The 57671-nt window shown below is 37.3% G+C and carries 40 protein-coding genes (1 of these 40 running past the window's edge); 19 read left to right on the top strand and 21 right to left on the bottom strand.

Going from position 1 to position 57671, the window contains the following annotated elements:
- The 3 genes from QM524_RS21745 to QM524_RS21735 form a co-directional block, all read left to right on the top strand.
- Positions 1-616: the 3' portion of a ParA family protein gene (locus QM524_RS21745; protein ID WP_095168120.1), read on the top strand. 341 nt of this gene lie to the left of the window's left edge; the window shows 616 of its 957 coding nt (coding positions 342-957); its start codon lies beyond the left edge, outside the window; it ends in the stop codon at positions 614-616.
- 7 nt (positions 617-623) lie between these two features.
- Positions 624-1544, top strand: a complete 921-nt coding sequence (locus QM524_RS21740) for a ParB N-terminal domain-containing protein (protein WP_283346207.1) — start codon at positions 624-626, stop codon at positions 1542-1544.
- Positions 1545-1646: 102 nt separating this feature from the next.
- Entirely contained in the window at positions 1647-2990 is a 1344-nt protein-coding gene (locus QM524_RS21735; protein ID WP_283346206.1) for a transposase, read from the top strand.
- Between the two features lie 26 nt (positions 2991-3016).
- Here QM524_RS21735 and QM524_RS21730 read toward each other — a convergent pair whose 3' ends face one another.
- Entirely contained in the window at positions 3017-3553 is a 537-nt protein-coding gene (locus QM524_RS21730; RefSeq protein WP_283346205.1) for a hypothetical protein, read from the bottom strand.
- 183 nt (positions 3554-3736) lie between these two features.
- On the opposite strand from QM524_RS21730, the gene QM524_RS21725 reads away from it, so the two are divergent.
- Positions 3737-6064 carry a DUF6250 domain-containing protein gene (locus QM524_RS21725; protein ID WP_283346204.1) on the top strand — a complete coding sequence of 776 codons (2328 nt, stop codon included), beginning with the start codon at positions 3737-3739 and terminating at the stop codon, positions 6062-6064.
- A 93-nt stretch (positions 6065-6157) separates the two neighbouring features.
- Here QM524_RS21725 and QM524_RS21720 read toward each other — a convergent pair whose 3' ends face one another.
- The 9 genes from QM524_RS21720 to QM524_RS21680 form a co-directional block, all read right to left on the bottom strand.
- Positions 6158-7807, bottom strand: a complete 1650-nt coding sequence (locus QM524_RS21720; RefSeq protein WP_283346254.1) for a GH39 family glycosyl hydrolase — start codon at positions 7805-7807, stop codon at positions 6158-6160.
- A 153-nt stretch (positions 7808-7960) separates the two neighbouring features.
- Positions 7961-8491, bottom strand: coding sequence for a helix-turn-helix domain-containing protein (locus tag QM524_RS21715; protein ID WP_283346203.1), 531 nt, complete (start codon positions 8489-8491; stop codon positions 7961-7963).
- A gap of 286 nt (positions 8492-8777) precedes the next feature.
- The gene (locus tag QM524_RS21710; RefSeq protein ID WP_283346202.1) at positions 8778-9233 is read right to left on the bottom strand and encodes a hypothetical protein; all 456 of its coding nucleotides are present in this window, start codon (positions 9231-9233) and stop codon (positions 8778-8780) included.
- Between the two features lie 98 nt (positions 9234-9331).
- Entirely contained in the window at positions 9332-9892 is a 561-nt protein-coding gene (locus tag QM524_RS21705) for a hypothetical protein (protein WP_283346201.1), read from the bottom strand.
- A gap of 130 nt (positions 9893-10022) precedes the next feature.
- Complete coding sequence (locus QM524_RS21700) at positions 10023-10499, bottom strand: hypothetical protein (protein WP_283346200.1); 477 nt, start codon at positions 10497-10499, stop codon at positions 10023-10025.
- Complete coding sequence (locus QM524_RS21695) at positions 10496-10774, bottom strand: hypothetical protein (RefSeq protein ID WP_283346199.1); 279 nt, start codon at positions 10772-10774, stop codon at positions 10496-10498. Before QM524_RS21695 ends, QM524_RS21700 begins: the two co-directional genes overlap by 4 nt.
- Positions 10775-10888: 114 nt before the next feature.
- Positions 10889-11440 (bottom strand): hypothetical protein, encoded by a 552-nt coding sequence (locus QM524_RS21690; RefSeq protein ID WP_283346198.1) that lies wholly within the window; start codon positions 11438-11440, stop codon positions 10889-10891.
- 106 nt (positions 11441-11546) lie between these two features.
- Entirely contained in the window at positions 11547-12296 is a 750-nt protein-coding gene (locus tag QM524_RS21685) for a DUF6348 family protein (protein WP_283346197.1), read from the bottom strand.
- Between the two features lie 59 nt (positions 12297-12355).
- Positions 12356-13447 (bottom strand): DUF695 domain-containing protein, encoded by a 1092-nt coding sequence (locus QM524_RS21680; RefSeq protein WP_283346196.1) that lies wholly within the window; start codon positions 13445-13447, stop codon positions 12356-12358.
- Positions 13448-13753: 306 nt separating this feature from the next.
- On the opposite strand from QM524_RS21680, the gene QM524_RS21675 reads away from it, so the two are divergent.
- From QM524_RS21675 to QM524_RS21660, 4 genes are all read left to right on the top strand, one after another.
- Entirely contained in the window at positions 13754-13900 is a 147-nt protein-coding gene (locus QM524_RS21675; RefSeq protein ID WP_283346195.1) for a hypothetical protein, read from the top strand.
- A gap of 33 nt (positions 13901-13933) precedes the next feature.
- Positions 13934-16516, top strand: a complete 2583-nt coding sequence (locus QM524_RS21670) for an alpha-L-arabinofuranosidase C-terminal domain-containing protein (RefSeq protein WP_283346194.1) — start codon at positions 13934-13936, stop codon at positions 16514-16516.
- 302 nt (positions 16517-16818) lie between these two features.
- On the top strand, positions 16819-17583 hold the full coding sequence (locus QM524_RS21665; RefSeq protein WP_283346193.1) for an N-acetylmuramoyl-L-alanine amidase: 765 nt from the start codon (positions 16819-16821) through the stop codon (positions 17581-17583).
- 109 nt (positions 17584-17692) lie between these two features.
- Positions 17693-18253: a hypothetical protein gene (locus QM524_RS21660; RefSeq protein WP_141234841.1), complete on the top strand. Its 561-nt coding sequence runs from the start codon at positions 17693-17695 to the stop codon at positions 18251-18253.
- 119 nt (positions 18254-18372) lie between these two features.
- Here the strand turns inward: QM524_RS21660 and QM524_RS21655 are convergent, their stop codons facing one another.
- A complete protein-coding gene (locus QM524_RS21655) occupies positions 18373-19149 on the bottom strand; it encodes a response regulator transcription factor (RefSeq protein ID WP_283346192.1) in 777 nt (258 codons plus the stop codon).
- A gap of 512 nt (positions 19150-19661) precedes the next feature.
- On the opposite strand from QM524_RS21655, the gene QM524_RS21650 reads away from it, so the two are divergent.
- The 7 genes from QM524_RS21650 to QM524_RS21620 all read left to right on the top strand — a co-directional run bounded on the left by QM524_RS21650 (position 19662) and on the right by QM524_RS21620 (position 31410).
- Entirely contained in the window at positions 19662-21509 is a 1848-nt protein-coding gene (locus QM524_RS21650; RefSeq protein ID WP_283346191.1) for a 7TM-DISM domain-containing protein, read from the top strand.
- A 3-nt stretch (positions 21510-21512) separates the two neighbouring features.
- Positions 21513-22142, top strand: a complete 630-nt coding sequence (locus QM524_RS21645; RefSeq protein ID WP_283346190.1) for a response regulator — start codon at positions 21513-21515, stop codon at positions 22140-22142.
- A gap of 20 nt (positions 22143-22162) precedes the next feature.
- Entirely contained in the window at positions 22163-23092 is a 930-nt protein-coding gene (locus QM524_RS21640) for a carbon-nitrogen hydrolase family protein (protein WP_283346253.1), read from the top strand.
- A 261-nt stretch (positions 23093-23353) separates the two neighbouring features.
- Complete coding sequence (locus tag QM524_RS21635; protein ID WP_283346189.1) at positions 23354-26425, top strand: WGR domain-containing protein; 3072 nt, start codon at positions 23354-23356, stop codon at positions 26423-26425.
- Between the two features lie 5 nt (positions 26426-26430).
- Positions 26431-28086, top strand: a complete 1656-nt coding sequence (locus QM524_RS21630) for an SWIM zinc finger family protein (RefSeq protein ID WP_283346188.1) — start codon at positions 26431-26433, stop codon at positions 28084-28086.
- A gap of 370 nt (positions 28087-28456) precedes the next feature.
- Complete coding sequence (locus tag QM524_RS21625) at positions 28457-29836, top strand: reverse transcriptase family protein (RefSeq protein ID WP_283346187.1); 1380 nt, start codon at positions 28457-28459, stop codon at positions 29834-29836.
- A 137-nt stretch (positions 29837-29973) separates the two neighbouring features.
- On the top strand, positions 29974-31410 hold the full coding sequence (locus QM524_RS21620; RefSeq protein ID WP_283346186.1) for an arylsulfatase: 1437 nt from the start codon (positions 29974-29976) through the stop codon (positions 31408-31410).
- A gap of 229 nt (positions 31411-31639) precedes the next feature.
- On the opposite strand, the gene QM524_RS21615 is transcribed toward QM524_RS21620, so the two are convergent.
- Both QM524_RS21615 and QM524_RS21610 read right to left on the bottom strand, forming a co-directional pair.
- The gene (locus QM524_RS21615; protein WP_283346185.1) at positions 31640-32548 is read right to left on the bottom strand and encodes a 3-keto-disaccharide hydrolase; all 909 of its coding nucleotides are present in this window, start codon (positions 32546-32548) and stop codon (positions 31640-31642) included.
- 372 nt (positions 32549-32920) lie between these two features.
- On the bottom strand, positions 32921-33265 hold the full coding sequence (locus tag QM524_RS21610; RefSeq protein ID WP_283346184.1) for a zinc ribbon domain-containing protein YjdM: 345 nt from the start codon (positions 33263-33265) through the stop codon (positions 32921-32923).
- 302 nt (positions 33266-33567) lie between these two features.
- Between QM524_RS21610 and QM524_RS21605 the strand changes: the two genes are divergently transcribed.
- Positions 33568-36675: a glycoside hydrolase family 2 TIM barrel-domain containing protein gene (locus QM524_RS21605; protein WP_283346183.1), complete on the top strand. Its 3108-nt coding sequence runs from the start codon at positions 33568-33570 to the stop codon at positions 36673-36675.
- A 60-nt stretch (positions 36676-36735) separates the two neighbouring features.
- Here the strand turns inward: QM524_RS21605 and QM524_RS21600 are convergent, their stop codons facing one another.
- The 7 genes from QM524_RS21600 to QM524_RS21570 all read right to left on the bottom strand — a co-directional run bounded on the left by QM524_RS21600 (position 36736) and on the right by QM524_RS21570 (position 54196).
- Positions 36736-40077 carry a VCBS repeat-containing protein gene (locus QM524_RS21600; protein ID WP_283346182.1) on the bottom strand — a complete coding sequence of 1114 codons (3342 nt, stop codon included), beginning with the start codon at positions 40075-40077 and terminating at the stop codon, positions 36736-36738.
- Between the two features lie 78 nt (positions 40078-40155).
- Entirely contained in the window at positions 40156-41700 is a 1545-nt protein-coding gene (locus QM524_RS21595; RefSeq protein ID WP_283346181.1) for a glycoside hydrolase, read from the bottom strand.
- 150 nt (positions 41701-41850) lie between these two features.
- A complete protein-coding gene (locus QM524_RS21590) occupies positions 41851-42879 on the bottom strand; it encodes a cellulase family glycosylhydrolase (RefSeq protein WP_283346180.1) in 1029 nt (342 codons plus the stop codon).
- A 309-nt stretch (positions 42880-43188) separates the two neighbouring features.
- A complete protein-coding gene (locus QM524_RS21585) occupies positions 43189-44874 on the bottom strand; it encodes a RagB/SusD family nutrient uptake outer membrane protein (RefSeq protein WP_283346179.1) in 1686 nt (561 codons plus the stop codon).
- 18 nt (positions 44875-44892) lie between these two features.
- Complete coding sequence (locus QM524_RS21580) at positions 44893-48027, bottom strand: SusC/RagA family TonB-linked outer membrane protein (protein ID WP_283346178.1); 3135 nt, start codon at positions 48025-48027, stop codon at positions 44893-44895.
- A 183-nt stretch (positions 48028-48210) separates the two neighbouring features.
- Positions 48211-52338 (bottom strand): hybrid sensor histidine kinase/response regulator transcription factor, encoded by a 4128-nt coding sequence (locus QM524_RS21575; RefSeq protein WP_283346177.1) that lies wholly within the window; start codon positions 52336-52338, stop codon positions 48211-48213.
- 220 nt (positions 52339-52558) lie between these two features.
- Entirely contained in the window at positions 52559-54196 is a 1638-nt protein-coding gene (locus QM524_RS21570; protein ID WP_283346176.1) for a DUF4419 domain-containing protein, read from the bottom strand.
- A 118-nt stretch (positions 54197-54314) separates the two neighbouring features.
- Between QM524_RS21570 and QM524_RS21565 the strand changes: the two genes are divergently transcribed.
- From QM524_RS21565 to QM524_RS21555, 3 genes are all read left to right on the top strand, one after another.
- The gene (locus QM524_RS21565) at positions 54315-55844 is read left to right on the top strand and encodes a M20/M25/M40 family metallo-hydrolase (RefSeq protein ID WP_283346175.1); all 1530 of its coding nucleotides are present in this window, start codon (positions 54315-54317) and stop codon (positions 55842-55844) included.
- A 329-nt stretch (positions 55845-56173) separates the two neighbouring features.
- A complete protein-coding gene (locus tag QM524_RS21560; RefSeq protein WP_095165642.1) occupies positions 56174-56929 on the top strand; it encodes a DUF6882 domain-containing protein in 756 nt (251 codons plus the stop codon).
- Positions 56930-56951: 22 nt separating this feature from the next.
- Positions 56952-57296, top strand: coding sequence for a nucleotide pyrophosphohydrolase (locus QM524_RS21555; protein WP_283346174.1), 345 nt, complete (start codon positions 56952-56954; stop codon positions 57294-57296).
- Between the two features lie 19 nt (positions 57297-57315).
- Here QM524_RS21555 and QM524_RS21550 read toward each other — a convergent pair whose 3' ends face one another.
- Positions 57316-57561 carry a hypothetical protein gene (locus QM524_RS21550; RefSeq protein ID WP_283346173.1) on the bottom strand — a complete coding sequence of 82 codons (246 nt, stop codon included), beginning with the start codon at positions 57559-57561 and terminating at the stop codon, positions 57316-57318.
- Between the last annotated feature and the right edge of the window lie 110 nt (positions 57562-57671).

Raw genomic sequence — 57671 nt, 5'->3', positions numbered from 1 at the left:
TCTAGGAATAGATACCCCAGAAAAGCAAGTAGTAGATGCCTTGCTGAAGGCAGATGAATTGCCAGTCATGAATATAGCCCCAAATTTAGATCTGAGCCCATCGGATATAGATTTAGCGAAAGCCGAAATAGAATTAATCATTTCGTTGGGAGGTGTATCGAGGCTTAAAAACAAATTAGTCCCATTGATGGAGCAATACGATTACATTCTGATTGACTGCCCCCCCTCACTCAATGCGCTTACTTCTTCAGCCTTGATTGCTTCTAAAAGTTGTTTGATTACACTTCAACCAGAGATATCTGCTGTGAAAGGGTTGAATACCCTTTTAGATAGAATCTCGGAAGTCCGTACAAGCTGGAATCCTGCCATCGAAATTGACGGAATTGTTTTTACGATGGTAAAGAAAAACTCTGTACACGACGGCGTAAAAGAACACGTTAGAGAAAGTATGTCACAGTTCAGGGTATTTCGCACCGAGATAAAACACCTTGTTGATTTTCAAAAAGCACAAATAGAACAAAGTACAATATCCAAATTTGCAGAAAATTCGGAAGCAGCCAAATTGTATCGTGAGTTTTCGGAAGAGTTTATACAGTATTTACAAGTGGTAAAATAGAGATTAGATGAAAGCAAATTTTAAAGATGTCATAGCCTCCAAAACCAAGCAAGCCTTGGGAAGTAATCTCATATCCCTAGAGGCCATTAAGCAAAACATACAAATCCTTGAAGAACTTCGCGATTTTATACCACCCTTGAGTGAGGAAGAGTCTCAACAATTAGAACAGAACATTCTAAAATACGGGTGCAAAGATGCACTATTGGTTTGGGAAACCACCCGTAGTGTAGCTGGATTAAGTATCACAGAAGATTCAACCCCTGCCTATATACTGATAGATGGACATAACCGCTATCGTATTTGCCAGACCAATCAATTGAATTTTAATATTCAACTTCTGTCTTTTAACACTTTGAAAGAAGTAAAAGACTATATGATTGACTTACAATTGGGACGTCGTAATCTTACGCCTCAGCAGGCATCCTATTTCAGAGGCTTACGTTATAACAATGAAAAAACAGAGCGAGGCAAATATGACCGCATTACTGACGAAGGACTCATTAACGTTGATGATTATTTTGAAAGTAAGCGAGTAAAAATTTCTACGGCCTCTAAATTGTCTGAAGAATATAAGGTCAGCCCCGCTACAATCCGCCGTGATGCTGAGTTTGCAGAAGGGTTAGGGAAATTATCGACTACTTTACGCAATGAAGTACTTGCAGGAAATCAAAATATTGAAAAAGGGCTTTTACAAAAAGTAGCAAAAGTAAAAGAATTACCTAAACCCATTGAAAGTGCTGATGAATTGGTAACGGTGTTACAAACGAGTGGTCTAGTAGAAAAAACAGAAGCAGTTCCAATTGACCACACCCTCGTCAATTGCTCTAACGAAATCATCGCACTTGTCAAGAAAATTGTTAATGCTAAGGACAAAGAAAAGCTGAACGATTTAAAAAATTTAGTAAGCAAATTGGAAGAGTTGTTGTAATTAAACATGAGTCATCCCGAATTTTTCGGGAGAACTTCTAAAAACGAAACCTCCTTGTTTACTTTGTGAATCACGACAAACACAAACAAACAGGAGGTTTCTATGCATAAAGCATTTCTACAAAATAATGACATAAAATCGAGTAAATCAAGACTCTCTCATTTACTTCTTCATAAACTTGATTTTTATCTTTCAGAGGTTCAATTATCCTTAGATTCTGTTCTGGATAAGCGTTTAGTTCGTACTTTTTACGATTTAATAGTTGCCATTTTATTGCATCGACACAACTCTATGGGCTTATTACTTAGTGAGTTAGGTGGATACATTTGTGGCTTTGCACATGCTCCCGCTGGGACAAAACGCATCAGCAATCTATTACGTTCCAAAAAATGGACATCTACTATTATTGATAATTTTCTCTTTATTCAAACTCGAAAAAGGCTTGAATCCTTAGTAAAACAGGGGAAACGCCCGCTAATGCTTTGGGATGATAGTCGGCTAGAAAAGGCTGAATCTTGGTTTTTGGAAGGGCTTTGTAGTGTAGAAAGCTCAAAAGCAAAACGACTAACACGGATTAAAAAAGGATACTATTCTCCTCCTAGTAAACGTATTTGTGTTCCTGGTTATCATTGGACAAGTACGTTGCTCTCAGCTTTGGGTGAGTCTGTAAGTGTATGTCAGATGAGTTGGTGGACTACCAGAGGTAAATACAAGGAATATGGTCGAAACATTATGTTTCGGATGCTAGAAAAACTACAAAAACAAGTAGGAAAAGGCATCCTGCATGTGCTTGACCGTGGTTACGCTAATGAGTGGACCATCGAGTGGTTTACGAACTTCGAACAAGATTTCCTAGTCCGATGGAAGAAGAATCATTTACTTATACACTCAACTAAAGGTAAAAAGCAACCCCATCTTCTAGCTCGCTCCTTTAAAGCCAGAAGTAAAAAAATTGCGCTCGATTCTCAGAGAAAGATTCTCAAGAGCATTTCTATTGCTTGGACTCAAGTACAACACCCTAGTTTTGAAGACATTAGCTTGTCGTTAGTAATAGTGAGAGATACCAAAAACTATCAGTCACCACTCTATTTATTAACCTCATTGCCTGTAGAATCAGCTAAGGAAGCTTGGGAAATATGTCATAGCTACATGCATCGATGGAATATCGAACAGGCGTTTAGATTCGCCAAAACTGAGCTAGCTATTGAATCTCCTAGGTTATGGTTCTTCGAAAATACCCTCAAACTATTAGCCATCGTCTCACTTATTTACGACTTCTTGATGAAACTCATCAGGAATTGGCCATCTATTATCAAGATAATCATCAATCAATTTGCTCATAGAACAGGAAATCGGTGCCAAAATGCTTTGACACCGATTTATCGATTGAGAACGGCCATCCAAAACATGCTATGGTGCTACTTCGCACAACAAAATTCGGGATGACTCATGTTTGATGAATAAAGATAGTTTCACATTTCTTTCGAAAATAAAGGCATAACAATGGTCTCTTTTGATGAAAGGAAAGATGTTTTGAAAGACGCTATAGCATCACTAGAAGCATGCTCAATGACTGCTCCGCCAGCGTAATACCATTTGATGGTGGTTTCAAAAAGTAATTGTTTCCGACCAAATAGTTTTTGCCAGTTTGGATTTTTGTTGAATTGCAAATACTCAAAGCTTTGACTTAGCAGTGTTTCAAATGATTTTTTGTATTCTTCGGGGCAGTTTTCGCTATAAATGATTTGTTCGATATTAGCAGTAGAATCTAACCTGACTACGGTCACCCAAGAGGTCTCGAGACTACGATAATTGTTTTTGTTCATCACATCATATAAGGTCCTTCCAACCCATTGCTCCGACGACTCAAAGTTTTCCATCACAGCATGTAATTGAAATACGAACTGATCTTTCTCCGAATCAGGATAGGCTAATTGTGCTTTTTGTTGCCATTTTTCTAAGGAAGTTTGAGCAGTGGAATTTTGAGCACACCCCCAAAATGAAGGCATAATTAGTATGAAGAAAAGTTTAAAAGAGTAGGACATTGACAGCGTTTTTAAAGATTATCCTTTTCAAAGGCAAATCTAGATTTTTTACTTTTAGAGATATTCAATTTAACAAAGTGCTTTCTATCAAAGGACGGAATCTTCACAAAGGTATCCTACATTTGTTTGATCATAACCATCTCTATCATGAATACCTTTATTTACAGAAACCTATTTTTCCTATTTTTAGGAATCAGTCTTAATTCATTTGGGCAAGTAACACGAAATTCGACTGCTGAACAAACGGTCTTATCCAACGACAAAGTAAGCTTTACTTTTCAGCATAAAAATGCTGATGTAAGTGCTGTTTCGTACGCAAAGCATGACAATGTTTTAGGTAAAAATGGTCGTTTTTACCTGCTTGGACCAGGGTTCTCGATGGCTCCCAGTGAGTTTAGAGTCGTAAGAGAAAATCCAGATTTAGTTGAAATTGCTTTCAAACACACTGCCAGTAATCATTTTACCTACGATTTACACTATATCCTTACCAAGGCAACGTCAGGGATTTATTGTTATTTGGTACAATCTCACGCAAAAGGCGATTCTATAGCCGATTATGGACAAACTCGTTTTGGTATTCGAGCAGATGAGCAATTGTTTGATTATCATTTAGTTCGAGATGATATTCAAGGTAAAATGCCTCCTATGAGGGTGCTGACACAAGAAATCCAAGATTGGACTTACCGCTTACCCGATAGCTCAGTTTACACAAAATACGATTTTAGCGACTATATCGATGGACGTTATGTTCATGGTATGGCTGGACAGAAGTCTGGTCTGGGAATGTTTATTATTCAGGCCTCACATGAATATCTCAATGGTGGTCCCACCAAGCAATATAATACCGTTCATAGTACGCCATTTTTGATGAATATGTTCAATTGTGGGCATTATTTGCTGGATAAAAGAAAAGGCGATAATCTAATCAAAGACAACTGGACGAAGCTCAATGGTCCCTTCTTGATTTATTTTAATGAGGGCAAAAATATCAAAACCATTTGGGCTGACGCCAAAAGAAAGGCGGAGGAAGAAAAAGTAAAATGGCCTTATTCGTGGATGAACGATAAAGAATATCCATTAGAACGTGGAGCCATAAAGGGGAGTGTCCAGATTAACGGGAAAGTTCAGTCCAATGCCAGAATCATTTTAGCAAATCCAAACTTTGATTGGCAGGCACAATCCCAAGGCTATATTTTTGATACTCGAAGCCAAAAAGATGGGTCTTTTTTGATGAAAAATATTCGTGCAGGAAAATACACTTTGTATGTAGTTGCTGAAAATGTGATGGAGGAATTCCGACTGGACAACGTTCAAATAGAGGAGAACAAAACGCTTGATTTAGGAAAAGTCAGTTTTCAACCAAGTAATAGCGCCACGACTTTATGGCAAATTGGGACCGCAGACCGCACAACCAAAGGATTTGGTTTTAGCGAGCGTAATCGAAATTATCAGACTTTCACCCAAACGCCTGAAAACCTTGATTTTTATATTGGGGAAAGTAAAACCAAGGATTGGTGCTATGCCCAAACAAAAAATGGTTCATGGAATATTCATTTTGATTTACCTGATTCACTTAGCAATACCAAAGGCGAATACGTGTTGACAGTTGGAGTGGCTGGCGCTAGTAGAAATGCTAGCCCAGAGGTGTTGATTAATGGTAATCTGATTGGAAAAAGAGCATTTGGAAACGATGCAAGTATTTATCGTTCAGCGATTTTGAGTGGTTATTACCAACAATGGGAAATTCATTTTTCAGCAGAATACCTAAAGCAAAAAGGTAATATGCTTTCGTTTGTGATGAAAAATCTCAAACATGGCGCAGGAATCATGTACGATGCGATTCAGTTGGGAGTTGCTCCAAAACAAAAACTAGTTTTTCAAGATGATTTTTCCAGAAAAGAATTAGGCGAAAATTGGATTACCGAATGGGATAAAGCCAAAGGTTCTTCAGTTGGGATAAAAGACGAAAAACTATGGGTTGATACTCAAGGGGGTATTTCAGTTTGGTTAAATCAAAAACTCCCACAAAACGTACGGATTGAATGCACGAGAAATGTGGTTGTAGAAGGTAAACCCAACGACAGACTTTCAGATTTGAATTTCTTCTGGAGCTGCCAAGACCCGAAGTTCGAGCGTAAATCTGATGGTAATTTTGCGATGTATGATTCATTGGCTTTGTATTATGTCGGCATAGGTGGAAATTATAATTCCACTACTAGACTACGAAAATACGATGGGAGAGGCGAGCGAGTTTTGTGGCAGGAAAAAAATGATAAAGCACATTTGTTGACGGAAAACACCGTTTATAAAATTGTTTTGGAGTTAAAGAAAGGACAAGTTTCAGTTTGGGTAAACGGAGAGCTATATTTTACCCAAAAAGACCCAAATCCGCTCGGAGGAGGCTATTTTGCGATTCGCTCGACCAAATCTCGCCAATGGATAGATGATATAAAAATCTATGAGTTGTTGGAGTGAGTTTATCCATGTAGTTTGTAAAAGGATACAGATTTAAGGGTTGGAATCCTCGGAAATAGCTAGTGCTGGCTTCCAAGCCAGCACTAGTGAAGTTTACCATTTAAAATGTAAAAACGATACTCCTTGTCTCGGCAGTTTCATTTTGATTTGAGCCTCTCCATTTTTAGGTGTTATCCATTCTGGAGAAGTAAGTAATTGTAGCTGTCCTGCTTTTTCTAGTATCACAATTTGTTCTGCGGTGGGTTGTTTAGGCGAACCCATTGTCTTCCAGACTTCGTAAGCATTACTATTTTCATTGTCGATGCGATAGTGCAATAAAGCCACTTTTCCAGCAGGTAAGCCTTTGACTGATATCTCTACAGAAGCATCTGGAGCAGGAACATTATCGTCATGATAATTCCAGACCATCACTCCCGCAGAGTTTGTGCCTTTTGAAGCTATAGCATTAATATCAGCAGCCTCTCTTACACTTTGAGCTCTAACTTTTTTGAAATCATAAGCCAAATTCTGGGTTACTTCCACACGATTTCCTTCCATCATGCCAAACATACGGAATACATTTAGCACAGGTTTATCGACTCCATTGGTAGCCAAATCTCTGAAACCACGAAACCATGCTTGGTCTTCAAATTCGAATGACCATGAAACGGCACCCAACAAATTTACACCTCTAGCTTCTGCCAATTCGTATTTTCGTGCAAAAGACGCTGCCGTATAACTTGAATACATGGTTCCGTTGCGATAGGCATTTTGGGGATGTAAATCTTCTGAACAAGCTGCACAGCCTTCAGGGTCGGATTCTCCGATGATAATGGGTAATTTCTTTAGCGTTGGATAGGAGGCTACAATCTCAAAACCTTTGTCAATATCACGGAGTTGCGTTCCCATGTTCATTTGTACATGTCCGTTTACTAGCTTTGGCGCACCTTTGGCATGATACGTAATAAAATCAATCGGTGAACCTGTTTTGCCTGTAACATAGTTTTTACCCTTGGTAACATGGTCTAGAAAAGTCCTCAAAAAAGTTGCTGACTTATCCCAATCTGGTCCAGTTACTTCTGGTCCACCGATTTTGGCTGTCGGTAATGCACGCTTTACAGCATCTGCTGTGTAGTCATACAATTTGATATACTCCTCGGTTGTACCTTTCCAGTAACCAATGTTCGGTTCGTTCCAAAGCTCCCAATACCAACTTTCTACCTCTTTTTGACCATATTTCGCTACCGAATGTTTTACCCATTGATAAACCAATTCAGCCCATTTGTTATAATCTTTGGGTGGATACGCCCATCCTGTATAAATATCGTTGTAATTATCCCCTGGTTTCCAATAATGACGATAAGGTGTTGGATGGCTTGAGAGTGCTTCTGGCATAAAGCCAATTTGAGCGATAGGTTTCATCCCACGTTCGATGAAAGTATCAAAAATTTTATCAACGATAGTCCAGTCGTAAATAGGGTTTCCATTGGCATCCTCCGTATAAGCGTTGGTTGAACCCCATTTCAAAGCAGCCGTTCCGTCGCCAGTCACCAATAAGCTGTGTACTCTCACATAAACGGGGACTTTACTCAATTGCGAGATTTCCGACAGCAATTTCTTGCCGTCTTTCATATAAGTATAATTAGGTTCGTCGTAACCAAACCAAGCCCATATTGGCTTCATGGGAGCTTTTGTCTTGGACAAATCAACCTGAATAGTGACAGGATTCTGTTCCTGAGCAAATACTGGCGTAGCCATCGACATCAATTGGACGACTGACAACAGCAATAGAGATGTTTTTTTCAAGTGCATTTTATTGATTTAGAAATGTGAGTATTTTTATGATAGGGTTGTGCAGAATTTTGGAAAATATGGCTTTTGAGATTTATAGAAGGCTTTAAAATAGTAGAACTTAGTCTATACAAAAATATCTAAATAGTGTACTTCATCAGATATAGGCATAATTCCATGCTTTTGTAAGCAGTTGAAATACAGGCTGTCACCTGTTTTTAAGTGATAGTCTATTTCGCCGACAGTCATCTTCATTTCTCCACTAATGATATAAATGAATTCCTCACCTTCATGTTGCAAAAGGTGCGGTTTTACTTCTCCTTTTCGAGCGACAAACAACATCGGTTGCATTTTTTTCTGATGATATTCTTGTCCGAAAGGATAAAAGAAATATCCCTTTTCGGTTTGTCTGAGGTTATCCTCTGCTTTTTGTTTAGTAGTCAGAATGGCATTTAAAAAGGCTTCGGTTTCCAATAAACTGGAAATAGTAGTCCCCAAAGTATGGGCAATTTTAATGAGTGCTGCCACCGAAGGAACCGTTTTATTATTCTCAATTTTCGAAATCATACTTTTCGATAGTTCGCTTCCATCCGCAACTTCTTGTAAAGTCCTTTTTTGATTCGTCCTTAATATCCGAATGCGGTCTCCGATATTCATTGTATTTGTTTCCTCCGATGCCATAAGTTTCAACTTTGTTTACTAAATGGTCTATTATGTTTATTTTAATTCAACTTGGTTGAATATAAAGGTAAATGATTGACTATGAATAATGCAAATTATTCTTATATTTTCTAGTTTATTTCTCTGTTGTCGTTGCTAAGGCGATGAGTTGTTGGAGAACTTAAGATGAGTTTAGGTCTCTGACCTGATTTTAGATAAAGACCAGTCTGAATCTTTTGAGATTTTGAGTGCTGGATTGGAGGCTATTACTAACTAAATCGAACTATTCTTTATCACATATATCCTTTATTCGAGGTGATTCAATCCAATCTGCCAAAATTAATTTCGACCTTTCCTTTAGTTTATTATTCCTATCAAAAATATAAATAGAGTCTTCCTTGATTGAAACTAAATCCCCTAAAGCTACAGAAGATACACCACTCAATGATAAAATCGCTTTTCTATCTTTCACCAAGCAAAAATAGTTTGATAAAGAGTCTGATGGATTATAATTTGTCAACTTACTGTTTGTATCCAAATCAAGACAAACATAACCAGCACCATGAGATTTTTCTTTTTTATACACAACAGTACCCTTAAAATCTAATCTTGCATATTTAAAATAGTGCTCGTTTTTCTCAGGTGTTAAATAGAAAATATTGTATATCCCATAGACCCAAACTGTAGATCCAACAAGTAAGAATTTATAGAGTTGTCTTAGATTTCTTTTATTGTCCATGGTAGTATTTTACATTACATATTACATAGAATTATAAAATGGGAATGGCGTTGGGTTTACTCTAAAACTAATATAAATTCTTCTGACAAATCTACTTATTAGAAACCCACCAAGTAGGCTATTCGAGGTTTTTCTCTTTTGTAATAAACCCAAAAATTACTACTTTTTTGATTCTCAAAATTGGACGGAAACCTTTGTACACGGGTATAAATCTGATTTTTGATGGTATAGCTGAAATCAAAATTCTCAGATAAGAATGATTTTTCAAGATCTATTTCTCTTGGGCGTATCTTGTTAAACGAAGAGTCAATAACTGGTTTCCACCATTCTACTACAACTTCGGTAGGGTCATTTGTATCAACTTTAATAAAATACTTTTCTCCTAATTCAATGGTATTAATAGCTCTATCTACATTCACTTCATATTTTTGGTTATGATACATAAAACGAAAGTGAGTAGACTTGCCACCATAGGAATAAATTTCTCCAATTACTTCAGCCCCATTTTTAATAATTTTACCCTCATAATAATCAACATACCAAAGAATTACTCGAAAGAATACAAACATCCCAATTATTAGCAATAGCACATACCCTATATCCTTGTATGAATAAGGGTTTATGACTCTTAGATATCTTCTTTTGTTACTCTTTCCCATTTAATATCGAGTGTGTAGGCTACGGATATATTAGTTTTTCAATACTGTTAATGCATTACATGTTGTTCATAGGATTGGAATCCTTTGAATTGGTGAGTACTGGCTAGGAAGCCAGCACTAGCGAGGGTAATTAAAAGAATGAATGTCTCTTGTAATTTACTCCTAAAGGCTTTAAAATTCGTTCTTCAAATTTATTTCGTTGCTTGATAGAGTCAAAAAAACCGTAATCATAATTGACATCTTTCCATTTTCCTAATTCAATACCATCATTTAGGCTTACAAGGGCAAAAAGACAATGATCCCTATCAACTTCTCTTACCCATGTGGCAACAATTTGATTCTCTTTTTCATAATAAAAGTAACACATAATCCAATCATTCCCCTCGCCAATAAAACTATCGGTTAAACCTATTTTTGAGCTAATATCAAATGTTGGATTTTTTTTTCTGAATTTTTTGATATTGCCAATCAGTAAAGGGCTACTAATATCCATTTCATAAACTTCGGCGTACGGGTATGAACCTGGACTGAATAATCTACCTAACTTATAGAAACAAAATATTGTTATTGCCATTGTCATTAGAGTTATTATTATTTTCTTTTTCATTTTTTAGATGGTCTTGATGTAAAGCCTTTATTACTTGTCCCAATCAACATTTCTTTTTGACTCTTGTAGGATTTCTTAATAGCTAAATCTTTCACTTCTTTAGCCGTATTAACAATTACAAAAAGAGAGTACTCCTCTTTCCCAAACAGAGAAATTTCCCCAGCCTTTAATTTTAGATTTATTTCTCGTATATATTCATGGTGAATTTCTACGGAAACATCAAACGAATAACCCACTTGGTGAAATATAGAATCAATTCTAAAATTATTTTGCATGCACTGACTTGTTGTTGGGTCGAAACATTTAGCAATACAGTCTCAGTTTGACTATTGTACATTTATCAAGATTAGAGTCAATATAAATAGGTAAGGCTGGAAAGGAAGTCAGCCCTAGCGGATATTTTCATTTTTGATAAAATAGTAGTCATTATGGTAATCGTCATAAACTACCATAAATCTATTCTGAAAAAAATAGTATGTGATTGTTTTGATTTCGCAGGCCGAAAGATTTTTCATACTAAGCCCTAACATATCCTTTCCCTTGTGTTTCGTACGATAACAGTATTTATTAATGAAGACATCGATATTGGTGTTTCTGTATGTTTCTTCAATGACTGGAGATACTTTACAATTTGATGTTTCACTAAAATCTGTATTTTCTAGTTTATAGTATTGATTGACAGTGAGATAGAGGAACTTGCTCAAGGGCATAAACCTTGTTTTATATTTTATGGAATATAATGATTTTAGTTCTTGATAATCAGTAAGGTGTATGTATCCAGATTTATCCATCATATAAATTAAAGTTGGAGGTGATGGAATTGGATTACTGAGCACTTTTTCAATGACCAATGCGTCTGCTGTTGATATTATTTCTTTGACTCCCTTTTGCTTTCCACAACAAATCAAAAATGAAATTATCAGGATATTTAGGTATTTCATTTGGTTGGAAATTTCTTTTGGCAGATTGTATAAACCATATTATGACTTTATTCAACTGAAGATAAAACCTTAATTTGTCATATTAAAATGAGATTATCCATGTTAATTACAATTTGTGAGTGTCGCACCTCTTAAAAACAATAAATTGTTTCATCCCTAGAAACTTAGCATTCAAATCCCAAGATTGTGCATATTCAGTAATAGCTTCTAAACCTTCCTCCCAAGGTTGGTTATTTAGAATACATTCTCTTATGATTTCTCCAGATGGTTGCCTAGAAATATAAATCTTCAGCCAGTTCATTTTTTGAGGAAAAAGGATTGCCGTCAATCTACTTTGTAGATAATCCAATAGTATATTTTCTAAGGGCTCTTGTTGCCAATTGCCTTGTAAGAGTAAATGGCTTGGATAGACATGCCAGAGAATTTCTTTTCCATTTTCATTCGAGGTAAAATCTAATTTGGGATTATGGAATTCTTGTTGGCTGTTGATAATTGGTTGAAAGTTAGCATTTAGAAAATTATCAATCACTGAATCAATTTTGTCTTCCATAGTATCACCAAGTCCAACCAAGCAATCAAAAATACCCTCTGGAAAGTATTCGGGATGAGTAACAACAACTTTTAGTTGAAGAATACTTTTGTGATTTTCTGGGTTATCAATAATTTCTGTGGCTATTTCTAACTTATTTTTTAATATAAGTGCGTGGTATCGCTGATGGAACGCTGATTGATGACCTAATCCTTCAATTTTCTTGCGTAATATCTCAAGGAGATATACATTGTAATTGATAGGTTGAATATAGTTTTTCCCCTTTTTTGACTGGAAAATTTTACTGAAAAAATCAATTGTGGTCATAGGAGTATTAGCGTTAATGTTTGGTAATGAGAAGAGTATAATTTTTGAACTACATATTACTATTGACCCTGAAAAGACCTAAAATAGTCTAATGCTTGCCAGTACTTATCTTTAGAAATTTGGTATTCTATTTCAAACTCCAAGCCATATTTTTGTGATAATTCATAAAAAACTTTGGAAGGTTTTCTGAAGTCCTTACAAGCCAAAAATACATCTCTATCATTTCTTGAGGTGACTCTACAAAGCATTAAGTAACCTTCAAAATCAGGAAGTGCAGCCATCATTTCGCCGTGTATAAGTTCTAATTTCTCATATTGTTTCTCATTAGGCATTCCATTCTCACCCTCATATTTAAAAGTGATTGTAGCCATCCAAGGGTGCGAGGCGGTAGCATCCCAATTCAACAAAGTTGTATCTATAACAGCATATAGTTTATCTCCACTTTCAAATTCTTGTTCAAGGGTTCCATAATCATCATTTTCAGTATCATACTGCAAGCCCTCGTATTTCTCAACGAACTCTGTATTTCTCCAATTCAAATATGCCTTCAACTTTGAAATCGGTATGAGTTCTTGAGTAGGGTCTACTTCGTGAGGAGACACAATTTGAACATTATCGATTTGAGTGGCAAACTCCAACTCGCCGAGAAAATTGTCTAGAAATAGAAAAATACCGTTATTTGATTCTTCTACATTTTCTTCTTCAAAATTTTCATAAACAAAACAGAGGTCTACTTGGTCTGGGTAATCGGAATGCTCGATTGGATAAAAATGAATATTATGTTTACCAAAAGAGAGGTCTCCCATATTGATGGTAAAATCTTCGTTTTCCATAGCAGGTTTGAGCGCAGTAAATTTCCAACCCTTTAAGTTTGGTGCAGTCTCCACAAGATCTTCCACAAAGGCGATATTTAATAAACTCCCATCTGCCGTCAAAACTAACTCTGCGGTATTGTCATCTAGCATTCCTGAGAGATAAAAAATCCCTTCTTTGATTGTATCAAGTTTTGGAGATAATTTTGAAAAAAAGTCTTCATCAATATTCTGCTCGGTTTTTACAGCTTGATAAAAGGTTTCATGATACTTTTGAAACCAGTTCCAAAATTCTTGATATTGTTTCTGTAGAGGATTTGTTAAAGAATTTAGCGCCATGAAAAAGTTTGGTTAAAATGGGTAATACAATAGGTAATTGAATCTATATTGATATGATATTTTTTAGTTGAATAAATAAGAGATATTACTATTTCGACATTAAGTCTCCATAGAGGGTAATGCTTTTGATTTTTCAATTTCCAAAGATGAAATAATTGATTTACAAAATTGTCTTTTACCACTAAATTATTTAATATTTCCTTCTAAATTTGCACGACTATCCCACAGAACCCAACAGTTCTGTCATTTTTTTTGTCTTTATTTGTGTCAAATTGACACGTTTGTCCCAAAGTATTAACAAAACTTATGAAAAAAACTCTCATCACTGCGCTGACTTTACTGGCGACCGTAACCTTTGCGCAACATAAATTGGTAGGCGTTTTTACTGGCACTTTTGCACCTGAAATTAACCGTCATGGCGCTGGGATGTATAAAATTAGCCCCCTGAAATAGTCTTGAATTTATCCTTTAACCGATGCTCATTTTATGAAAAAATTACTTTTGCTATTTTGTTTTTTGTCATTACAACTCTCAGCACAAACCATTACCCAAGACTCAGTTTACCTTTTTTCTTATTGTTCTTTAAAGAATGACGGAAAAATAGGTTTACAATTAGCATGGAGTATCGATAAAAACACCTGGAACTCCATTGGAAGCGATTTTGGTGTTTTGGGTTCTGATTATGGAACTTGGGGCGCTCAAAAGAGAATGCTAAGTCCATTTTTATGGCTTGGTGCGGACGGACTTTGGCATTGTGTTTTTTCGGTAAATGAAAAGGATAATGCTTTGGCGCATGCAAGTTCGGTCGACCTTATTGCATGGGGGCGTCAGAGTTATCCTGTGTTTTCGGGCAGTCAAAATTGCTTATTGCCAGAGTTTAAATATGATGCTAAAACACAGCAATATCTTATTTCTTGGCTAAGTAAAGTTGGTGACAAAACAGAGGTTTTTATCACATCTACCAAAGATTTTAGAAGCTATGGAAAAGAACAAAAAGCGTTGGCATCGACACGCTTAAATCTTAGAACGGAGGTTAAACTAGGAGATAAAACAGAAACTGGTTTGGTGTATAAAGTGCCTTCGGCAGTTGTCAATAAGCTCTTGAAGCATTTGGATACTGAAAAAGAAAGACAAAAGTTATATCGTGAAAACTTATATGAAGATACTGTAAAGTTAGCGAATTTAAAGCCACTATCTGCGCAGGTAACTGTAGATTTTCAGAAAAGAAAACCAATTAGCTCAACCTTGATGGGTATCTTTTTTGAGGATTTGAATTATGCAGCCGATGGAGGTCTCTATGCCGAATTGATTCAGAATAGAGATTTTGAATATAAACTTTCAGAAAAAGGAGGAAATGATAAATCGTGGACAGCTACAAAAGCTTGGCAAACCACTGGTCAAGCAAAGCTAACTATAGACTCTATACGCCCTATCCATTATAACAATTCTCATTTTGCGGTGTTGACCACCACACAAAAAGGGGATGCTTTAGTAGCAGAAGGGTATGAAGGGATTGCATTGAAGGCTGGTGAAGCGTATTATTTATCATTATTTGCGAAAAATATGACTGGAAAAAATAGCAAACTTTCGATTCAGTTGAAGGATGCTTCGGGCAAAGTATTCGCTGTGGGTGTGGTAAATGTAAAGGGAACTATCTGGCAAAAATATGAGATTAGTTTATTGGTCAAGGAGTCAACAGCTAATGCCGAATTGTCGATTGTTCCAGAAACAGCAGGGCAATATGCCTTCGATATGATTTCACTTTTTCCAAAAAATACCTTCAAAGGTCGTCGTAATGGACTTAGAGCGGATATTGCACAAGCGCTTGCCGATTTACACCCTCGTTTTGTGAGATTCCCAGGTGGCTGTGTGGCGCATGGGAACGGTTTGGATAATATATACAGATGGAAAAATACGATTGGTAAGTTAGAGGAACGCAAGCCGATGTTTAATCTTTGGGGCTATCACCAAAGTATGGGGATTGGATATGGGGAGTATTTTCAATTTTGTGAGGATATAGGAGCACAACCTCTACCTGTGATTGCGGCAGGTGTTTGCTGTCAAAATTCAAGTGTTGGTGGCGCTGGACAACAAGGTGGTATTCCGATGGAGCAAATGGATAGTTATATACAAGATATTCTAGATTTGATTGAATGGGCCAATGGCGACTTGACTACCAAATGGGGAAAAGTACGAGCTGCCAATGGACATATCAAACCTTACAACTTGAAATATATCGGAATTGGAAACGAAGATTTGATTACTGATTTGTTTGAAGAACGCTTCAGAATGATTTTTAAAGCTATCAAAGCAAAGTACCCAGAAATCATTGTGATTGGAACTGTTGGCCCTTGGTCGGAGGGAACCGATTATGTTGAAGGCTGGAAACTAGCCAATGAGATAGCCATTCCGATGGTCGATGAACACTATTACCAATCGCCAGGATGGTTTATCAATAACCAAGATTATTATGATAATTATGACCGTAGTAAATCTAAAGTATATCTGGGCGAATACGCAGCACATATCGGTGGAAGAGCCAATAACTTGCATACGTCCTTGGTAGAAGCCCTGCACTTGAACAGTCTTGAACGAAATGGCGATGTGGTAAGTATGTCTTCGTATGCACCGCTTTTAGCAAAAGAAGGTCATACTCAATGGAAGCCCGACTTGATTTTCTTTAATAATACCGAAGTAAAAACAACAGTAGATTATGAGGTACAAAAGCTGTATGGCGTTCATGCAGGTGAAAGCTATATTGCGAGTCAGGTAGAACTGTCAGATATGGATTCGTATCTCCAAAAGCGAGTTTCTGTCTCTGTGGTTGAAGATAGCAAAACCAAAGATTTGATTATCAAATTGGTCAATATTTTGCCGACTTCGGTCGATACCAAATTGAACTTGAAGGAGTTTGATTATCTCCCAGAAGCCCTTAAAATTACGCTAACAGGCAAGTTAAAAGACACAAAAGTACTGCCTGTAGAGAGTAAACAGTCGGTTGGTTCAAGTTTCTATACGAACCTTCCTGCCCATTCATTGACAGTAATTCGGTTACAGAGAAAAAAGTAATGGTTCTTGTAAAATAAATTTGAAGATTTGAGAATGAGTTGCCCCTAAACATTAATTACAAAAAGAGGTTAAAGTCCCCAATTTTTGATTGATGATTAGGGGTTTCTACTTTCCCTACAAATTAAGATGATGACAAGATGTTTCTTTCAGGGAAGTTTAAATGGCTTCAAGAAAAAGAAGCTGAGGAGTTTGGATTATCGTTTTTAGCAATATCTTACCATAAAATAAAAAAATAAAATAAGTGTTTGATTAGCTGTATTATATGAGAAAATTAGTGCAAGATTTACTAAACTCTATAAGTAATGAAAGCGACAAGCATACCAGATTATGAAAGAACTTTTGCCCAAAATGGCATTGATAGTTCAGGGAAAAAATTTACTTTCCAAGATTTGAATCTTCCAATTAGGAATTCGAACCAAACAATTGATTTTAAGCAATGTAAGTTGGAGACTGATCCTAAAAATTTTTACTACGAGCAAGAGACAGATAAGAAGAAAATTGTACTACATTTCACGATGGGGTATCTCAAGGGAGATATTGCAACTCTTACAGGTTCAGACCATGTTTCAGTTCCGTTTGTCATAGCCAGAAATGGAACAATCTATAACCTATTTTCATCCAAGTATTGGAGCTATCATTTAGGACCTGGAGCCTCTGGAGGTAATACTCAAATGAGTAAAGATAGTATAGGAATCGAGATCTCAAATATTGGCCCATTACTCTTAAATGGAAATAATTTGACCTCAGTTTATAGAAGTTCCGATGTCTATTGCAGTTTGAATGAAAAGTCATTTTATGTTAAGCAAAATTCAAAAGTTAGGGGTTATGAATACTACGCTACTTTTACCAATGCTCAATATGCCTCAGTTGTCAGATTGGTAAAGTATTTGATAGCGAGATACAATATTCCTGAGGTTGTAGTCGATAATCCTGCTGGATTAATGAGTGACGCTGATTTTGCTGCCTTCAGCGGAATTGCAACACACACAAATTGTCGTCAAGATAAAACAGATATAGGCCCCGCATTCGATTGGCAAAGATTTAAAGATGGACTAAGGGATTTTTAGAAAAAATCATTGCTCTATTCTACTTTTGAGTGAATTAAAAAGAATGTTGTCGTATCTAGGATAGTAAGAGAGATTTAAGTATTTTGCTAAAAATCAAGCTTCACATACAATGAAAAAATCGACGATAATCTATTGCCTTGCTTTAATATCTCTCTTTGTAAGTTGCTCAAATTTCAAGGATAAAACTGAAGTTAGTAAAGATGACTCTCTGAAAGCTGCTAAACTGGCTCCTAAACCCGTTTATGATGGTATTTATCGGGTAGAAGGCGACTCAGTAGTAATACCTAGTTTTGAAATTGAAGTTGAGTTGAGTCCAAAGGCTGAGGCTAAAATCGAAAAGGATAAGGAAAGCATTATCGTGTCTGCTTCTTTTTCTGGTATTCCGATTGACCCAAATTCGCCCAACATGCAAGAGTGGGCAGAGGGAGGAATTGCTGGTAAAGAAATTGAATTGATGGGACAGCGAGTGGCAAGATTTGAAAATATCAAGGTCAAAAAAAGTACCCTAGATTCTGTCACGGGTAAAGACCTAGAACTGCTCATCAATGTTTACACAGGTCGTAGAACAAATCCTGATAACTTGTTAGATTGCGGTATTCTATCTGAAAAAATGGCAAAGGTTCAAAACAAGAAATTTGTTCTGAAGGCTAAATTGATTTACGGAGAATGACTTATGTCTAATTGAGTGAATTAGTGATTGTGAGATTTAGTGATTATTGCATGAAGACATAGGATCTCGATATTTGATAATAATCACACATTCACTCAATTTTAATTCACTCAATGCTTTTAGATTATTCTATATACCCTCAGAAAATTGATTAGCTCATTGGCATCATAAAAATTGGTTTTACGAAGCATATTTTGTCTATGAGTATTTACGGTATTGTTGGCAATGAAAAGCTTATCACTAATTTCCTTACTTAAATATCCTTGTCCCATCAATTGTGCGATTTCTAATTCTCGTTGGCTGAGCGACTCCAATTGGATACATTCGTTGGTTTTGCTATCTATTTCAAAAAGTTTGGACTGTTTCCCGCCAGAAAGATATAAATGTTGTTTTCCGTCTCTCTTGACATTGGTAATTTCAGAGACAAAAGCCACAAAATAGGTAATCTTTCCAGTCTCATCAACACTCAAGGCCATACTTTCTTGGCAAACTCTTCGTATTTTACCATCACTTCCTTTCATTCTGTAATCATAAATCACCCGTAGCTGATTCATGTTTTCGGCTGGAATCTGGGAGGAATAGTTGCCAATTTCTCTGGAAATATGGATTAAGCCAGCTTGGTCTTCTTCAGGATACTGTTCCACATAACCTTGAACGCCTACGTCGTAAAAGTATTCGGTAGACCAACCGCAAACTTTCTGTACATCCCCCAAGATGAGCGGATATTTCATCGTATTGATGTCTAGTACGGCTAGTGCGGTTCCTTGCATACGAAGTGTTTCATGAAACAGAGGATGAAAGGTCATAAAATGCTGGACTTTTTCAGGTTTTTCTTCAAGATTTCCTGAGTGCCAAAGCTGTTTAAATAGTTCAAAATGGGTAGGTTGGGTAGGCATGTTCTATCAATTTGCGTAAAATATTACTTATCAATCAGTATTTGTTACATAACTGCTTTTCGGTATATTAAGAAAATAAGTTGAGAACCCAAATGCAAATTTGCGTTACTTACTAAACGGTCATCTGGGAAGAAAAAAAGCTAATAATTGTAGCGAAAGTAGCTAACGGAATAATTTTTGTAGTGATAAATTGACTAAGTAGTTTAAGCAAAAATAAGGCAAAAGGCTACCTACAACTATTCGATAATTCAAATAGTTGAGGTAAATCCAATTTGCGTTTTAAGAATCCTGAGAAAACAATGCTTAGCACAGGTGTTATTGAGGGGTGTGTTAATGAATGTTGTGTTAGATAACGAGAAAGGGTATGAGTATTTACAAAAGCTGAGATACTAAAATCTCTTGAAATACTCATTTTTTGGTGATGCAAATTTCGTATGTCAATGAATACATTAAAATACCTGAATGCAGGTATTTTTCATATTCTTTGATGCTGGATTCTATAGTTTTAAAGTATGAAACAAAACCAACTGTTATTGATTCTATTTCAAATCTGCATTTTATGGCTGGTATCCTTTTATGTTGCATTGGGAACTAGACATGATTCATCATTGCCTATCCCGATAGATGATAAGTTTAATCACCAAATGATTAATCAACAAATCTACGTTGCTCAAAAGTATCTTCCTGTGGACACTAGCCGATACTTTGATTTGAATGCCTATCATTTTGTTAAAAATAACAAGTACGAATTGATTGAATTAGGAAAGGCCTATGATCAAAAAAAAGCGCTAATGTATCTGGAGTTAGTCAATCGATCTTCTCAAAAAATAGAGCTTGTATTGGAGGCCTCGCATACACGTGTAGACGAACTAGAATGCTATTTGCTCAAAAACAATAAGCTTGTTTTATCAGAAAAACTTCAGCGAAATAAACCCTTATACCTGAGAAAAAATCCATACGTTTTTTTTTCATTTCCTATCGAGATAGCCGCACATGATACTGCAAGGGTGGTTTTACATTCCACTCGAAATTATGGATTACATATCACTAGCCTAGATTTGTATAGAAAACCACGCTTTTTTGAACATGCCATTAGTCAGAATCTTAAATCGATATTTCAGGTTATTTATTGCTTTATTTTTAGTGCTGTACTGCTATTATTAGGATTTTTCTATTCCGAAAGGTTGATGATTTATGCAGGTGTTATGATTGGAGTGGCAAACGCTAATATGTTTACCGTTGGATATCTATACGATCTTTTTCCCTTTCCTACTTTTTTGAATTTGAATGCCTCGAACATTGGCTCATTTTGGATGTTGGGACTCAATGTATTTTTCCATCCATTTGCCTACGAAGTAGTACAGTCAATACCTATAAATCTAAAAAGATATACCTTAGGAGCGAAGATTTTGGTCGTACTCAATGTGTCAGTAATTCTTTTACACTTTCTGCCTCCTTGTTATCTAGTTTTGTTTATCATTACCAACAGTCTTTTTCCTCTTACCCTCCTAAATACACTTTGGGCAATTTACCATGCAACCCTTTTATTTATTAGAGGAAAAAGAATTGATTATTTGATTGCCTGTTTATTAGGTATTTTACCAACGATGGTAAAAAGTGTCGCGAGTTATTTTCTAATCAACCAAGAAAGCCTCAGTTTGAATAGTGATTATTTTACCCCTTTTGTCGTAATAATTTTGATTTCCTATATTTCTTTTGAACAACTAAGAAAAAGTTTGATTTTTCGCAAGATTCATGAATCACAAATGGTGATACTAAAGGATGATTTGGAAACCATTCGTAAAAACGAAGTTGAAAATATTGGTCGCCAGCTCCACGACCAAGTAGGGAATACCCTTGCCGCTGCTTTGGGTTATTTGAATAAGGAAAAAATAGATGTCTCAACGAGTAGGAAAATTTTGGAGGAAGCCATCAACGAGATTAGGCTTATGAGCCATACGCTGGTAAAAGATGATAATTTGTCTTTAACCACAAAAATTGAAAGAACCGTGGATCAATACAATGAGTTCTCTCATGTGAAGGTGCACTACCATGATTTTTCGGAGGGGAAAATCAATCAACTGGAGTCTTTAACACAACAAAATATATATATGATTTTGAAAGAATGTTTATTGAATGTCATAAGGCATTCGAAGGCACAGGAAGCATTCTTGCAAATATTTGAACAAGAAAAAGGATTTCGATTTGTGGTGGAAGACGATGGAGTTGGTTTTGATACCAGCTTGGAAGGCAAAGGGATTGGTTTGTTGAATATGAAAAAACGAGCTACAATTTCTCAGCTCAAATTCAATATCGAATCCAATTCGAAAGGGACAACCACTATTATTGAGACGATGTAAATTATGAAAACAAAAGTTGTAATTGTAGATGACCATTCATTGTTTAACGATGGATTAAGTTTAATATTAAAGGAATCTGGTAAGTATGAAATACTAGCCCAAATTTATGATAGTCGGAAAGCCTATAATGAGTGCAATACCCTATTGCCTGAACTTATTTTGGTGGATTATAATATGCCTTTTTTGGATGGATTGTCCTTAGTAAAGCAGCTTCGAACCCTAGTTCATCGTTCTAAGATAGTTGTGATAAGTATGTACGCCGATCGACGTGAAATAGAGGCATTTAAGGCATTCGAAATTGAAGGTTATTTGTCAAAAACAAGTCCATCTGCTGAAATCCTGATGTCTTTAGACAAAATCATAAAGGGCGAAAATGTGTTTCAGGTAAAGCAAGAACAGAAAACGAGTTTTGAGAAAGATTTCTTTTCTTTGAAAAAATTACTGACCAAACGAGAAGTGGAAATTCTTAAAGCCCTGAAGAAAGGATCTACCTCCGAACAAGTGGCACAAGAGTTATGCTTAAGTTATTACACAGTAGAAACTCATCGGAAGAATATCAATCAAAAACTGAAATTCAATTCTAAAAAAGAATTTTATGAGTTTTTGGACACTATTGAGTTAGAAGAAAAATAGGAATTTATAGCATGGAAAAAATGATTCACAAAAAAGTAAAAGTAGGGGTAATACAAGCAACACCATCACTATTTTATATAGAAAAATCAGTAGATCTAGTCGTAGATTGGATAAAAAAAGGCGCAGAACAAGATTGTGAATTGTTGCTTTTTCCAGAGTCATTTATTCCTTGTTATCCTCGAGGATTGAGTTATGATGCTATGATTGGTCGCCGTACCGATAAAAGTCGTGATCAATGGTTGCATTATTGGGAAAATAGTATTGAGGAAAATTCAATACATACTCAAAGAATTAGCGAGGCAATCGCGGAGGCTAATCTTTTTGTAGGATTGGGTGTTACCGAACGAGAAAATGTTGGAGGCTCTTTGCATTGTGCCTTGTGGTATTTTGACAATAAAGGCAACCTAGTCGGCAAACACAGAAAGCTGAAACCAACAGGTTTAGAAAGGTATATTTGGGCAGAAAGCGATGGCAGTACATTGACGACTATTCAAACTACCATAGGGAAAATCGGAGGGCTGATTTGCTGGGAAAATTATATGCCACTGGCGAGAATGTCGATGTACCAAAAAGGAATAGAGATATACCTCGCACCAACCGCCGATTCCAGAGAATCGTGGCAATCGACGATGCAACATATCGCACTTGAAGGGCGATGTTTTGTATTAGCAGCCAATCAATACGTCCAAAAATCAGACTATCCTGCCGAATATCAAGCCGATTTACATGACCAACCCGAAGTCATGTGTGCGGGTGGAAGCGTAATCATTTCACCAATGGGAGAGGTGCTCGCTGGTCCACTTTGGCATCAGGAAGGGCTATTAGTGGCCGAACTAGATTTTTCCATTCTAGCAAAAAGTAAATTAGATTTTGATGTAACAGGACACTATGCTAGACCAGATGTTTTTGATTTTAAGGTCAATAAACAGCCTGATATGAGAATGGTGTGATTAAAGTTACCTAGCATTTAACAAATAAATAGGGTAATCATCAATCATCTATAAGATTTCTAGTAATGACTTGAAAATAAACCTTTGTATCTAAAACATGAACTAATAAGAATATAATAGTATATTTGAATATATAATGTAGCTTAATGGGAAAAAATGACTACATTACGTATATTTTATATTTGAATATATAAAGTGATTTGAATTATAACTGTTTTTTTTATTTTTGTATTTCTCTGATTAATAACTCCTATTTTCACTATGAAGCTTGTAAAACAATCGCACCTCTTTTTTCGTGAAGGTAATTCAGATAAGGAATATATCATAGAATTACTCAAACATACTGAAGAGTTATTTTCCGTAAATTTTAAATACGGAAGAAGGGGCGCTGTTTTAAAAGAAGGAACTAAAACCGAAAAGCCGATTACGCTTGCAGCGGCTGAACTAATTTTCAATAAACTAGAGGCTGAAAAAAGAAAAAAGGGATATCTCTCAGAATCCGAGCTTCTGTCTACTTTACCCAATCTTGATTCTCTTTCTCCAGACATCCAAAAGCATCCTATTCTTCAACGCTTGGATGGTGCTATCAAAGGAACCTCAGTATTTAAAACTTATTGGAAAACCTCACGCGTAATTTGGAAGGCAGGTGGGCTGAAAATGATGGAAGCAGAACCCTTTGTATCCCAATTGGTATTCAAAGGTGATAAAATGCAACAATATGCTGCACTTTGGACTTTGGTGAGGTTAAAAAGTATTAATTCTATCACAATTTTTAAAAGGGTGGTAGAAAATCCTAAATCAACCCTCCATTCGAGAAGAGTAGCAAAAGAAGGCTTACTACAAATGCTGGAGGATGACGAATTGACGTCTCTTCAGCAAGAATTTGTTTCGAAATTACCAATAGTATTTCAAGAAAACCTGCTTGATGCTTTTGCACTTAAAAAGCTTCTTGAGACACAATCGAGCCATGTGGATACCTTCGCATCTGCCCTTGAAAATCTCTATTACCTGAGTTTCCACCAAACATACATAAGAGAACTTATCATTCCTCACCTCAAAAAAGTAAGTATCTCAAAGAAGAATTTTAAAGAGTTTAGATATCTTTTTAAAATAGCAGAGCTTCGTAGCGATTTTGAGGTTTATGCTATTCTTGCGCATAAATTTGAAAGAGCAGATGGTTTTGGAAATACAAGCAAAGTTTTTTCTAATAAAACAAAAGCCTATTTCCTGCAGAGAGTTATCCGTCAAATATATGAGTTTGGAAAAGAAAATCCCGAGAATTTCATAAAGCTTTCGGTCTCCATATTATTAAGCTATGACAAACAAAACCGTGATCTTAGTCCTAGTAATAAATTATTCTTAGAACAATGGTTTTGGAGAATTAAGCTAGAAGATTTGCCACCATTTGCAGATGCTATTTTACTGAACCTTATTTTGCACGGAGGGGGTACCCGTTTGATTCGCTATTATCGTTTTTGGATGATTGCGGAGGCTCGCAGTAGCAAAAAAATAGAGAATCGAGCCTTTCAGATGCAGCGAAAACAACAGCAAACAAAAGAAACTTTTATTGGAGGTATATTCAAGTCAATCTTAAAAATCTTTGGGAATAGTAATCAAGAGCAAACAATCGTCCATGACTCAACGAATTCTATACCTCAAAATTCACTAAAATCAACTAATAAAGGAAGAGAAGAACTTTATCCTCAACATTGGGATAAGTTCCCTCATGCATACTTGGCGTTACTATTGAGGTCGGAAGTGGACTTGATACATGGCTTTGCTTTGGAAAGATTGCTTGAACATCCAGAATATCAAACTATTATTAATCAACTCTCAGTGAGCGATTTAGTTGGACTAGTATCATCAGAGATTGAACCAACCATCAACTGGGCAACAGACTTAATTAGTGAAAGATTGCAAGTAAAGCTTGAAAAGACATTAGTGATTGGCTTGTTAAATGCCAATTCCTCAAAAGGACAAGAATTAGGGAAGCAATTTTTTCAACAATACCTAGCAGATTTTTTAATTGATAGTGATTCGCTTTTATCTGTGATTTATGCTAATCATTTTGAAATCAGACATTGGATAAAGGGACTACTGCAAGAGCATACTTTACATAAAGACGTGTTAAATTCCTTAATAGATCTTGCGGTTTTGTGGTTAGCCAATCAAACAGACAATTCGGCAGATTGTAACATGCTGCTCAATCAAGGAAATAAAACCTTACAAGATATAGCTGTTGAACAACTAATGCTACTTTCAGATGACCAGCTAAATGCCCTCCAATTGTCTCAAGTTGTGGCGGTAAAACTTTTTGCATTAAAAATTATTATTCTTAAAAATCAACTTCCCAATGCCTCCGTTTTAGCAGAATTAATTTGTAGTGACATAAAAGATAATCGTAAGCTTGGAGAGGGTATTCTTAATTCTTTATTGAATAAGCCTGTATTCCTTGTTGAGATGGTAAATGAGTTGTATCCTAAACTATTTGTGAAGGAGCATTTTGAAGGTCAACATCTCGTGGTTCAAGGGTTACTTTCCAATTCTCTAAGACCTTATTTGAGTAAAATCAATATAGCACATTCGCTTAGGTTAATACACGGGAATTATATTCCTGCGCAAGAGATAGGTTGGATACTTCTTACTGAGCAAATTGACATAGATCGACTTTCATTCAAGCAAGTAGTACATCTGGCAAGTCATAACGACTTGCGGGTAAGACAGTGGTCTTGGTCGTGGTTTGATAAGAAAGTTTCATTAGCCAAAGTGGAAATAGAAGAAACCATTAAACTATTACAATCCAAGTGGGATGATACGAGAAAGTTTACCATAGACTTTTTGAGGAAAAACTTTGTTGAGGAAGATTGGTCTCCAGAGGTGTCGATAGGAATTGTAGATTCAGTAAAACCTGATGTTGAAGCTTTTGGTAGAGAATTGATTACAAACTTTTATGAAGAAGGGAACGGACTTATGTATTTGAGTTTTTTATGTCAACATCCAAGCTTGAATGTTCAGTTATTCGTTTCAAATTTTATTGAAAAATATGCTGCCAACAATATCGAAAAATTACAAGACCTAGACTATTATTTTCGCTCGGTACTTATGAGAGTTAATAAAGGAAGAAATACCAAAAATAGGGTTTTTCATTTCCTCCATCAAGAGGCAATGCGTTCACAAGAAGTTGCATGTGTGGTGTCCAATATTTTGAGTGATGTGTCGGCCACTGTGGCGATAGAAGATAAGGCCAAATGCATACAAATTATGCGGGATTTAGAGAAACTATACCCTTCATTGCTATTACCAATGACTACGATTGAGTTTGAAACCAGATAAAACCTATGCTATTTAACTATAAATATGGAGGACATACCCAAATATCGAGTACATCGCGCTCGACCTCTATGTCATTTGCTCCAGACACACTCCGAGAACAGACTTATTTTGTGGGTAAACTCCAACAAAAACTGGCGTTCAGAGAAGCGATTGCTGCGCTTCATGATGTCGTTGTTTCCGACTTAAGATTTCAATCGAAAGATAGAACTGCTTACAAAGAATGGGCTGCGGAGCAAGAAATGGCTTGGATGAGCGAATACGCCACGAAATTGGATTTGCGAGAAAATGAGGAGCGCATTAAATGGTTACAAAGAGATTTGAATCTTCTACAAAAAAGACGTCATGAAATGATGAAACCTTTTTGGGAGGCAAGAATGAAGTACTTTGATTTTATTTACAAAAATGATCGAGATATGTGGATTGTACTTGATCCTATTATAACGATACATCCAGAGGAATTGTTTTTCGAGTGTTTTAGTAAAGACGAATCAACGTATGCTAAGTTAGAAGCTAATTATGAGACATTTAAGGAGATAAACGAGTTTCAATGCGGAACTACCAACATTGATTATTCGCATGATTTATATCAAGAATTTCAAAAAATTAGAGATTATAAAGAAACTGATTTTAGGATAGACCCAAAAGGATTTTCTGTTCAAACGACCAATGAAGAGATCTTTCATGAAAAGAAAATAGAGGTGCCTGAAAGTTGGGTTCGAGGTTTTTTACAGGTAAGTTCTGCCATGACTTTACCAGCAATTTCATTTGAGTTGCACTCAATGGATATCTATAATATTTGTTCGTTATTGAGACGATTTAAAGAAAATAGTGGTCCACGTTCAATGGTCTTTATCCTGCGACCTAACCAGCCTATTAGTATATTATTTGAGCCCTTCAACAAGGAAATTGTTTGTGCTAGGTCAATCTACCAAGGTGATGAATCTCAAACCATTAGAGTTTGGGGACGACGGAGATTATTGGTGCTGGAGCGACTGATTCCTTTAGCAAAGAAGTTTACCGTCCATTTGCTTGGGAGTGGTTTGCCTTCTTTTTTCATTGCAGAAATGGGTGATATGAATTTTACTTTGGGGTTGTCTGGTTGGACAGCGAACGATTGGTCACGAGTGGGGAATTTTGATTTAATGGCTCCACGCGCGAACGTAGATACTTTCACCGCAGAGAAGGTATTCAGTGTTCTCAAAAAATCCTTTTTGGCCAAGCCAGAAATGCTTGCCAAAGAGTTGAACCTAGATATCAAAACGGTTTTGGGAGCATTATCTCTTTACACACAAGCAGGAAAGGTAATTTTTGATATAAAAAAAGGAGTTTATCGATTGAGAGAATTATCAAAAGAGCCTCTGCCGATGGATGCCTTGAGATTTGCGAATGATCGAGAAAGGCTTGCTAGGGAATTGTTGACCCAACAGAGAATTGCCGTCAAAAAAGTATATGTTGAAAATGGATTAAGGCTGGAAGGAGAATTTACATGGAGCGAAAAGATTTGGCATCCAACTGCAATCATAGATGCCGATGAGAAACTGGTGGAGGCAACTTGTACTTGTGATTTTCATATTAGGAATAAGCTATACAAAGGTCCTTGTGAACATATTTTAGCGTTAAGAATTGCTGAAAAGAATACTTCTGCTCTAATTTCAACCTAATTTGCTGAGGAAATGCTCTCCAATTAAAATCAAAAATTAATTTGCGTAATTTTTTAGAAAAACTAATAAGAAAATGTATATTGCAACAACAAAGTAAGAGTAAACAAAACCTTGCCTTCCGAAAGGAAAGAACGATGTATCGTCGTTCATGAAATTTGACTCTACATGCATCACTAAATACAATCTTCACTGTGAGAGCTTTGTCTAGTACATAGTATTTTACAGTGAAACCTCCGAGAGCTTAAAATACTATGTACTAGACCGCTCTCTTGGAGTTGATTGATTTAGTCAGAAGAATCTTCGAAGGTTTTACTCTACTTTGTTTGTTGCCCTACTCCATAAGAGTTAGGGCTTTCTTTTTTGTTAACCTATGGCAAATCAACCTTCAAGAGAAGATATCCGAAAAAGAGTGGCAGAGTCTACTAAAGATGCTGTTATTCTTGAAGAAATGAAACGATTTGGGTTCTGGAAAGAAGAACTTTCCCCAGAACTGGAAGATATTCTGCAAAAGCAAAAGGAGACAGAAACTGAACTGAATACCTTAGTTCGGAAGCAAACTCGTTACCGTAATCCCGAAACTTTGAGAAAGGAGATGCTTAAAGAACGCATGAAGGCATCCAAACAAAAAAGACAAGAGGCAAAGGAGCGGAAAGAACAAAAAAGACTGGCGCGAGCAGAGACTTGGAAAAAGAGAAAAGAAACGGAAGTGCTCTATCTAGGAGAGGAAGTATCGTCACATTTATCAGAAACTGAACCAAATCTTGAATTTTTGGCAAAATGGAATTTACCTAATATCGAAAATCCATTGGCTCTGGCAAATGCTTTAAGTCTCAAATTGAGTCAGTTACGATTTTTGACCTATAATAGGAAAGTTTCGTTGGTAAATCATTACAAAAGATTTTATATTCCCAAAAAAATGGGAGGGAAGAGATTAATATCAGCTCCGATGCCCTTAATTAAATCTACCCAACTTTGGATACTAAACAATATTCTTTATCAAATACCCCATACTGATCAATCCCATGGGTTTATACCACAGCGCTCGATTGTTTCGAACGCAGCGCAACATGTAGGAAAAGAATTAGTACTTAATCTCGATTTAAAAGACTTCTTCCCAAGTATTTCATTTTCGCGAGTAAAAGGCCTTTTTCAAAGTTTTGGGTATTCTGGTCAAATTTCAACTTTGTTAGCATTGCTTTGCACCGAAGCCGAGGTTGAACAAGTTGCTATTGATGGGAAAAAGTATTTTGTGTCTATTGGCGAACGAACACTACCACAAGGCTCACCATGCAGTCCCGCTATTTCTAACCTAATAGCCTACAAGCTAGATCGCCGTTTACAAGGAATTGCGAATAAGTGGGGATTTGTTTACACAAGATATGCAGATGATTTAAGCTTTTCATGCGGTTCTGATAATTTAGATAATTTTCATCAATTGCTCTGGTCTGTTCAGGAAGTAGTCAAATCGGAAGGCTTTACGGTTCATCCAGAAAAGATTCATATCATGCGAAAAGGCAGTCGACAAGAGATAACAGGCCTAATTGTAAATAGACAGATAGGAATAGAACGTAAAGAACTGCATCGGTTTAGAGCTTTATTACAACAAATAGAAAAGAATGGTCCTGCTGGAAAAACTTGGAATGGAAACCCTAATCTAGAAAATTCGATGCGTGGCTATGCCAGCTTTGTTATGATGGTAAAGCCCGAATTAGGAATAAGGTTTATGAAAAAAATTGATTCGATTTTTTAGCCATTATTGTGTAAATAAATCCTTAGGACAACAGTTTAGACCGACACTACTGCACAGTTAATAGATCAAACTACTTTATCTTAACCAAATTTCTAAAAAATATTAGTATTCAAGAGCTAAATAAAGCTAGTAAACTGATGAGAAAAGTATTTTTATGGGCAAGTATCTTGGGTTTGACCTGCATTTCACCAAGTAATGCTCAAGTAGCGCCCACGGTCTCAAAACCCAATATCGTCCTCATTATCGCCGACGATTTAGGTTATGGCGATGTAGGATTTAATGGGCAACAGCTAATTAAAACACCAAATCTGGATAAATTGGCGGCATCTGGTATGAAGTTTAATCAGTTTTATGCTGGAACTTCAGTATGTGCGCCATCACGTTCGGCATTGCTCTCGGGCTTGCATACAGGACATACCTATATTCGAGGCAACAAGGGTGTTTTGCCTGAAGGGCAAGAGCCCATAGCTGATTCTGTGGTGACTATGGCTGAAGTCCTCAAAACCGCGGGCTATACCACCGCTGCTTATGGAAAGTGGGGTTTAGGCCCTGTTGGCTCAGTTGGTGACCCGAACAAACAAGGGTTTGACTACTTCTACGGATACAACTGCCAAACCTTGGCACATCGTTATTATCCCAATCATTTGTGGAATAATGGACAAAAAGTTGTTTTGGAGGCGAATGAGAATTTAGTTCAAAATAAGATTTATGCACCAGATTTGATTCAAGAAAAAGCGATTGGTTTTATCAAGGAACAATCCTCAAAACAGCCTTTTTTCTTGTTTTTACCCTATATTTTACCTCATGCTGAGCTAATCGCTCCTGATGACAGTTTGTTACAATACTACAAAAATAAGTTTCAAGAAAAACCTTACAAGGGCCAAGATTATGGTACGAATGCTACTTGTGGCGGTTATGCTTCTCAGCAATATCCGCGTGCGGCATTTGCAGCAATGGTTGCAAGATTGGATTTGTACGTTGGACAAGTGGTAGCTCAGCTCAGAGCGCAAGGTTTGGACAAAAACACCCTGATTATTTTCTCGAGCGATAATGGTCCACACATTGAAGGAGGTGCTGATCCAAAGTTTTTTAAGAGTAGTGGTCCATTCAAAGGTGTCAAAAGAGACTTGTATGAAGGAGGCATTCGTGAGCCATTTGTAGCTTCATGGCAAGGAGTAATAAAACCTAATTCAGAAAGCAATCATATTGGTGCATTCTGGGATTTGTTGCCCACTTTTGCTGAATTAGCAGGTACTAAACCTAGGAAAGGTATCGATGGTCGTTCGTTCGCTAATATATTAACAGGCTTTGGAAAAGCTCCACAGCATGACTTTTTATATTGGGAATTTCATGAGCAAGGAGGTAAACAGGCGGTACGACAAGGCAAATGGAAAGCTATTCGATTTAATGTAATTGAAAATCCGAATGCTCCAGTAGAACTATACGACTTAGAAAATGACCCAGAGGAGGCAAAAAATCTAGCCCAACAATTTCCTGAAAAGGCGCAAGAATTAGGCAAACTCATGACGCAATCGCATACTCGTTCTTCTTTATTTCCGCTGGGAAATCAGTAATTAGGGTATAGGTGTTGAGGGAACAGGCACAGAGGCACAAAGGCACAGAGTGTAAAGGGAATAGGCAAAAAGTTAAGAAGTCTCTTTCCCTCTACCACTATTTAAAAAATCTCACTTTGTGCCTTTGTGCCTCTGCCACTTTTAATAATCTCACTTTGTCCCCGTTCGCTCTAGCACTTTTTAAATATTTCCACTTTGTGCCTTTGTGCCTGTAGCCTCTGCCACTCCTTTAATACTTACATTTCGAATTATCCGACTTAATGAAATACGTCTTATAATTTTTAGCTTTTTTATCCATACAACCTTTTAAATCAAGTAGTTCAATATTTTTAAAGTCAATTGCATGACTCTCTGCTTGCATGGCGATATAACCTTCTTTTAAGAGCATCCCATCTTTTTTAATCCAAGCTTCTGCCGATTTTGGGTCGATTCCTGCTTTTTCCCAATTATAATCGGCACTCACAAATCCACCACCAATATGTGGTTTTTCGTAAGTTAATACAGTGTCTCCTTCAATAATATGATGCACAATGGAATCACCCAACACAATAGCCTCCACTTTAACCCATTGATCTCCGTGATAAGTTTTCGAATCTGAATCTGTACAATGGTCAGTCACGATTTTATTCTGCATATATACCTCCGTACCTGGGGTGCAAAGATTTCCCGTATGACGAGTGGTATTTCCGCCCAATCCTCCTAATAGCTGTAGTTCCAATGAAACAGGGAAGGTTTGATTTTGGGTCAAACTTTTCGCTGATTGAGAGTGTAACATGATACCGCTGTTACGAACATTCCAAGATGCACCACCTTTGAGTTGGTCGCCCTGAAAACGATATTCAAAACGAATTACATAATAGGAGTAAGGTTTTTTGTAATAAATATGCCCAAATTTATCATTGAAAGATTCATATTGATCATACATCACACGCATCATTCCATCTTCTACTCTAAAAGTGTTTTTATAATTGGCATTCAGTTTTTCTCCTGTAATTTTGATGTCCCAACCATCAAAGTTCTTCCCATTAAAAAGGCGAACCCAGTCTTTTTGATTGGCGTTTTTGTAGCTTTTGTTTTGTGAAAAAGCACATGAGGTGATTAGTAGGAGAGAAGCAATAAAATAGAGTTGTCTTTTCATTTGGGGAATGTTTAGTAGGTAAAAGTAAATCTGTTATTACAGTGAATTAAGTCGATTCATTCTCAAATATACTCTTTGGAAGGAAGCTAAATGGATACAATAGAACCTTTTTTAATGATAATTAGTATTATGAGCTTGCGATTCGTAGCTATTCGCAGGTTCCTAAATTAATCAACCTCTTGGTTCTGAGTAGATGATAAATTATGATATGGACAAAAAAATAACTAGTAGCAGACAAAGTCTCTTACTAGTTATTACTTCAGTTTTAAAACTGTTTAAAAAATCAGTCCAAGACTAAGTCTTGAACAAGTAACGTATAGCGTGGGTTTTAAAATCACTTTGCCACTTTGTGCCTCTGCTACTTTGTGCCTTTTAAGCTTTTCTCACAAATTCAGACTTAAGTCCCATTGCGCCAAAGCCGTCTATTTTGCAATCAATATTATGATCGCCGTCGGTTAGGCGAATATTTTTTACCTTGGTTCCTGCCTTGATAGGTTTTGGTGCACCTTTTACAGGAAGGTCTTTAATAACGACTACGGTATCTCCATCTTGTAACTCATTGCCATTAGAATCTAAAACTTTGGCAGTAGTGCTTACTTCATCAACTTCAACTTCTTCTGGATTCCATTCGTAAAAGCATTCTGGACAAACCAACAGGTTATCGCTAGGATATGTGTATTCACAATTACATTTTGGACATGGTGAAAATTCTGACATGATAATAGTTTTAAATGATAAATTTATAAAATTGTCAAAGATGATATCAGTTGAAATGATACCTTACTAATATGAGTTTGCAAAGGTACAGAAATAGCTTGGGAATTGTAAAAAATGTTCTATCTCGAATAATTTGGCCTCTATCTTAACTTCATCCGTTAGACTAAATACTTTTTTACCCCTCTTATATTACTAAATTACCCCCTTTTGTCTAAATTGTAGGATTGTACTTTTGCAGTATTGTTTATTACTCAATCAATATTGCTATTCCCTAACAGTCATTGTTTACAATTCTAGACAACATGAAAAAAAAATTAACCCTTTTATTAACGTTACTCCAAGGAAGCTTGCTGGCACAAAATCCATGGGAAAATCCTTCTTTGATCGACATTGGAAAGGAGAAAGCCCACGCTGATTTTGTATTGTACGCTGAAAAGTCTTCGGCTGTAACCAAAAAACCTCAAGCAAGTCCATTCTATCAATCTTTGAATGGTACATGGAAATTTGTGTACGCTGACAGAATTTCTGATGCACCTAGTAATTATTTCGAAACAAATCTCGATGATAGTAAATGGAACGATTTGCCAGTTCCTTCCAACTGGGAGCGCAAAGGATTTGGAACAGCGATTTACACTAATATTGTTTATCCTTTTCCCAAAAATCCTCCATTCATCGGTGGTGACAATCCTGTTGGAACCTACCGTAAAGCGTTTACAGTTCCAGAAAATTGGTCTGACCGTGAGATTTTACTCCATTTCGGGTCTATTACTGGCTATGCTCGTATTTATGTCAATGGCAAATTTGTAGGGATGACCAAGGTTTCTAAGTCTCCTGCTGAATTTAATATTAGTCAGTTTTTACAAAAAGGTAAAAATACGCTTGCAGTGCAAGTTTACCGTTGGCACGATGGCAGTTATTTGGAAGACCAAGATTTCTTTAGAATTTCAGGTATCGAGCGTGATGTTTTCTTGACAGCTTTACCTAAAACCTCTCTTTGGGATTTCTTCATTAAAGGCGATTTGGATGCCAAATATACCGACGGTTTATTGAGTGCCGATGTGTCTCTAAGAAAGTTTAAAGGAAGCAACGTCGAAGCAGGCTCCGTAAATGTGGAATTGCTTGACAAAACTGGTAAAACAGTATGGTCGCAACTTCAAAAAGTAGCAAAATCGACGGATACACTACAAAATGTGTCTTTCAAAACGACGATTAAAAATCCATTGAAATGGAGTGCTGAATACCCTAATCTTTACACTTGTGTGATTTCGGTAAACGATGTGCAAGGAAAATCTTTAGGCACAACAAGCTACAAAGTTGGTTTTAGAAAAGTAGAAATTAAAAATGCTCAGTTATTAATCAATGGCGTTCCGACTTATGTGCATGGAGTAAACCGTCACGAGCACGATCCTGTGGAAGGACACGTACCTAATCGTGAATTGATGTTGAGAGATATTCAATTAATGAAGCAATTTAATATCAATGCTGTACGTGCAAGTCACTATCCAAATGACCCATACTGGTATGAGCTTTGTGACCAATATGGCTTGTATGTGGTAGACGAAGTGAACCTCGAAACGCATGGTATGGGTGCTGAGTGGCAAGGCAGTTGGGATAAGACAAAACACCCTGCATACCTTCCATTGTGGGCAAATGCACATAAAGACCGCACTGAACGAATGTTCGAACGAGACAAAAACCATGCTTCTGTGATTATTTGGTCATTAGGAAATGAATGTGGCAATGGTCCTGTGTTTTATGAAACGTACAAATGGTTAAAATCAAAAGATAATACTCGTTTTGTACAGTCAGAGCAAGCTGGTGAAAATGCTAACACTGACATTGTTTGTCCAATGTATCCACGTATCGAAGATATGTTGAAATATGCCAATGACAATACCAAAACTCGTCCGTATATCATGTGTGAATATGCGCACGCCATGGGAAATAGTAGTGGTAACTTCCAACGTTATTGGGATATTATTCGTGGTTCAAAACACATGCAAGGTGGTTTTATTTGGGACTGGGTTGACCAAGGAATGTTGACTAAAACAGCAGATGGTCGTCCGTTCTATGCTTATGGAGGTGATTTGGGTGGCTATTATTTGCAAAATGATGAAAACTTCTGTGCCAACGGTGTGATTGCTTCAGACCGCACGCCACATCCAGGCTTATTTGAGGTGAAGAAATCTTACCAAAGCATCATTTTCTCTGCCAAGAATCTTGAGACTGGTGAATTTAAGGTAGAAAATCTTTTTGATTTTACTAATCTTAATAACTACGCTTTCAAATGGGTATTAACTAAAGACGGCAAATCTGTAGCGGAAGGAAATTTTGACGTAAACTTAGCGCCAAAACAAAGCCAAGACGTGAAAATTGACTTGCCAGCGAAAAAGGATAGAGGTGAATACGCTTTAGAATTATACGCATACACTAAATCGGCGACGGAGTTAGTACCAGCAGGGCATGAGATAGCTCGTGAGCAATTGCGTTTTGATAATAGCTACTATTTCCAAGTCAACCGTCCTAGAACTGGAACTTTGGAAATTACTAAAGCTAACAACCGTTTGACATTTAAGACAGATAAAGTGACTGGTACTTTCAATACCCAATGGGGTAACTGGGAGAAATACAGTGCTTTAGATGGTTCGACTTCTATCAATGGTTTACCTGAGCCATTTTTCTGGCGTGCTCCAACAGATAACGATTTCGGTAATGATATGCCATATCGTTTAGGTATTTGGAGAAATGCTCATGCGAATAAATCGGTGTCAAAAGTAACAGTAGGTGAGCAAAATGCGGAAGGTTTAAGTATTCAAGTAGATTACTTATTGACTGGTATCAATGCGAATTACACGGTTATCTATCAAATTTTGAATGATGGTGCGGTAAAAGTAACAGCAAATTTAGATTTAGGTGATAGAAACCTTCCAGAAATGCCACGTTTCGGTATGCGAATGAACCTGAAGCAGGATTACAAGTTATTGAACTATTACGGTCGTGGTCCTTGGGAAAACTACCAAGATAGAAATTTAGCTTCCTTCCTTGGTGTGTATGCAGATACAGTAGTAAAAGCTGTAGAATCTAATTACATCCGTCCTCAGGAACATGGTTATCGTACTGATGCTCGCTGGATTAAGATAGCAAATGAGCAAGGGAATGGTTTAATGATTGAAGGTGTTCAACCAATTAGCTTTAGCTTACTTCCTTTCAAAACTGAAGACTTAGACCCAGGTTTGAGTAAAAAACAACAACATCCGACTGATATCAAGATTCGTGATGAGAATACTTTGCAGATTGACTTAAAGCAAAGAGGTCTTGGAGGAGATGATAGTTGGGGTGCTTTACCACACAAAGAGTATCGCTTGACAGACAAGAAATTTACCTATAGTTATATCCTTAGTTTGTTTTAGTAATTTGGAGTAACACATAAAGAGGCTAGGAATGATGTTCCTAGCCTCTATTTTTTTATATTATTTCAACTGAACCACTCCTGCTTTATCTTGATTTCGGGTAAAAATAAAGCTTGATTTATGTCGAATTTGGATGGGTTTCATATCTCGAATATCTCCTGTAAAAAGCAAACCTGTATGTTGAGGCTTACTTGCTTTAAAAGCTCCTTTGCCATCCCCAAATAACAGTACCCCATGAGAGGCGTCCATTTTTCCAAGCTGGACACGCCAAGGATGGAAGTTGCCAGATACCAAAATATCTCTTTTCCCATCTTTGTTAAAATCACCACAGGAAATACCCGATACCCATGAAGTTTGAGCCACAGAAGGCAATTCTTGAGCTTTGAATATACCTTTTCCAGTATTTTCAAAATAGGTGGTAGCTAAGGTAAAAACGGTTTTACTTTGTGCTTTATCTAGTTGTTCTGAGGTAAACAAATCTGAAAGACCTGCTTGGGCATAATCATGATATTTCAAGAACTTCTTTCGTATCCACGGCATTTGCATAGCCGTTTCGTCGAGAGAAGCCATCGGATAGCTTTTTCCTTGAATATAATAGCAAATCATAGGGTCTATGGTTTCGTTTTGGTCAAAATCTGCATAAGTGACCGTTAGCGGCTCTTGTTCATTGGCTCTTAGCTGAGAGTTTAGCCCTGCATTGCCAGCAATCAAATCCATATCACCATCATTATCCATATCTTCCAACAGAATTTTGCTCCACATGCCATGACTTTTTGCTAAATGATAAGCTTCAGTTTTATCAACGAGTTTACCTTTTTGATTTTCCAGAATAGTAATAGGCATCAATTCTCCTGCCACAATTAGGTCTAGCCAGCCATCTTGGTTGATGTCATGCCATACGGAGGAAGTTACCATACCTAGTGACGCCAAAGATTCAGCCTGAACAGACACAAATTTGACATTGTTTCCTTTACTTTCATTTTTGAGTAAATAGCTTTGGTCAGCTTCTGGATAACGATTGGGGAGAGAACGTCCACCCACAAATAAATCTATATCTCCATCTTTGTCAAAATCACCTGCTGAAACACAACTTCCATTGCTTTGAAGATTGGGAAGAGCATTAACTGTGGCACTGAACTTACCTTTTCCGTCATTGATAAATAAGACATCTTGAGCCGCCTCTGGCACTGCCCCAAAGGCAGCACTGCCTCTTGCGATAAACAAATCAAGGTCATGGTCGCCATCGGCATCCAAAAATGTCATGCCCATATCTTGATAAACGGTTTGTTGTTGCCAAGGCTGAGAAGTCGCAGGTTTGAAAGTTCCATTGACCTGTTGTATTAACAAAACTCCTCCTTGTTGACTATTACCACCTATAAAAGCATCTTCTAAACCATCGCCATTGACATCTGCAGTAGCCGTAAATGGCCCTGCTTTTGAGAGTTGATAGGGTAGAAGAGCCTGATGTTTGAAATCGACATATGGAATGGCTTTATGTTCAAAAGAAAGCTGAGATTTGTTAGTGACATCTTCAAAAAGCGCAGCGGTTTGAGGGTATTGATACAAACCATCTTTTGCAGTTGTTTCTGTTACCTGCAAAGTTTGATTGGCAGAAAGGTTTGATAGAATACTCTTTTTCCCTGAACTCCAATAAATTTCTACCGATTCAATTTTTGTGTTTTGTCCGAGTCCAAAATGCAAGATAGGTTCCACACTACTTTGGAATCCTTGCGCAGGATAGAGTTCCTGCATTTGGGTTTGGTCTTTGGTTTTGACAACAACCTTTGCTCCAATACCAGCAGTATTCGAAGCATTGCCTTTTAGTTGTATTTTGAGAAAATGTGATTGTTCCGGCGCATATTGATTTTCATAAATTTGAGCCACCTGATTGGAGTTATTAATAATCAAATCCAAATCACCATCATTGTCCAAATCGGCATAAGCTGCGCCAGTGCTAACGGTTGGTTCTTCTAAACCCCAAGTTTTTGTGGCATCTTCAAACTGAGCAAACTGATTTTGACTGATATTTCTGAAGACATAATTACTCGTTTTGGTACTTGGCATTTGTTGAATCAATTGCCAAGTATTGGGTTGCTGACCAGCGTTTTGAGCTTTATCAACTTCTTCTTGATAGGTATATTTCAAAAAATCCATGTTGGTGAAATCTCTCAAGAAACCGTTGGTGACAAGCAAATCTTTTCTACCATCATTGTCAAAATCAGCCGCCAAAGGACTCCACGACCAGTCGGTATTGGAGATTCCAGCCATTTGCCCTACTTCACTAAAAACGGGAATCCCTTTATCGGATATGCCCTGATTAATTTGAAGCATATTCCGTGTATTTTGGTGATAAAAACCACTGTCAACCAGCAATTGATAGGTATCATATTCGTCAGGACCTTTCAGAAGCTTTTGTCGATAATTTGATTCTGGAAGCATATCCAAACTTACAATATCGGCTAGTTCGTCGTTGTTAAAATCCACAATACCCGTACCCATCGAGTTTTTGGAAATATGCCCCATACTTTGTTTGAGAACTTCCTTGAAAGTGCCATTTTGCTGATTGATATACAAAAAGTCTTGCTCGTTATAGTCGTTGGCTACATACAAATCAGGCCAATTGTCTTGATTGAGGTCACCCACCGAAACACTTAATCCGAAGTTTAAGCCACTTCCATGAACGCCTGCTTCAACGCTTACTTCATGAAAAAAACCTTCATCGTTTCGGTACAATCGGTTGCCGTATTTGGGATGACGTGTATTCCTCAATCTTTCTGTATTGAAAAAAGCGTTGAAAAACATATCAGCATGGTTAGCCATAAAACAGTCAAGGTCGCCATCTTTGTCCATATCAAAGAAAGCGACCTGAGTGGTATATGTTCCTGAAGCATCTAGCCCATATTTTTCGGCCGATTCAGTAAAAGTAGGCACCCCATTGATAAGTCCATTATTAACATATAGTTCATTTTTGCGTTCTTCATCGGTTCCCGGTCCCGAATAACAAACATAAATGTCTAGTTTTCCATCGGCGTTGATGTCGACCATTGACACGCCAGTTTTCCATTTTTTTCGACCTTTTACCCCTGCTTTTTCGGTAATATCTTCAAACGAAAAGGGACTATTTCCTTGTTTTCCTTTATTGAGATAGAGTTTATTCTCAACCATATTTCCAGAAAAATACACATCAGCCATTCCATCGCCATTGATATCGCCAACGGCAACGCCTCCACCATTGTACATATATTGGTATTTGAGCAAATTAAGCTCTTCATTTTCCTCAACGAGATTGTTGAAATTAATCCCAGATTCTTCGGCGCTGACTAATCGAAAAAGAGGACTGTTGGAAGAATTTTTGCAGGAAAAAAGAAAAGAAAGAAAAAGAAGTGGTAAAAGTTTTTTCATGAAAATAAAAGATTGAAGTTCTCTTATGGAAAAAAGGTATTGATGGCGAAAGGATTTCGCTATCAATACTCTATGAACTTAGTTCGAACTCAGTAATGTGACTACCGAACGAGCTGGGATACTAATATTAGACAATTTATTGACTTTGACAGGCTGTAAATTCGCATTTTCAGTCGTTTGATACACTGTTGTTTTTTTTGCTTTGATACCATCCAAATTGATGGCAAGCGCTTCGCTTGAATGATTGATAAGCACCACAATGGTTTGTTTTCTTTTCACATCTTTGTAGGCCGAAACTGATAGTTTTTCGGATACTTCTTGTGCCAAATCTGCTTCAATACGCTGTGCGCCAGGTCTTACAAAGCGACTAAAATTACCAAATGCCCATAAAATTTTGCTGTCTTCGTATTTGCCATCAGTTTTGTTTTTGTCAATATAAACCAAACCATCTTTGTAATTATAAGCAGAAATAGAAGTCCACCAGTGCCAAGCGGAGGCATTACCGTTAACAAGGTCATTGTGGATTACTTTGGCAACATATAGTGCTGCATTTATCCCTAAATCCTTGCCATTCCCTTCTATTTCGCCTGCATTATCACCCAAAATACAGTACTCTGTCATCCAATAATGTAGCCCTTCAACTTTGGCGACTGTGCTAGCTAGTTGTTTTCTCATTTGACTAGCATCCTTGTAAGGTGAGGTGGTGAAATAACTATGTCCGCCAATAGATTTGTTGAGATTAGGTAAATCGCCGAGGTAATATTTTCCTGATTTCTGGAAAAAATCTTCAATTTGAGAACCACGAGCAGGTTTATTGAATGGACTATAGAGATAATTAAGCTGACCAGCTTCTGCGATAGAAATCTCGGTAGATAATTTGGCTGCCAAAAGCTTTTTGCTGAGCGCTTTGTTAATACCAGCGATATGTTCGTTGTCAAAAGGTGTTCCTTCCTGACCGCCATCGCTCCAGTCCCACTGTGGTTCGTTAGTCGCGCTCACATAGTCGAACGTAATGCCTGTTTTTTGTTTAACACCCTTAACAACTTCTGTTAAGAATTGCGCAAAATTGTCGTATTGCTCAGGGGCTAAATTGGGTTTTCCGTCGGTAGCAAAAGCCTTTTTATTGGTGGTAAACTGAACAGGGGGGGAGTTGGTAAATGCTAAAAACTTATCGACATGATATTTTTTGGCTTCTTGCAAAAACCAAATTTGAGCAGCCTGTTTTTCCCAGTTATACGAACCATCGTTGTTGAGAAAAGACTCCGCTCGGCGCCATTCGTCTTTGATACCACTTTCTTTACCTTGCTCTGCGCTACCAGCGCCAACATTGAAACGCCACAATGAAAGCCCAATACCTTCGGGTCGCCCATATTTGTCTAACGCTTGGCTAAATAATAGCTTGGAAATAGCTTTTCTTTTGGCATCAGGCCAATTCCCAACAAACTGCGCCGCCCAAGCGTCCGAACCACCAAAATGTTCTATGGTTTGAAAGGTTTTTTGAGGATTTAATTTTACCGAAATCGGTTGTTGCTGTGCTTGAGTAAAAGTGGAGAAACCCAAACTCAAAGCTCCAGTTAGTAACCATTTTTTGAATGAATTTTGAAAAGTATTATAAGATGACATAATGCTGAAATATTTGTAACTAAGCAGATAATGTATTTTAGAAATGGGGTGAATTAGCGATTGTTGCGATTTTTTACAGATGATTCTATCGAATATTTTAAAGAAAAGAAAGATTCATAAATTCACCATTCACAGATTCACCATTCACCATTATTCAATCCCCCATCCATAGCGGAGGCGATTGATACCTGATTGATTAATGATTTTTAGGGTAATAGAGGTGCCTGTTCCTTCTCGTGAAAACAGACTATAGCTATCGCCATCACGTAGGCCTGGCCAATAGATACTTGCGACTTTATCGTTTCTGAAAACATTAGAAGATGCAATCATATAGGCGATTTCATTGTCCGATTGTGTACCGCCGATATAGTCTTTACCAGTGCTCATGGCTACTCCAAATTCTGAAACGATAGTTCTTTTGGCATAAGCGCCCATTCTACGTCTCCAGTCAGATTCCCATTCTGTCAGGGTGCGATTTGTCCAGAAAGCATAATTATGTAGTGCTAACAAGCATTCAGAAAATCTAGTATCTGCTCCGATTCCAGTCACATCCTCCGAATATCCTGTGCCTGACAAGATGATGCGTTTGCGAGAAAGTGTTGGAAATCTTTGTAAAAACTCGGCATATACATCGCTCAATGTTTGAAGCGAATAGCCATAGGGTTCATTGATTACTTCAAAATATACATAAGGATTGTTGCCATAGTCCTGTACTACCTTGGTCCACATTTGCCAAAAGTCGGCACTGTTATCAATTACGCCATTTTTGGCAGAGGCTGATTCCCAACAGCAAAGTACTACACGTATTTTTTTACTGATAGCCTTGTCTATTGCCCCTTTGTAGCGAGACCACCAAATGTCATTCACTGATGGAGGATTAATAGGCAAACGAATCGTATTGAGACCTTTGATATGGTTTTGAAAACCTGTTAAAATGCCTTCTGATTTGGCAAAAACTGTAGCATATTCGTCACCCGCTTCAAGACCAGAGGGGATAACCCAACCATCCACAAAGTTGTCACGAGCATCGGCCCAATTGACGCCTGCAATGCTATCTACTCCCACAGGTGTTGTATTTTTTACCACAGGGTCTGTTGGAGTAACTGGCGTATCGACTGAATCTTTAGAGCAAGAGTAAAGTAAGGCAGAGGTAAGAATAAGAGAAAGTGATTTTTTCATAGGACTAGAAGGTATTGAGAGTTTTGAGTGATGAGTTAGTAGTTTACGAAGGATTCAACCTATAGCGGATTTGGGATTTCTGATTTCGGATACATAGAAAAATACCTTTTTTTACAAAATATAGAAGTATATACTTCCGAAATCCCACATCCGATATCCGAAATAAAAAGCTTGTCCTTGCCTAAGATTGGTTGCTCAATTGCCTACAGCTGGCGGCTTAAAGCATTCTACAAAAAATAGAGGATTTGAAAATTATCAATGATCTTAAATCATTTTCAAATCTTCAAATCCTCACATTTTCAGACTAGATTAATATCCAGCATTCTGTGTCAATTTGCCACCAGAAGCAAGGATTTCAGCACGAGGGATAGGTAGGAAATAGTGCTTATCTTCAAAACGTCTTCCTGACAACGCCTCTTTACGAGTGTAAGTATAGGTAGAACCATTTCTCGTAACATCCATACCATAAGCAGGAACGTTTTCTGTTACATTGGCAATTTTCCAACGACGAACATCATAGTAACGGTGCTCTTCGAATGCTAACTCAATTTGACGTTCTTTACGGATAGCATCACGCATTTGTGCTTGTGACAAGCCCGTAGGAAGCGCAGGCATTCCAACACTTGTTCTTCTACGAATAGCGTTTACAGCGTCATATACAGATTGATCTGGACCCGTAGCCTCATTTTGTGCTTCAGCGTAGTTCAATAAAATCTCTGCATAACGGAAATAAATCCATGGTTGTGTACCTGCAATATCCCAAGGGTTATCGATTGGTAAAGCATCGTTCATGTATTTCTTCAAGTAATAACCAGTCTTCGAAGTATTCCAGTTAGAAGGACCATCTTTACTGTCTTTACCGCCAGGAATATAACTTTGAACCGTGTTGCCTCTGTATGAAGAGTTGTTAGTCAAAACAGTCATGTAGAAACGAGGGTCACGGTTTTTGTATGGATCTTGTGGGTTGTATCCAGAAGTCGCATCATCAATAGACTTACCGTTGTTCATTTGGTACGCATCTACAAAGTTTTGTAAAGGTACGTTACCTCCCCAACCACCAAATCCGTTTGGTGCGTTTGAGATTTCTAAACACACGTGGCGCGCCCCACGAGTATACAAGCGTTCGAAAATAATTTCTGGGTTGTTTTCAGCTGTTAAGAATAATTTGTCATAACCGCCAGTGTATAATGAATATATACCCATATTCATAACATCCTTAGCTGCAGAAGCTGCCGCTTGCCAAGTTCCAGAGTTGTACAATGGACTTGCTGCATACAAAGCAATACGAGATTTAAGTGCTAAAGCTGCACCTTTAGTCGCACGACCTAACTTCCAATTTGAACTATTGTTGGCAGTAGGTAAGTCTTTACTGGCTGCATCAAGTTCAGCCAAGATATAGGCAGTAACATCTTTGATTGAAGAGCGAGTATAGATAGCAGAATTACTGAAATCTTCTCCTAACTCATATACTTTATCACCCATCAATACTACATCACCATAGTTACGAAGTAAGTCTTGATAACGGAATGCTCTTAAGAAACGCAACTCAGCTGTCAGGCGTGTTTTCATGCCTGCGCTCATGTTTACTTTTTGAACATTGGCTAATGCATAATTGATTTCACGGATACTGCGGTAACTTCTACCCCAGATAGTACCAGCGATACCTGTGTTTTCAGGTGCCAATTGACCTCTCTGAATCAACCAAGTATTATCATCGTTGTTATAAATAGACTCATCCGTAACAGATGACCACATGGCATATTCAAAACCACGTCCAAAGCCTGGAGGTGTTCCTTCTGCTTCTTTATCGGTCAAACGTACGCCCATGTAACGGTTGATTACATAAGATTCAAAAAGGGTTGAGTCGGTAAGAATCGAACTATCCGAAACTCGGTCTGTTGGTACTACATCAAGCAAATCCGAGTTACACGAAGCTGTTGATAGTAATACTGCAAACAAACAAGAAGATATAGCAATAGATTTTCTAGATTTCATTGTAATAAACATTAAAGATTAAAACTTAACATTGACACCAAGGTTCATAATGCGTTGTTGTGGGTAGAATTGTCCACTTGAGCTGTTTCCTTCTGGGTCATAATCTTTCACGCCTGTGAATGTCAACAAGTTGAAAGTGTTAGTATAAACTCTTAATTGTTTGATATTTAGTTTACTCAATAATTTGCTTGGAAGTGTATATCCAAATTCTAGGTTTTTCAAACGAACAAATGCAGCATTGTTCAACCAGAATGTACTTGGGTATAAGCCACCGTTTACTGAAGAAGATGAACGAGTGTCTACGCGAGGATACGTTCCATTTGGATTAGTTGGACTCCAACGGTTGTCAGCCCAGCTGCTGTAGAAGTTACCGATTGAACCTGATTCTGGTAATACGTATTGGCTAACTTGTGCTTGTCCTGCAAATACCAATGAGAAGTCAAAGTTTTTGTAACCTGCGTTAAACACCAAACCAAAAGTCATTTGTGGAATGTTTCCATAGTCAGAACGCACTTGATCATCTGCTGTGATTTTGCCGTCTTTGTTATAATCTTCCAAAATCAAATCACCCAAGCGAGCACCACTTAAGTGTGGGTATTTATCCAAATCAGCTTGACTTCTGAAAATTCCGAGAGATCTATACAACAAATAAGTATTCAAAGGACGACCAGTTTGACGTTGGTAATCTGGTAAACCAGAAGCCTCATCAATAAATTCTACTTTACTTTTTGCATAGGTAAAGTTTCCAGAAATCATATATCTAAAATCACCTGAATGATTGTAAGTTACGCTAGTCTCAATACCTGAGTTACTTACTTTACCAATGTTTTGGTCTGGAACTAAAGCGCCCGAACCGTAAGGGTTTACAATACCAGAAACACCTGGGATAGAAGCATTACGAGCCGCAAGAATGTCTGAACGATTTTGTTGGAAATAGGTAACTTCAGCAGATAACTTTTTGAAGATTGTAGCATTCACACCAATATCCAATTTCTTAGCTACTTCCCATGTAATATTTGGGTTTGCCAATTTTGTTAAGTCGATACCTGAGTGAATTACGTCAGCGCCGATTACATAAGAGTTATTGAACGAGTAGTTGTTGTAATACTGAAACTGACCTACGTTGTCGTTACCCAAAGTACCATAAGAAGCACGCAATTTTAAGTCATCAACACTTGTAACTTTGTTCTTGAACCAAGGTTCTTCTGAAATTCTCCAACCTGCTGAGAAAGATGGGAAGAAACCATATTGCTTACCAGCAGGGAACGTCGACGAACCGTCTACACGCATCTGAAGTTCCGCCAAATATTTTTCGTTATAGTTATATGCAACTCTTGAGATATAACTTCTTCTTGTGAAGTTGTAGCTACTACCGTAGTTGTTTTTGTCTGTAGCCGCAGCACCACCTTGCGAAAGTTCAGGAGTTGATGGCGTTGGGTAGTTCAAGCGAGAAGCTCCGAAAGTCTCTGAACGGTTTTGACTCTGCTCGAAAGCAACGAAAGCATTTACATTGTGGTGACCAGTAGCTAAGTTGTAATTCAACTTGATGTTTTGGATTTGCAATGTTGAGTTTGTTTGTGACTCAGATAACGTTGCTGCACCAGCCGAACCACCAGTTACCACTTGGTCGTATGCGTTGGTATTGCGGTTGTATGAATACAAGATGTATGGAATACTAAACGACTTTGAAAAGTTATAAGATTTGTCGATTGATAAAAATCCGTCTACGCTCAAGCCTTTTACAGGTAAGTTATAGCTACCTCTCAAAATACCATTGAATACAGTCGTAGGGTTTTTGTTAAGACCACCTAACGATGTTCCTAATACAACTGGGTTGTTATTTTCAACACCTGTAGATGGTAATCCATTTGGATAGGTAGCCACTACTGTTGGATATGCTCTGTAAATAGAACGGAATGTGTTACCTGCACTACTGATTGGATATTGACGATCTTCTTGGCGACCAGAAAGAGACAAACTTACTTTGAAATCTTTTGTGATGTTAGCGTCGATGTTCGAACGGAAATTGTATTGGTTGTATTTCGTAGCACCGTTTTTCAATAAACCGTCTTGTGAAATCATACCAATCGACATGAAATAGCGTGTGTTTTCGTTACCACCATTTACTGTCAAACTGTGTTGGTTTTGTAAAGCTACACTTTGCAAAGCCTCTTTCTGCCAGTTAGTATTTGGGTAGTTCAATGGGTCAGAACCATTCGCAAATTTCGTAATTTCATCAGCTGAATAATGCTGATTCATACCCCCTGCTGGGTTGTTGTAATAATCAATCTCGTTCAAAATTGCAGCATAAGTAGGAGCATCCGCTAATTTTGGCAAACGAGTTGGCGTACTGAAACCTTGGTTGAAGCTATAAGAAATAGTTGGTTTTCCAGTTGTACCTCTTTTCGTTGTTACCAAGATTACACCATTGGCAGCACGGCTACCATAAACTGCTGCTGATGCATCTTTCAATACCGAAATACTTTCAATGTCATTTGGGTCAAGGCGTTCCAAACCACCGATTTGCCCAGGGATACCGTCCACAACGATAAGCACGTCGTTGTTACCTGTCGATGCCAAACCACGAATGGTATAGCTCGAACCGTCATAACCAGGCTCACCACCACGGTTGTTGGCAATAAAACCAGAGAAACGACCAGCCAACGAGTTGGATAAGTTGGGCTGAGGGCTTTTCACGATTTCGCTACCTTTTACATCCGATACCGAACCTGTCAAGGTTACTTTTTTCTGAGTACCATAACCTACCACTACTACTTCCTGTAGTGACTTGGTATCTGCTACCAATTTTAGGTCAATAACTGATTGATTTTTGATTTCTACTTCCTGTGTAGCATAACCGATAAAAGTAAATACCAAGGTAGAAGCATTAGCTGGAACAGAGATGGAATATTTACCATTTACATCTGCCGAAACTCCTTTGCTAGTTCCTTTTACTTGTATGTTCGCACCCGGAAGTGCTGCTCCTTGTTCATCAAGGATAGTTCCTGTAATCTTTCTATCTTGGGCAAAAGTTGCCAATGCAGAAAGCATCATCATAAGGCATAATAAGAATTTGGTACTCGGACCAAACAGGTTTTTGATGCCTGTTTTTCCTAAGTCCTTTCCGAAATGGGAGAATAAAGGTTGTCTCATCTTTTAAATGAAAATTGTTTGATTGGAAAATTTGTGCTTTTTGACATTGAAATATTTGAAGCAAAACTAGGATTATGGAGTTATTTCGAGAGGGGGGAAATCCTTATATGGTAGGGGGTAATCAAACAAAAAGCCCTAAAATGGTAAATTTTAGGGCTTTTTTATGAAAAAATGGAGGCTATTTTAGCTTTTCTTTGGGAAAACGTCCTTGTTGAAAGTATGCTGATTGTGAAAAGGCTTGCGGTATTTTTTGATGTAAGCGGAAGGATTCATACCAAATTGTTTGTTGAATTGTTCCCTGAAATACTTACTATCATTGATTCCGACTTGGTATGCTGTTTCGGAAACAGTGTAGTCGGTCGAAATTAAAATCTCTGCTGCTTTTCGGAGCCTAATAAATCGGATAAAGTTATTAGGGGACTGCGCACAAATCGACTTGATACGATTGTAAAGACTCGACGAACTCATCCCGATTTCGGTTGCCAATACACTCACATTAAAATCCGAATCCATCAGATTTCGCTCTACGATTGTTATACATTGATCCAAAAACTGTTTGTATTCAGGAGAGATTTTTAGGTTATGGGCTTGTAAAGTTACTTCGTTGAAAAAGTACTGTTGCAAGTCCATACGGCTCTTCAAAATACTATTGATTCGAGCAATTAGAATATCTTTTTCGAAGGGTTTACTGATATAGTCATCCGCACCGACTTCAATGCCTTTGAGCTTTACTTCAGAGGAGGTACTTGCCGTCAACAGTATTACTGGTATATGATTGAGTTGCTTATTTTGCTTGATTTCGGTACATACTTCAATACCATTGAGCCCTTGCATCATGATATCACAAATCACAATGTCTGGTAATACCTCATTGACCAAATCTAATCCTTTCTGCCCATTTTCGGCATCATAAATTTTGAATTGGGGTTGAAAAATTTGTTTGAGATAGGACCTGATTTGTTCATTGTCATCAATCACCACCATCGTATTTTGTTCGCCCACAAGTTCCTCTACGCTTACCTGATTGTCGAGTTTTAGAAAGGTTTTTGTTTCAATTTTTTCTTCTTTTAACTCATTCAGTAAAGCCGATTCTGGTTTTGAATCTAGTACTATATTGTCTATGTCCAAATGGTCATATCCCTTTGGTAGGCTGATTTTGAAGGTGGTTCCTATGCCTGTTTTACTCGAATACGAAATGTCTCCTTTATGATATTTGATAAATGTTTTTGTTAAAAAAAGACCAATGCCAAAGCCTGCTGCACTGGTATTTTTGGTTTGATAAAACATCTCAAATAGCTTTTCGCCAACGTTTGTTGCAATACCTTTGCCGCTATCTTTGATATAAAAATTAACATATCGAGGGGTATCTTCAATGCTGAGAGAGACTGCTCCATCCATCGGAGTGAACTTGATGGCGTTAGAAATAAGGTTGAAAAGTGCAATTTCTATTTTCTCTTTATCACCATAAATTTCCAATTGTTCGTCAGTACAAACAAAATCATAATGGAGATTTTTCTCCTTTGCCTGATAAGTGAAGCACAAAAAGACCTCCTCAGCCAATTCTTTGACATTTAATAAAGATACCTTAAGATGGTCCCGCTCAGCTTCGGCTTTACGAAATAAGAGTAGTTGGTCTACCAAACTCAATAGCCTTCTAGCATTTCGGTATACCAATTGCAAGCTATTGGTATCCTGAGTTTCATCCTTCAATAACTCTTTTATAGGGTTGATAATTAACGTTAATGGAGTTCGGAACTCATGTGAGATTTGGGTAAAAAACGAAAGTTTTTTCTCATTTAACTCTTTTTCTTTATCGGCCTCAATTTTTGCCACCCGAATTTGATACTTGAGTTCAGCTTGATTCAGACGATAGCGTTGATAATAGTAAATCGCCGTCGCAATCATTCCCAAATAAATCAGATATGCCCACCATGTTTTGTACCAAGGTGGCAAAATGATGACATTGACAGACACAATTTTGTCTGACCAAACACGGTCTTTGTTGGCTACTTTTACTTTAAATACATAATGACCTGGTTCGAGATAGCGATAAGTAGCTGATTTTTGTTTACCAGCATAATTCCAATCATTGTCTAGCCCTTCAAGTTGATAGGCAAAGTAACTTTCGTCGGGATATGAATAATTAATAGCACCGTATTGAATTGAAAAAACTGATTGATTAGGCTGTAGTTCCACCAATGCTTCAGGATTTTGATTATCAAAGGGAATAAATTCTCGTTGAGGTACACCACTTTGATCAATGTCTTTTCCGTAAAGCTGTATACCTGTAATCAACACATTGGGCTGATAAGTAAGTACATCGATATTTTTGGGATAAAAAAGATTCCAGCCTTCTGTTCCTCCGAAACATAAAAAGCCTTTGATAGGCTCATACAACACCGACCCACCATTGAATTGTCCGTTTTGGAGTCCATCCTTTCTGTCATAATTAAAAATCTTCTTGGTTTTGGCATCAATTTTTGAAATACCAGCATTTGTGCTAATCCAGATTTGCTGATTAGGAAGTGCTTTAATCGCCAAAATAGTATTGCTACCCAGACCATTTTTTTCGGTAAATCTCGTGTAACTATTGGTATTAAATTGATAATGAATCAACCCGATTTCTTGAGTACCTACCCATAGCCCGTTATTGGCGTCATAGGCTAGACTCAATACCACTCCTGAAGGTAAAATATCTTTAAGGAGTTGTGTTGATTTTTGGGTAAGGGTATTAAACTGAATCAGTCCCACGCCATAGGTTCCGATAAGTAAATTGCCCCGATGGTCTTGAGTAATCGCCCTAACATCGTTTGAATCAAAGTTTCGTGATTTACTACTATAGTTGGTAAATGTTTGATCTTGAGGATTAAATCGGCAAAAACCTCCGCCATTGGTTCCTATCCAAATGTTTTTCTGAGTATCCTCAAAAATCACCCTGACGTCGTTGGCTCCAATACTTTTGGGGTCGTTTGCTACATTTTTGTAATTGATAAACCTGTCGCTTGTAGGATTATAGCGATACAGGCCTCCTGCATAGGATCCAAACCAAAGATTGTTTTTGCTATCCTTAAATGCGCTAAGTATGGCATTATTGGTAAGGCTTCCTTGGGCTTTACTAGCTACGTAATGCTTGATAACCTTTCCTTCTGGCGTAGTTTTATAGATACCATCTCCATCAGTACCTAGCCACAAATTTCCCTCATGGTCGGCAGTCATGCCGTAGTAGCGAAGCCAGCTTTCGGTATTTTGGTTCGTGATTTTTTTCTGAAACTGCAAAAAGCGTTGCGGACTATGGTTGAGCATCATAATACCTTCACCATAAGTTCCCAGCCAGATATTTTGGTCTTTATCTGCATATAAGCATTGCACCGAGCGTTGAGTAAGTGCCCCTTGAGGCTCTTTTACGACCTGTATCGGAAGGGCTTTGAGTTGTGGGTAACTAGGTTGTATTTTAATCTGATATAGTCCACCGTCCTGTACTCCGATGTATAGGTTTTTTTGTTTGTCTTCCAGTAGGGATAGGAAGACGTTATTACTCGAAAAATTTGTAAAACCTACCTTGGTAATACTATTGGATGTTCTGTCAAAAAAGTAAATACCGTCAAAAGTAGCTAACCATATTTGATGATTGGAGTCTTCAAAAATGCTGTTGATACGGTAATTATTGAGCAGTTCGATATTTTTGATTGGATAGGGCAGAAGTTGAGCATTTCTTTGTTGGAAAACACTGATTCCATTGGTATGGGAGCCAAGCCAAACAAGCCCTTTGGAGTCTTCAAGTGTAACCAAAATAGTATTGCTACGCATGCCCTTGGTATTGGACATACGGTAATTGATTGTTTTGCCTGTTTGTGGGTTAAAATTAAAGACCCCATGTAAGGAAGATGAAATCCATAGATTACCATTTTTAGCTTCCGAAATCGAGCTAATATCTTCGTCCATATTTTGTCCATTGTAGAGCGACTGAGGGTAAAAATGCTCCTGCGAGGCATCAAATTTCAAAAGACCTTTTCTGGAAGTAATCCATAGTTGACCACGAGAATCTTTGAAAACTGTATTGATGTAATTACCTGGTAAACTAAATTTCTCTTCAGAGTCATGACGGAAAATACGAAATGAAATCCCATCAAAACGGTTTAGTCCGTCGTCGGTAGCAACCCACATAAAGCCATTATTATCCTGTACAATTGAATTGACGATTCCGAAAGATAGACCATCTTTTGTACTATATTTTAAGGCTTTGGGAGTTTGTGGAAATTGAGCAATGGAGCTAGTGGAAAAGAACAAAAACAAGTACCATAATATTTTCATAGTACAAAAGTAAAATAGTTTTTATCGAAAAGATACAATACAAGAGGGAATTTATTGAATCCCCTCTTACTTCATCGCTTCACCAAAAGTGTTCTCCTGACGACTTGAAGAAATCTGAGGGATACACAAGCTTGTCATTCTATTAATCTACACTTATCGTTTAAGTGGTTTCAAAGCGGTAATATTGCCTCTAGAATATTTCAATTTGAAGACTAATAGCTCAAAAAGCAATCGCTACTAGACTATTTACTCGAATTTTCTTATCTGAAAGACTTTCATCTTGCATCAATTCTGAAACGGCGTCCACTGTTGCACGTGCGGGCAACCAAGGTGCAGGGAGTCTTCGTAAGGATTGATAGACAAATTGATTCAATTGTGTATTGTTAGTCTTTGAAAATGATACAGCTCCCACTTTTCCATTAACTAAAACCTCAATTTTTAAGGTATCATTTTCTAATTTGAGAGAACGCCATTTGGAATCTTTTGCCAGAGAAGTAAGTAAATATGATTTGATAAATGCCAAGCTTTTTGAGGTTGTAGCGTTCGTTTTGTAATCGTATATAGCAGAATCTAAAACGAAGCTTGCAAAATTTGGCGACCAATCATTTTCACGATGAATCATCGAGTAATCAACTGGATGGCTCTCTTTCGTTTTTTTATATTCTTTCAGACTAGCCACAGACCACGAAATGAGGGGCTCAAGAGATTTGTCTTGGTATTGAGAGATACCTAAAAAGCCACTACATAGCTGAAGTTTTGTGGTAGTTTTCTTGTTATAATTTTCCCAAGTTACAGGTACTTTCAAGATTCCTGAAGGAAAATTGTCAGTGGTAAGCGTTGACTTTAGGTAAAAGTCATCTTGTAGAAAGGGATTTCTTTTCAACACCTCCTTCATGATGATATCACCGTTCGAATTTTTTTGAGAGCTTTCCTCCATCAGCTTAATATATGGAAACAGCTTAATCATCCACCCCGAAATATAAAATCCATTGTATTCGGTGGCGTTTTTATAGATATTTTTCCAAAACTCTTGATGAATTTTGCCTTGACTAGCTTGTTTAAATTCTTCAATGATTGGAGCTAATTCTCTGTGCCAATCGTCTAAACCTAGTTGATTGAGAAGCTGTATTTTTTCTAGAATTTTTTCCCAATCTTCCTTTGTGCCTGTGATTGTAATTGAAGGTATACCACAACCCGTTTCTGCAATGTAATCGAAGCCTTTTTTATAAGCATTCAGAAGGGCAATTTGATAAGCTGTTTTGATTACTGGCGTTGTGGTAGAATAATCACCAACAAAAAAACTGTAATAATCCTGTCTAGTGTATTTGCGAGTTTTATTTGAAATATCATTTATAAAAATGTTCCAGTGCTTTGCTCCAAATTCTAGACTATCGTTACGAATCGAAAGGATTTCGGGTTTATTTTTTTCAAATAATTTACCTTTTAATGAACTGTAGTTTTCGTTGATGTGATAAGAAACTCCTTGACAAATTGTCATCCAAATGGCATCGGGTGAAAGAACCAATGGACGATGTTGGTCATAACAATATTGCAGTGTACTTACAAAACCATTCTCTTGCGAAGGGACTAACAAATAATCTTTGTGCTCCTCTGGATAGAATAACAATTCATTCCCGATAGCCTCACCAAATGCATGATCAGCAGAAAAAGTTTTCAGTGGCTCATTGGCTAGCTTAACCTCATCGACTTGGAAGGTAACTCCCTCGGGTTTTCGTAAATTATTAGGAGAGGTAAAATGGGTTGTATCGTTGGGCACAAGGGAATGTTGATTCTCTTTATTTTTCTTACAAGAGAATACTAAGAAGGCTGCAAACAGGTAGAAAATCCCTTTTTTCATATGTGGAAGACGTAAATTAAGTTTACTATTGGTGTGATTTTAAGATTGACTCTTTAAATTACCATTTTTTAGTGAAAGTAGGCGTCAATGATTCTCAATAACACAAACAAACTATCATATGAAAAAAGTATTACTGTCCTTATTATTACTTCAAAGTACCGCCATTCTTTCTCAGTCAAAACTCAATGAGCAAGTAAGAAATTATAGGAAAGCGAATGAGTTTACCTTATTGAATGAATTTAAAGGTCTGTTATCCATTCCTAATGTGGTATATGATACCGTTGGTATTCAGAAAACTGCTGCTTACATTGTCAAAATGATGGAGGATAGAGGTATTAAAACTACACTTTTGGAGGCAAAAACCAAGGGTGTTCCTCCTGCTATTTACGGCGAAGTAAACGTGCCTAATGCTACTAAAACTGTAATTTTTTATGCGCATTATGACGGTCAGCCAGTTAATCCTAACCAGTGGGCCGAAGGATTAGAACCTTTCAAGTCTGTATTTTTAGATGCTTCCTTAGAAAAAGGTGGCAAAATTATTCCTGACCCAAAACAGGGAGATATAATCAATCCAGAATGGCGTATTTATGGAAGAAGTGCTTCAGACGATAAAGCGGGTGTTTTTTCGATACTTTCTGCCTATCAAGTGTTGAATAAATTAGGGATAAAACCAAGTGTAAACTTAAAGTTCTTCTTTGAAGGAGAGGAAGAAGCGGGGTCTACTCATTTATCTGAAATTTTGGAAAAACATAAAGAAAAACTTAGCTCCGACCTTTGGATTATTTGTGATGGACCTGTGCATCAATCTGGCAAAAAACAAGTGGTCTTTGGTGTTCGTGGTGATATCGGTATGGAAATTAAAGTTTTTGCCTCTAAACGGCCTTTGCATTCTGGACACTATGGCAACTGGGCACCCAACCCTGCCAATTTACTCGTAAAATTATTAGCCTCAATGAAAGATGATAATGGTAAGGTGTTGATTAAAGGTTTTTACGACGACGTAGTGCCATTTACTGATTTGGAGAAAAAAGCTTTGGCTAGAGTTCCTTCTGTGGATGAGCAAATGAAGCAAGAATTAGGCTTTGTCCGAGCAGAAGGTGGAGGGAAATCTTTGGCTGAGTTGATCAACTTACCGTCGCTCAATATCAATGGTATCTCTAGTGCTAATGTTGGCAAAATGACTGCTAATGTTATCCCAACGTCTGCCACAGCAGCCTTGGACTTGCGATTGGTCTTAGGAAATGATGCCCAACGACAAGCACAAAAAGTGATAGATCATATCAAATCACAAGGCTATTATGTTACTCAAAATGAAAGTATCACGGATGAAGAAAGACTCCAATATCCTCTTATCGCTCGTGTGACGCTAGGCAAAGGATACAATGCTCAACGTACACAAATGAACCTGCCAATTGCCCAAAAGGTCATCAGCGCAGTGCAAAGTACCACGACTGATGAGTTGGTGCTCATGCCTAGTTTGGGTGGTAGTCTTCCCTTATTTTTATTTGAAAAGTATCTGGGCACACCTACAATTACAGTCCCAATAGCCAATCATGACAATAATCAACATGCTGAGAATGAGAATATTCGTATTCAAAACATTTGGAATGGCATCGAAACCTACGTTGCACTGATGAGATTGGAGTAATATTGTCGCTAAAAGTTTCGCAGAAAATTATATTTTGATTTGCTTATTTCAGCGAATTAAATGCATATTTTTAGGGCAAATAATCTAATAGGCTGGGTAAAATTTAAGATTATGCTTTGGGCTTTCAGGTAACGGCTTTCGGTAGTGGTTATTAAAAAACATTAGTATTAAAGCAAAATAAAATTGCATTAATACGCTAAATAGCTAGTTTGAATTCGTTGGAAATATTTTGCTGACAGCACATTGCTGAAAACCGAAAGCCAAGAAGTTGAATTTTATTTTGCCTACAAACTCATTACCGTATTCCTTAATTCTTAAATTTATAACTAATGAAAAATTCATTAAAGCACATCAATGAAATAGTCCTTACACAAGGTACCTTAACAAAAGAGGGAATTAGTTCGCTTCCTACCGACTCAGAAAACCTAATATTTTGGGATTTATTTGACAATTTTGCTCCTTTATCGATTGACAGACAAAGAGATTTTGCAGATTTGACTGAAGGTATCCCGTGGTCCTTTAATCTTGAAAAAGGAACCATCATGTTTGAAGATTATACTTTTCCGATGCAAGTGTATGGTTCGTTTTCAAAATCAAGTGGAACTTGGCTTTGGGCATGGGAAAATCAGCATTTGCAACAAACGCCAAAAATTATTGCCAATTCCCTTTTGTTAAAACAGTTGGGAGAGCGCTTTGATATTTCTCACCTTACAGTGCCTCAGTACGATTCAAATCAGAATGAGTTGTATGATTTGGGACTTATCGCTTGTGGTATGTTTGGACAGGATGGTTTTTTCTTGGCAGACTACGGGCAAGGTATAATGCTGTTAACAGTAACCTTCTCAGAGGAAATTAAGGAAGAATTTGAAGAAATAGGAATTGAGCGTGAAGTAACAGTCATTGGGGAGTTTTTGGAGCAATATGAGGTCTCTAATCAGGTGGATGCCCTAGAAGCATATCTCTATCTTAAAGGCTTTAAAGTTACCATTGCCAACCAAGAAATTTTGGCTGAGGCCGAGGGGAAATTTATGAAGATTGGTTTCAACGAAGATAATTTTCTGACATCGTTGAACACTGAACTATAAATTGTAACTAACTTCAAAACTGATGACCACCAACTCACAATCCGACATTCAGGAAATTATACAACAAATCCTCAAATTTAGAGACGAAAGAGATTGGGCACAATTTCACGATGCTCGCAATCTGGCGATGTGTCTTAACGTTGAAGCGTCTGAACTTCTGGAAGTTTTCCTTTGGAAAAATCCTGAAGAAGCTAAAATCGAGAAAATAGAGGAGGAGTTGGCGGATGTATTTTACGCGGCATTTTTATTAGCTGAAAAATATGGTTTTGATGTAAAAGAAATCATTGAGAAAAAGCTTGCGAAAAATGCTGAAAAATATCCGATAGAAAAGGCATTGGGTAGCAACAAAAAATACGATGAGTTATAAAAAAAACGGCTAGAAATTTCTAGCCGTTTTCTGATTTTTTAGCGTTGGTTTTTAACCGAGTTGTGGTAAATGAATATCCACCAATTGCTAAATCTACATTTTTCCCTGATAATGTGATGACACTTTCAATTGCTTGAATCGTAAATGATACTTTGGTGAATTGAGGGCTTTTAAAGCTTTGTGTTCTTTCTATAAATTGTTTTTTGGATAATAATGTAAGTAAATATAAATATTTTATTGTATTAAATTGATACAATGAAGTCATCTTGACTTTTTGATTTTCTTCAATGCGATGATAATAAATGCTATAAAGTTAAAACCTATCCAACTTGAAAGCGTTGTATCGAATCGATTTAACAAGGACCTGTAACTATC

The sequence above is a fragment of the Flectobacillus roseus genome (assembly GCF_030056595.1).
Classification (GTDB): Bacteria; Bacteroidota; Bacteroidia; order Cytophagales; family Spirosomataceae; genus Flectobacillus; species Flectobacillus roseus.
The sequence above is the reverse complement of the archived record's forward strand: the minus strand, read 5'-3'. Positions and strand labels throughout refer to the sequence as shown.

Excerpts from the sequence above, each read along its gene's own strand:
- QM524_RS21740 (WP_283346207.1), top strand. The coding sequence starts at position 624 with ATGAAAGCAAATTTTAAAGATGTCATAGCCTCCAAAACCAAGCAAGCC.
- QM524_RS21735 (WP_283346206.1), top strand. The coding sequence starts at position 1,647 with ATGCATAAAGCATTTCTACAAAATAATGACATAAAATCGAGTAAATCA.
- QM524_RS21730 (WP_283346205.1), bottom strand. The coding sequence starts at position 3,553 with ATGCCTTCATTTTGGGGGTGTGCTCAAAATTCCACTGCTCAAACTTCC.
- QM524_RS21725 (WP_283346204.1), top strand. The coding sequence starts at position 3,737 with ATGAATACCTTTATTTACAGAAACCTATTTTTCCTATTTTTAGGAATC.
- QM524_RS21720 (WP_283346254.1), bottom strand. The coding sequence starts at position 7,807 with ATGTCGATGGCTACGCCAGTATTTGCTCAGGAACAGAATCCTGTCACT.
- QM524_RS21715 (WP_283346203.1), bottom strand. The coding sequence starts at position 8,491 with ATGAATATCGGAGACCGCATTCGGATATTAAGGACGAATCAAAAAAGG.
- QM524_RS21710 (WP_283346202.1), bottom strand. The coding sequence starts at position 9,233 with ATGGACAATAAAAGAAATCTAAGACAACTCTATAAATTCTTACTTGTT.
- QM524_RS21705 (WP_283346201.1), bottom strand. The coding sequence starts at position 9,892 with ATGGGAAAGAGTAACAAAAGAAGATATCTAAGAGTCATAAACCCTTAT.
- QM524_RS21700 (WP_283346200.1), bottom strand. The coding sequence starts at position 10,499 with ATGAAAAAGAAAATAATAATAACTCTAATGACAATGGCAATAACAATA.
- QM524_RS21695 (WP_283346199.1), bottom strand. The coding sequence starts at position 10,774 with ATGCAAAATAATTTTAGAATTGATTCTATATTTCACCAAGTGGGTTAT.
- QM524_RS21690 (WP_283346198.1), bottom strand. The coding sequence starts at position 11,440 with ATGAAATACCTAAATATCCTGATAATTTCATTTTTGATTTGTTGTGGA.
- QM524_RS21685 (WP_283346197.1), bottom strand. The coding sequence starts at position 12,296 with ATGACCACAATTGATTTTTTCAGTAAAATTTTCCAGTCAAAAAAGGGG.
- QM524_RS21680 (WP_283346196.1), bottom strand. The coding sequence starts at position 13,447 with ATGGCGCTAAATTCTTTAACAAATCCTCTACAGAAACAATATCAAGAA.
- QM524_RS21675 (WP_283346195.1), top strand. The coding sequence starts at position 13,754 with ATGAAAAAAACTCTCATCACTGCGCTGACTTTACTGGCGACCGTAACC.
- QM524_RS21670 (WP_283346194.1), top strand. The coding sequence starts at position 13,934 with ATGAAAAAATTACTTTTGCTATTTTGTTTTTTGTCATTACAACTCTCA.
- QM524_RS21665 (WP_283346193.1), top strand. The coding sequence starts at position 16,819 with ATGAAAGCGACAAGCATACCAGATTATGAAAGAACTTTTGCCCAAAAT.
- QM524_RS21660 (WP_141234841.1), top strand. The coding sequence starts at position 17,693 with ATGAAAAAATCGACGATAATCTATTGCCTTGCTTTAATATCTCTCTTT.
- QM524_RS21655 (WP_283346192.1), bottom strand. The coding sequence starts at position 19,149 with ATGCCTACCCAACCTACCCATTTTGAACTATTTAAACAGCTTTGGCAC.
- QM524_RS21650 (WP_283346191.1), top strand. The coding sequence starts at position 19,662 with ATGAAACAAAACCAACTGTTATTGATTCTATTTCAAATCTGCATTTTA.
- QM524_RS21645 (WP_283346190.1), top strand. The coding sequence starts at position 21,513 with ATGAAAACAAAAGTTGTAATTGTAGATGACCATTCATTGTTTAACGAT.
- QM524_RS21640 (WP_283346253.1), top strand. The coding sequence starts at position 22,163 with ATGATTCACAAAAAAGTAAAAGTAGGGGTAATACAAGCAACACCATCA.
- QM524_RS21635 (WP_283346189.1), top strand. The coding sequence starts at position 23,354 with ATGAAGCTTGTAAAACAATCGCACCTCTTTTTTCGTGAAGGTAATTCA.
- QM524_RS21630 (WP_283346188.1), top strand. The coding sequence starts at position 26,431 with ATGCTATTTAACTATAAATATGGAGGACATACCCAAATATCGAGTACA.
- QM524_RS21625 (WP_283346187.1), top strand. The coding sequence starts at position 28,457 with ATGGCAAATCAACCTTCAAGAGAAGATATCCGAAAAAGAGTGGCAGAG.
- QM524_RS21620 (WP_283346186.1), top strand. The coding sequence starts at position 29,974 with ATGAGAAAAGTATTTTTATGGGCAAGTATCTTGGGTTTGACCTGCATT.
- QM524_RS21615 (WP_283346185.1), bottom strand. The coding sequence starts at position 32,548 with ATGAAAAGACAACTCTATTTTATTGCTTCTCTCCTACTAATCACCTCA.
- QM524_RS21610 (WP_283346184.1), bottom strand. The coding sequence starts at position 33,265 with ATGTCAGAATTTTCACCATGTCCAAAATGTAATTGTGAATACACATAT.
- QM524_RS21605 (WP_283346183.1), top strand. The coding sequence starts at position 33,568 with ATGAAAAAAAAATTAACCCTTTTATTAACGTTACTCCAAGGAAGCTTG.
- QM524_RS21600 (WP_283346182.1), bottom strand. The coding sequence starts at position 40,077 with ATGAAAAAACTTTTACCACTTCTTTTTCTTTCTTTTCTTTTTTCCTGC.
- QM524_RS21595 (WP_283346181.1), bottom strand. The coding sequence starts at position 41,700 with ATGTCATCTTATAATACTTTTCAAAATTCATTCAAAAAATGGTTACTA.
- QM524_RS21590 (WP_283346180.1), bottom strand. The coding sequence starts at position 42,879 with ATGAAAAAATCACTTTCTCTTATTCTTACCTCTGCCTTACTTTACTCT.
- QM524_RS21585 (WP_283346179.1), bottom strand. The coding sequence starts at position 44,874 with ATGAAATCTAGAAAATCTATTGCTATATCTTCTTGTTTGTTTGCAGTA.
- QM524_RS21580 (WP_283346178.1), bottom strand. The coding sequence starts at position 48,027 with ATGAGACAACCTTTATTCTCCCATTTCGGAAAGGACTTAGGAAAAACA.
- QM524_RS21575 (WP_283346177.1), bottom strand. The coding sequence starts at position 52,338 with ATGAAAATATTATGGTACTTGTTTTTGTTCTTTTCCACTAGCTCCATT.
- QM524_RS21570 (WP_283346176.1), bottom strand. The coding sequence starts at position 54,196 with ATGAAAAAAGGGATTTTCTACCTGTTTGCAGCCTTCTTAGTATTCTCT.
- QM524_RS21565 (WP_283346175.1), top strand. The coding sequence starts at position 54,315 with ATGAAAAAAGTATTACTGTCCTTATTATTACTTCAAAGTACCGCCATT.
- QM524_RS21560 (WP_095165642.1), top strand. The coding sequence starts at position 56,174 with ATGAAAAATTCATTAAAGCACATCAATGAAATAGTCCTTACACAAGGT.
- QM524_RS21555 (WP_283346174.1), top strand. The coding sequence starts at position 56,952 with ATGACCACCAACTCACAATCCGACATTCAGGAAATTATACAACAAATC.
- QM524_RS21550 (WP_283346173.1), bottom strand. The coding sequence starts at position 57,561 with ATGACTTCATTGTATCAATTTAATACAATAAAATATTTATATTTACTT.